The organism is Kocuria sp. HSID16901, assembly GCF_003989425.1.
GTDB classification, from domain to species: Bacteria; Actinomycetota; Actinomycetes; order Actinomycetales; family Micrococcaceae; genus Rothia; species Rothia massiliensis.
Genome location: NZ_RBLM01000004.1, coordinates 1 through 57,671 on the forward strand (window position 1 = coordinate 1; position 57,671 = coordinate 57,671).

Below are 57,671 nucleotides of genomic sequence, written 5' to 3' on the forward strand. Positions count from 1 at the left end.
ACAGCAGAACCTGTCAGAACAAGTCCCCCGCACCTCGCGGCGACAAGAAAAGACTTTACACACACGTGAACAACCACAGCAACTCGAAACCACGTGAAACACACCACACCCCCAACAAGCCCGGTATATCAACGAAGAACGGCCCGGCCACCACTCTTCAGTGGGGGGCCGGGCCGTCGTCGCGTCAGTTGTCAGAAGTCAGCAAGGCTCGATGCGGATTGTGCTAGCTCCGCTCAACGGTCACCATCGCCATGTTCTTCTTCCCGCGCCGGATTACGGCGTACTTGCCCAAGAGGAGTTGGTCCTTCTCCACGGCAGCGTCTTCCCCCTGTACTTTTTGGTTATTCACGGAGGCACCACCTTCCTTCAGAGTCCGACGCGCAGCAGATTTGGATTCGCACAGACCAGTTGCCACGAGAAGGTGGATCAGGCTGAGGTCGTTGTCGTCGACGGTTGCGTGCGGTAGCTCGGCCGTCGCCGCGGTCAGCGTCGACTCATCGAGGCTCGCGAAGTCACCCTTGCCAAAGAGTGCAGCTGAGGCTTCGATGACTTTTTCGGTTGCTTCGACACCGTGAACGAGCGAGCACACTTCATAGGCCAGTGCCTTTTGCGCTTCTCGACGGAACGGTTCTTCCTCGGTCTGCCGACCTAGTTCTTCGATCTCGGCTCGGCTCTTGAAGGTAAACACCTTGAGCCGATCCACGACGTCGGCGTCCGCGGTGTTGAGCCAGAACTGGTAGAACGCGTACGGACTCGTCAGTTCCGGATCGAGCCAGATGGCATTGCCTTCGGATTTTCCGAATTTGGTGCCGTCGGAATTCGTGATGAGTGGAGTACCGATGGCGTGAACCGTTTGGCCCTCCACCTTGCGGATCAGCTCCGTACCCGAGGTCAGGTTGCCCCATTGATCCGATCCGCCCGACTGAAGCGTGCAACCGTATTGGCGGTACAGCTCGAGGAAGTCCATTCCTTGGAGGATCTGATAACTGAACTCCGTGTAGGAAATTCCTTCGTCAGAGTGGAGCCTCTTCGCGACGATTTCCTTCTTGATCATGGTTCCGACGCGGAAGTTCTTGCCGATTTCCCTGAGAAAATCGATGGCGGAAAGGCCGCCCGTCCAATCCAAGTTGTTGACCATACGCGCGGCGTTGTCCCCCTCGAAGGAGAGGAAACGCTTGACCTGCCCTCGGAGGGCTTCCACCCATTCGCTCACAACTTCGCGGGAGTTCAGGGTTCGTTCCGCGGTCTGACGAGGGTCGCCGATGAGTCCCGTGGAGCCGCCCACCAACCCCAGAGGCTTATGGCCATCCAGTTGAAGTCGACGCATCAGCAAGAGCTGCACCAAATGCCCAAGATGCAAAGACGCGGCCGTGGGGTCGAATCCGCAGTAATAGGTGACGGTCTCTTCGGCGAGAGACTTCTCGAGAGCCTCCTGATCCGTGGAGACATGGACGAGCCCACGCCAGGTGAGTTCTTGCCATATATTGTCGAACGTCGGGTCGTTGGACTGCTCGTTGAGCCCGTGAACCGGCTTGACCACCTGTTGTTCCATCACTTTTCTCACATTACCATTCGTCGTTTGTCACGTTCCGTGACGATTCCTCGGCCAGGATTATGCCTTCGCGTCCGCGTCACACCAGTTCTCGAGGCCTGGTGGAAATTCGCGGGAGCCGACCAGAGCCAACCTCTGCGTCGGTCGGGTCATGCTCACATAAAGATCGCCCACGGTTCCGTGCGCCGCTTCCACAATGGACGCCGGTTCGACGACGACCACGGTATCGAACTCCAACCCCTTCGCTTCCCAGGGGGATAGCACCAAAATCTGCCGTTCAAGCGCGGTTTCGGAGGTTCCCGCAAGATCGGCGAATTCTCGCCGGACCGCGGTCACGACCTCAGAATATTCGGGGCGAGCAACGATGACGCCGATCAACCCGCCGACCACAGCGTCGAGGTCTTCGCGGATCCGGCGAATCACCTCGTCGACGACGTCGTTCGAGCGGATCAGTGCCGGAGGCCACTCTCCCTCACGCACGGCACGCGGAGCCGAGACGTCCAGCCCCGCCGCCTGCGCCACCGATACCGCGGCATCCGAAATCTGGGCGGGAGTACGGTAATTGACCGTCAATTCATCGAGACTGAATCGCTCACCCACAAAAGGTTCGAGCGCATCGGCCCAACTCGATGACGCTGCGGCCGCCGACGCCTGAGCGATGTCTCCCACCACGGTGAAGGATTTCATCGGGCATCGACGCATCAATAGACGCCATTGCATGGGAGACAGTTCTTGGGCTTCATCGACGACGACGTGACCGTAAGCCCAGGTCCTATCGGACATGGCAGCTTCCGCGGCCGTCATCCTGGCCGCACCAGCCTCGTTCATATCGGCCAGCATCTCGGCCGTCACGACTCCGTTGAGGCCCATCTCTTCCAGGGCTGCGTCGACGTTTTCCATGGTCTTCGTCGCGTTTTCTAGGTTCGACTCGCGCTGAGCCGCGGCGCGTGCAGCTTGTTGCCCCACGGCCTGTTCGAAATCGCCGAGCAGTTCAGCGGCCTCGTCGAGAAGCGGAACATCTGCCTCAGTGAAAGGTGCGCCCCGATCCCGCAGCAAAGCTGCTCGATCTTCCGGGGTCAGTTTCTTCGCCGCCGATTCGAGATACCGCTCCTTGGTGAAGAGGTCGTTGATGAGGGTCTCTGCCCGCAACGGCATCCACGCAAGATTCAGCGCGACTCGGACATCGTGAGATTGGCGAACATCTTCCACCAGGTACGAGCGATCCATGTCATTACCGCTCGACTCGTTGAGTTGTTGTTCGAGCTGGTCCGCCAATTCCTGCACCAGAATCTTGACGAAGGTCTCGCGCGCTTGGTTATGCGGCTTCCCCGTGGAGCGGGCCCGTTCACGAGCCCTTTTGACCGATTTGGGCGTGAGTTCCACGGTCGAGGAATCGACGCGTAGACGCTGGACCTGAGCCGGCACTTTTTGGCGGTCGGCGACGGCCCGTTTGATGACCTTGGCCATGTCGAGAGATCCCTTGATCTTCGCAACTCTTGGGTCGAGTTCCGGCACCGCCCGAATTCCCGGATACAGCGTGGCCAAGGACGCCATCACAACGCCCGTCTCCCCCAAGGACGGAAGGACGCGTTCGATGTACCACATGAAGGAGGACGAGGGCCCCACCACGAGGACACCCGATTTCTGGAGCCGTTCCCTGTTGGTATACAGCAGGTACGCGGCACGGTGCAGAGCCACTGCCGTTTTACCTGTTCCTGGGCCGCCCTGAACTACGCGTACGCCGGGAAGGTCAGCCCTGATGATCCGATCCTGTTCGGCCTGAATCGTGGCGACGATATCGGTCATCCGGCCGGTCCTCTTACGGTTGAGGGCCGCTAAGAGTGCGCCTTCACCGTGCAAAACCTCGTCATGCTCCAAGAACTCCGGGTCGAGAACATCATCTTCGATATTCTTGAGCGTTCGTCGGTCCAAAATGAGGTGCCGACGACGCTGAACACCCTGCCGTTCGAAGGCCGTGGCTTGATAAAACGTACCGGCCTCCGGTGCGCGCCAATCCACCATGAGCCGTTCGTGGTGTTCGTCAGCCATACCAATACGTCCGATGTATCGGGTGGATTCGTCGTCGAGATCCAAGCGTCCGAAGACCAAACGATTGTCCACGGCGTCGAGTTGTGCCAGGCGGTCCTCGTAAAAGGTTGCATACGCATCGCGTTCAGACCGGTTTTGGTGACTACCTGCAGAACCCACTCGGCGGGTCGCCGCAAGTTTCTCTCGGTTTTCCTCGCGCAATTCATCCAGCCGCCGGTAGAGCCGATCCACATAGGAACGCTCATGGTTCATGGCCTCTTCGAGCTGGCGCTCATAGGCTTCGTGGGCTGGGCTTTCGTCAGGAACAGTGTGGTCCCCGGCGACCTCGTGGGTATGAGTCATGTGTGTGTTGAAACCCCTCGGAATTACCGTGACGTGAAACTAGGGACAATCGATCTTAGACCGTGTACAAGGCCTCAATCGCTTGACCACTCAAATTATTCCGACCGCTCAAACCATCGAGTTCCATGACCACACCGATGCCGGCTACCGCGAGACCGGCCCGCTCCATGAGCTTCACCGTAGCGCCCAAGGTGCCTCCGGTCGCGAGGATGTCGTCCAGGATCAGGACCCGGGAACCTTCGGGAATATCGTCGCGGTGAATCTCCAAGGTAGCGGTCCCGTATTCGAGACTGTAGGACTCCGAGTACGTTTCCCGCGGAAGTTTGCCTTCCTTGCGAACTGGCATCACGCCGACGCCCGCCGCGTAGGCCGCCGCCGAAGCCAGCAGAAATCCTCGGGCCTCCACGCCCGCGACGACGTCGAATTGGCCCTCAAAACGATGAAGCAAAGCGTCAATGACTTCACGGAATGCGGCGCCGTCGGCGAATAGCGGCGTCAAGTCCCGAAAAATAATGCCGGGTTCCGGATAGTTGGGGATGACGGCGCAGACTTTCTCGATGGTCTGCACAACGCGTTCGTCGGCGGTGGGCGTGGTGAATTGGTTCATTAATCGCCTGTTTTCCGGGCACGCACAAGCCCTCATGATCTCAAAGTGCATCTCATAGATTACGCCAACACCGCCCCGGCAAGATACCTTGCCGGGGCGGTGTTCCGATGCCTTGGCCCGAATCCGTGAACGCGGACGGCTCAGGTTCAGCGTGTCTTAGGAAATTCGCTGGGGGCGGGCTGCAAACTCACGATCGGCTTCCAACGCCGTCTTGAGCGACTGCAACTGGTGCGCCACGGCCGACGGCGCCGTCCCGCCCTGTGAGGATCGCGAGTTCAACGATCCCTCGACGGTCAGAACCTCGCGGACGGCGGGAACAAGATGTTCGGATATGTGTGCGAAATCTTCGTCCGTCAGATCCCACAGCTCGCAGTTCTTCTCTTCGCAGACCCGCACCGCATCACCCGCAATTTCATGGGCCACACGGAACGGAACCCCCTGACGTACCAGCCATTCCGCGACGTCTGTGGCCAAGGCGAAACCTTGCGGCGCCAATTCGGCCAAGCGGTCCACGTGGAAGACGAGTGTTGCGACCATCCCGGAGACCGCAGGGAGCAAAACTTCGAGCTGATCAATCGCGTCGAAAATCGGCTCTTTATCTTCCTGAAGGTCACGGTTATAGGCCAAGGGCAAGGCCTTGAGGGTGGCCAGCAGACCCGCGAGGTCACCGATGAGACGCCCGGATTTGCCTCGAGCCAATTCCGCGATATCCGGGTTCTTCTTCTGCGGCATGATCGAGGACCCCGTCGAGAAAGAATCGTGGAGTGTCACGAAGGAGAATTCCTTGGTCGCCCACGTAATCACTTCTTCCGAAATCCGGGAAAGATCCACCGAAATCATGGCGCAAATCCACGAGAATTCCGCATAGACGTCGCGCCCTGCCGTGCCGTCAATGGAATTGTGTGTGGCCGAGTCGAAGCCCAATTCTTCGGCGACGACGTTGGGGTCCAGTCCCAGAGACGATCCCGCGAGCGCACCCGATCCGTAGGGAGAAACGGCCGCGCGGCGGTCCCAGTCCCTCAATCGCTCCAGGTCACGAGAGAGAGCCCAAGCGTGAGCGAGCAGATGATGCGAGAGCAGAATGGGTTGCGCATGCTGCAGGTGGGTTCGACCGGGCATCGGGGCGTAAGGGTGGGCCTCCGATTGAGCGATCAAGGCGTCGATAACGCCGAGAACTTCGCCGGCAATGATCGAAGCGTGGTCACGGAGGTACATACGCCCCATGGTCGCGATCTGATCATTTCGGGACCGGCCGGCACGCAATTTTCCGCCCAGTTCGGTACCGGCTCGTTCGAGGAGTCCCTTCTCGAGGGCGCCGTGAACGTCTTCGTCGGACTCTGCCGGTGTGTAGGCGCCGGACCTTACGTCCTCTTCCAACCGGTCGAGAGCCTGGAGCATCCCCTCAAGTTCGGAATCTGTGAGGAGGTTCCGAGCGTGGAGAACTCGGGCGTGAGCCCGCGAGCCAGCGATGTCATACGGTGCGAGTCGCCAGTCGAACTGGGTCGATTTGCTCAAGGCTGCGAGCGCCTCTGAGGGACCGCCAGAGAAGCGCCCACCCCAGAGCGCACCCTCGTTGGTGCCGTGCTTATCGTGAGTCGAAGTCACCGTTCGGCCTTTCTCGTAGATTCGGAGCTTTTCCGCTCCGGGAGGTCGTGCTGTGCTGAAAACGGCCCGTCGAATACGCGCTACGAATTCGACGGGCCGATGATGCGTCGTAGACTATTGTCCGCCGAGCTTCTGCTCGCGGCTTGATGCCACCTTCGACGACATTCCAAACAGCTCGATGAACCCGCGGGCGGCAGACTGATCGAAGCTGTCGCCTTCGTCGTATGTTGCGAGGTTGAAATCATACAGCGAGGTTTCAGAGCGTCGTCCGGTCACGGTAGCGCGGCCGCCGTGCAATTCCATCCGAATCTCGCCATTGACCATCTTTTGGGTGTCATCCACGAAGACGTCCAAGGACTTCTTCAGCGGGGAGAACCACTGACCGTCATAGACCAACTCGGTCCACCGCTGATCCACGGTCTTCTTGAAGCGTGCCTGCTCCCGTTCGATCGTGACGTTTTCAAGTTCCTTGTGCGCGGCGATCAACGCCATAGCGCCCGGAGCCTCATAGATTTCGCGGGACTTAATGCCCACCAAACGGTCTTCCACGACGTCGATCCGGCCAATGCCCTGGGCCCCTGCCCGACGATTCATGATCTGGATGGCTTCCAGAGGAGTCACGGTTTCGCCGTCGATGGCGACGGGAACTCCCTGGTCAAACGTGATCGTGACTTCGTCCACGGACGGTGGGAACGTCGGGTCGTCCGTGTAGTCGTAGACATCCTTGGTGGGCGCGTTCCAGATGTCTTCCAAGAATCCGGTTTCGACCGCGCGGCCCCACACGTTCTGGTCGATCGAGAACGGGTTGGACTTGGTGGTCACGATCGGAAGATCGTTTCGCTCGGCATAGCCAATCGCTTTTTCACGGGTCAGCGCGAGGTCACGCACGGGTGCGATGCACTGAAGGTCCGGTCCCAGAGTCTGGATTCCGACCTCGAAACGCACCTGGTCATTACCCTTACCGGTACAACCGTGGGCGACGGTCGTCGCGTTAAACTGCTTCGCCGCTTTGACCAAGTGCTTGACGATCACGGGGCGAGAAACCGCAGAAACCAACGGATACGCGTCCATATATAGCGCGTTGCTCTTCAGCGCAGGCATGCAATATTCGGTTGCAAATTCCTCGCGTGCGTCGGCCACGTACGCCTCGACGGCGCCGCAGTCCAAAGCCCGCTGGCGGATGGTCTCCAGGTCTTCGCCGCCCTGTCCGACGTCGACCGCCACGGCGATAACTTCTGCGCCCGTGGCTTCTCCGATCCATCCAATGGCCACGGAAGTATCCAGGCCTCCCGAATATGCCAGGACTACCCGATCCGTCATGGTGTCCACCTTTCTCGCTGTGCGTCCCGCCTCCGGTGACGCTCGTGCCTCGTTCCTGTATGACTATACATCTTTTATTGTATTTATACACATCGGGTGGGTCGAATCCCTCGCACCTGACAGGGCCTCCCGACGTCCGGTAAGGTTATTTTGAGTTACTCACAATAAATCAGGGAGCGTCATGACCGATTCACCGCAAAATTCCCCTGAGCTCACGGACGAGGAGCTCGCGTTACTCCACCACATCTTTGATATGGCACGCGACGGTCAGGTCCAGGAACTTCAGAGCGCCCTCAACCAGGGAGTGCCGGTCAACCTCACCAATTCCCGGGGCGACACATTGCTCATCTTGGCCGCCTACCGTGAACAACCGGAGGTCGTTTCGCTGCTAATAGAGCGAGGCGCGGACCTCGACCGGCTTAACGATCGCGGTCAGTCTGCCCTCGTCAGTGCGGTTTTCCGGAATAGAAGAGACATCGCGGAAGCCCTTCTGGATGCCGGTGCCGACGCCACGATCGGTTCCCAGACCCCAGCCGCCGTTGCGGAATTCTTCGACATCGAGGACATGAAGACCTTTCTCAGCGAGCGCGGGATCCGATAGCCCCAGCCACCGGGTCGCTCATTCCGACCACTCCAGGAAGCGTTGCGCCAAATCCGCACCGCCCTGAGGGTCCCTCGAGACCACCATCACGGTGTCGTCCCCCGCGATCGTGCCGATGGCTTCCGGAATTTCCGTGTGGTCTAAAGCCGAAGCCAAGAACTGCGCGGCACCCGCCGGAGTCCTCAGCATCACGATGTTGCCGCTGGACTCCGCCATGATCAGCAAGTCTCGGAAGAGGCTCTTGAGGCGATCAGGAGCGTCACCGTCGCGATCGCGAGTTGGGTCTGCTCCAGGGACCGCATAGACGAGGACCCCATCCGACCCTCGAATTCTCTCCGCCCCAATTTCGACAAGATCCCTCGACAACGTGGCCTGAGTGACCTGGACGCCGTCTTTCTCCAGATGATCCGCGAGCGCGGACTGCGAACGAATTTTTGACGATTCCAACAGGGCAATGATGCGAGCCTGCCGAGCGGCTTTCGTGGACGGAATTCCCATAATCTTCATCGCTCCCTTGCATTGCGCGCCGACTCATTCATGAGCCAGGTCATGATGGCTTTTTGCGCGTGGACCCGATTTCCAGCTTCTTGCCACACCACAGACCGTTCACCGTCGATCACGTCGGCCGTCACTTCTTTCCCTCGGTATGCGGGTAGGCAGTGCATAAAGATGGCCTCCGGTCCCGCCTGTTTCATCACGTCCTCATTCACCTGATAGGGCGCGAAGTCTTTTTCCCGTTGCCCCGTCGGGTCCGACTGCCCCATCGAAATCCACGTATCCGTGACGACGATGTCCGCGCCCGCCACCGCTTCGCTCACATTCGTGGTCGCCCGAATCGTGGCTCCCGTCTGCGCCGCGCGTTCGCGGGCCGCGTCGAGAATATCTGATGCCGGTAGGTGGCCCTCGGGGCCGGCCACGTGAACATTCATTCCCGCCGTCGCTCCACCCAGCAGATACGAATTCGACATGTTGTTCGCGGCGTCTCCGAGGTAGGCCATGGTCAAGCCTTCGGTCCGGCCGAAGCGCTCTCGAATGGTCAGCAAGTCTGCCAAGATCTGGCACGGATGATAGTCATCGGACAACGCATTAATCACCGGAACCGTGGCATTTTCGGCCATTTCTTCGAGACCCGATTGCTCAAAGGTGCGCCACACAATGGTCGCAACCATTTGGGACAACACCTTGGAGGTGTCGGCCACGGACTCCTTATGTCCCAGTTGTGACTCGCCTGGATTCACGATGATCGGCGAACCGCCCAAGTCGGCAATTCCCGTGGCAAATGAAAATCGCGTCCGGGTCGACGTTTTATCGAAGATGACGGCGACGCTCTGCGGTCCTTCGTATGGGCGATGAGCCCAACGATCCGCTTTCATCGCGATGGCCAAATCCAAAACGTCCGCTTGCTCAGCGGGCGTGAGGTCGGTGTCGAGCAGGAAATGCCGTGTCATGAGGGGTACTTCTCTTCCAATGGTCCAGGTGAATGTCGCGCGGCCTCAAGCGGACCGGGCGACCTCGATGATTCCGGGCAAGGCTTGCAAGAATTCGCGAACCTCGGCCTCCGTAATGATGAGGGGCGGTGCTAGACGCAGCGTTTCTGCCCCTGTCGCGTTGATGATGAATCCGTTCTTCCGCGCGGCGGACACCACGGCGGGTGCCAGACCCCCGGGGACTGAGCCGGCGTCGCGCAAGTCCATGGCCAGCAGGAGTCCTTCTCCTCGGACCGCAACGACGTCGTCCAGCGCCTCCAGACCACGGCGGAGAACCTCGCCCATTTCTCGCGCATTCGTCAGCAGGCCTTCATCCTCGATGGTTTCGATGGTCGCTAATCCTGCGGAAGTGGCCAATGGATTCCCACCGAACGTGGTTCCGTGGTTTCCGGGGCCAAGTACTCCCGTGGCCACGGATGTCATGGTCACCATGGCACCGATCGGGAAGCCTCCCCCGAGAGACTTCGCGAGTGTCACCGCATCGGGAGGGTTCTCCACCCCAAGCTCACGAGAACTCGCGAGCCACTGCCCCGTACGTCCCATGCCGCTCTGGACTTCATCGACGACCAACAGGGCACCGCATTCGGTACTCCGCTTTCGGGCCTCGGCGAGAAAGCCCGTCGGCAGAGGACGAACACCGGCTTCACCTTGAATCGGTTCCAGAATGATCCCAGCAACGTTCTGATCCATCACGCGGTTGAGAGCTTCAACGGTCGGTTCAATGAATTCCACTCCTCCGGGAAGAGGCTGGAACGGTGCCCGATAGGCTTCCTTCCAGGTGGCGGCGAGAGCCCCAGCCGTCCTGCCGTGGAATCCGTCCTGAAGGGCGATCACACGGGACTTCTTCGGTGACGCCGCGTTTCCGTGGGCCCGAATAAGCTTGAGGGCAGCCTCATTGGCTTCGGTCCCCGAGTTGGCAAAAAAGACCTTGGAGTCATCTGATGCCGCAAGAATTTCCAGGAGCTTTCGTGCCAGTCCCACTTGGGACGGCGAGGTGAAGAAATTGGACACGTGCGCCATCTTGGCCGCTTGCTGGGTTACGGCCTCAACCCACCGCGGATGAGCGTGCCCGAGCGCGTTCACCGCAATTCCGCCGAGGAGATCGAGGTAGGTATTGCCGTCGGCATCCGTCACCCGGCATCCGTGGCCTTCCGTTAACACCAGGGAGGGGTCTCCGAACACGCCCAGGAGATCGTTGCGGTAAGCGGCCAGTAAGTCTTTCTGGGTCATGCTGTCTCCTCGGTGGGGTGGAGTGGATCCACTGGCACAAAATCCGCAAGCGGTCTAATCGTCTGCCCGTTGGTCACCTGTGTTCCGATGCCGGAGTCGGTGAAGATCTCGAGCAACGGCGAGTGAGGCCGACGCCCGTCGACGATGGACGCCGTCGGGACACCGTTTTCGACGGCGGACAGGCAACCGCCCATCTTGGGGATCATCCCTTCGCTGAGATGAGGAATCATTTCGCGCAGTTCCGCGGTCGTCAGAGAGCTGACCAGCGAGTTGGGGTCAGGCCACTGAGCATAGAGGCCTTCCACGTCCGTCAGCATCACCAGCTTCTCCGCACCGATGGCGGCTGCGACTGCTGCGGCGGCCGTGTCTGCGTTGACGTTCAGGATGTTTCCCGTCAAGGTATCCAGCGGCATGCCTTCGGCGTCTGCGCGACCGTCGGCCAAAATCTCCGGGGCGATCGAAGAAATCACGGGGATTTTTCCGGCGTCGATCATCGACGTAATGGCCGTGGTGTTAACCCCGACGACCTCACCCACGAGGCCTAGATCGGTTTCCCGCCCTTCCACGACCGTCGTCATGCGGCGAGCGCGCAACAACCCGCCGTCTTCTCCGGACATCCCTACCGCGTGTGGGCCGTGTTGATTAATCAGGCCCACGAGTTGACGTGCGACCTGGCCCGTCAAAACCATCCGCACCACGTCCATGGCCTCAGGAGTCGTGTACCGAAGACCCCCACGAAATTCGCTGGGGATGCTCAATCTCTCGAGCATCGCCGAAATCTGAGGCCCACCGCCGTGAACGACCACGGGGCGGATTCCCACCGAGCGCAAGAAGACCATGTCTTCGGCGAAGGCGGCACGCAATTCCTCGCTAACCATCGCGTTTCCGCCGTATTTGAAGACCATGATTTTGCCCGCGAACCGTTGAATCCATGGAAGAGCTTCCATCAACGTTTCGGCCTTAAGCTCGGCCTCCGCGTACCGGGTATTTTCACTATGAATCGGCACGGTACTCCTAACTGGAATACGCCGAGTTTTCCTCGACGTAGTCGTAGGTGAGGTCATTCGTCCAGATCGTGGCGCTTTGGTCTCCCGCGGCAAGGTCGATGACGACGTCGACCTTTCGGTCCGCGGCCAGGTCAACCAAGTCACGGTCGTCTCCGATGGCGCCACCGCGGCAGATTTCGACGCCGTTGATGCTCACGTTCACGGCACCCGGAGTGAATTCGGCCTGAGTAGTTCCGACTTCCGACAGGATCCGGCCCCAGTTTGGGTCATTGCCAAAGATGGCGCACTTGAACAGGTTCGATCTGGCGACCGCGCGAGAGACTTCGAGGGCTTGCCCCTCGGTCACCGCGTTCTTGGTCGTGACGTGAATATCGTGCTGTGCCCCCTCCGCATCGGAAATCAACTGCAACGCCAAACTCACGCAAACCTTCGTCAGAGCCTCGGTGAAGTCCGTCTCGCTAGGATGTACGCCGGAAGCGCCGGAAGCCATGAGGGTCACGGTGTCGTTGGTGGACATGCAACCGTCCGAGTCGGCGCGGTTGAAGCTTTGTTCCGTTGCGGCGTGAAGGCTCCGATTCAGCACATCGGACGGCAAGGAGGCGTCGGTCGCGAGGACGACGAGCATGGTCGCCAAGCCCGGGGCCAACATTCCGGCGCCTTTGGCCACACCACCTACATGCACCGTTCCCTCATCCGTGTCAAAAGCGAGCGAAGCCTTTTTGGGCACCGTGTCGGTGGTCATGATCGCTCGCGCGGCGGCGTCGTCGGCGAGTCCCCCGGCGCCGAGTTCCGTCACGGCGTGGTCGAGCCCTGGAAGGAGCTTGTCCATGGGCAACTGCTCGCCGATCAAGCCGGTGGAACAGACCACCACGTCCAGGGCCGAAACACCCAGGAGATTCGCCACATGTTCGGCGGTTCGATGCGTCGCGGCGAATCCTTCAGGACCAGTGCAAGCGTTGGCTCCGCCTGAGTTCACAACGACGGCATCCGCCCGGCCGTCAGAAACCGCCTCGCGAGACCACTCGACGGGAGCCGCGGCAAAGCGGTTGGTCGTAAAGACGGAGGCTGCGGAAAATTCGGGTCCTTGGTTGTGAACCAAAGCGACATCGGGTGAACCGCTGGCCTTCAGCCCGGCGCGCACGCCGGAATACTGGAGCCCAAGGACCTCGGCCAAGCCCTGTTCCGTGGATACAAGGGGTGAATTCTGAGTGGGGGTGCTCATGGCACCAAACCTTCCTGTGTCAGGCCTGTGATCTCGGGAAGACCAAGGGCAATATTCATGGACTGAATGGCACCACCGGCCGTGCCCTTCACCAGGTTGTCGATCGCGCTCGTCACGACTAGTCGTCCCGCTCGTTCATCGACCGCCAGCTGCATCACGACGTGGTTACTGCCCTGGACGGATTTCGTGGTCGGCCACTGACCCTCTGGGAGCAGGTGCACGAAAGGCTCATCCTCGTACGTTGCTTGCCATGCCTCACGAAGCTGCTCTTCGGTGACTCCTGGAAAGAGGCGTGCGGTAGCGGTCGTCAGGATCCCTCGGGGCATCGGGGCCAACGTCGGTGTGAAACTCACACTGGGGATGGCCCCGGACGCATCCCCGAAACCCTGTTCGATTTCCGGAACGTGCCGATGGACTCCGCCAACTCCATAGGGAGACATCGACGACATCGCCTCGCTGGCCTGCAGATGAGGCTTGAGACTCTTCCCAGCACCAGATGTTCCCGAAGCGGAGACGATCACGATGTCTTCCGGCTGGATGAGTCCTTCGGCCAGCCCAGGCGCGAGTGCAAGCTGGGCGCCTGTGGGGTAGCAGCCGGGAACGGCGATTCGTCGAGCCCCGACCAGTGACGAGCGCCGCTTGATGCGCACGCCACCACTGACGGGTTCGGTCACGAGTTCCGGCAACCCATACGGCCAATGCCCTGCATGGTCCGTTCCATAGAATGCCTTCCACGCCTCCGGGTCACGGAGTCGATGATCCGCTCCGGCGTCGATCACGAGCGTGGATTCCGGTAATTCGGACGCAATACTTGCGCTGGCCCCGTGCGGCAAGGCGAGAAAGACGACGTCGTAACCGGAGAGACTCTCCGTCGACGTTTCTTGGACGGTCATGTCAGCGTAGGAGCGCAGATGAGGCATCACGTCGCCGAATCGGGCACCCGCCTGCGAGTGAGCGGCCACGGTGGTGACCTCTACGTGGGGATGCTGGGCAAGAAGCCGGAGGACCTCTCCCCCGGCATATCCCGTGGCGCCGGAAACTGCTACCGAAAATGTCATGCCCACAGCCTACCGCAGATTTATGCAACCTCATAAATGTTTATGCATTGTGTGGCTAGAATGACGGAAGATCACTATCTCGTCGGAAGGAGCCGACCGTGCCCGATCAGATCCCCCAGAAGATGTCCGCTCAGTGCGCACCGCGCAGTGGAGGGCCCGAAGTCTTCGAAAAACGTGAGGTCCCGGTCCCTCAGCCCAGCTCGGCACAACTGCTCGTGCGGACGGAAGCCACCGGCGTCAACTTCATCGAAACGTATCAGCGCTCCGGTGTATATGACGTCGAATATCCATTCATCCCCGGTTCGGAGGCGGTCGGAACGGTCGTTCACGCCGGTTCAGCGACCACGCATGCGAAGGTTGGCGACAGAATTGCCACCAGCACGGCACGTCAGACCTACGCCGAATATTTCGTCGTCGAGGATGAACGTGCCGTAACGCTGCCGGAGGGTCTTGATCCACGCGAAGCTGCGTGCCTCCCGCTTCAAGGGGTCACCGCACACTATTTGGTGCGCTCCACCTATCCCGTTTCGGCTTCCGACACGGTGCTCTTTCACGCTGGCGCGGGCGGAGTTGGAGGTTTGGCCGTGCAGATGATGAAGAACCTTGGCGCCACGGTTATTGCGACGGTTTCCACGGATGAGAAGGAAAGCATCGCCCGTGCTCACGGCGCAGACCATGTAGTTCGCTATGAGGGCTTCGGGGCTGCGGTTCGAGAGTTAACCGACGGGCGCGGCGTCGACGTCGTCTACGATTCCGTGGGCCGGACGACCTTTGAGGAGTCCCTTTCCACTCTCAAACCTCGAGGCATGGCCGTACTTTTCGGCGGTGCCAGCGGCCAAGTTCCTCCCTTTGATCTGCAACGGTTGAATTCCCTCGGGTCGCTGTTCGTCACCCGACCCTCCATTGGCGATTATTTGCGGGATCGCCGCGAACTCGAGTGGCGCATGAACGATCTGTTTGAGGACGTTCTCGCCGGCCGCCTTAAGACGTCGCTGGACACAACGTTCCTTCTCGAGGAGGCCACCGAGGCACACCGCTACCTCGAAGCTCGGAAGACACGAGGAAAAGTTCTCCTTGTTCCGGATTCGCTCGGATAGACCCCGACGAACGACTGGGGTATTCACAGGGGTGAACACCCCACTGGTTTGAAGAAAGAGACGAAGAGGGCCGCCCGGCAAAACGCCGGGCGACCCTCTCTCGGTTAGTGGCTCACGCTTCAGAGGTTTCGGACGGCGTCCTCTTCCTGGCGCGTCTTCTTGACCGCGAAAATGATGCTATAGACCCCAGCGGCAAATACGACGATGGCGCCCACGATTTCCAGCCAGCCGATCCATCGGGACGTGGCGATGCTTCCGTCGGTGACCGGGGACAAGGATCCGGCGTCGTCGGTCTTGACGACCTTCATGACACCGTGATCCACCGCGACGAGGGCATCGATTTCCTTCGGGAAGTCGGAATCCGTATTCCCGGTTTGGGTTCCTCGGAACTGAACTTGTTGGCCGGGCTTAACGTCCGCGGGGTCGTTCACTCCCCCATCGAATTTTTGATAGGAGACATTGCTGTCCTGCGGCAAGTTGCCCTGGTACACGCCATTAAACGTCTTGGTCTTCAGATCGTCCGTTGACGTAATGAACTCCCCTGAAATGACCCAGGAATGCCCGGCGTACGGTTGATCTTCTCGAGCGTCGGCCAGAGAACGTACACCGCCGTACATCAAGAGGCCGCCAAGAATCAGCGCAACCAACACGATGACGACGCCCAACCAGCGCCACTTGGAGCGATGACGCAGGCTCAGCCCTGCCTGTTCCTCGTCTTCGTCAAAGCCAAAGAAATCTTCGGACACGATTCTCCTCGTCTACCGGGTCAATTGGGGAAGCCGGCGTCATTACGGTGGACTCCGCGTGAGTCTACCCGCGCATGACCGCCGCGTGTCGGTGTGACGCGAGGTCGATCGCAGCTTGACGTGCCTCACTTGCTTCGTCGTTCGTCAACGTGCGGTCCGGCGCGCGGAAACGCAAGGCGAAGGCCAGGGATTTGTGACCAGGCTCGATGCCTTCTCCGCTGTATTCATCGAAGACTCGAACGCTTTCGAGCAATTCGCCCGCACCTTCGCGCAGGGTCGCCATGAGCTCCGCGGCCGGGAGCTCAGAATCCACCACGAGAGCCACATCCTGCGAAACGGCGGGATAGCCAGAGATCTCCTGAGCCTCGACCGGATGACCCGCGTTCTCGGCGAGTGTGTCGAAGTTCAGTTCCATGGCAACCGTGCGTTCAGGAAGATCGCGGTCCTTTGTCACTTGGGGGTGCAACTCGCCGGCGAATCCGAGGTGACGGCCTCGGGCGTCCAAAAGTTCGGCGGTGCGGCCGGGATGAAAAGCCTGATGACGACCTTGCCGGATGGTGATGTCAACGCCGATCGAAGCCGCCGCCATCCGGGCGGCGTCGAGGGCATCCTGCCAGTCGTATGCCCGGGGTGTCACACCCGGTGACGGCTGTGCGTCATGGCCACAGAACATCGCGGCCAAGTGTCGCGGCTGATGCGGCAACCCAGCATTGAGGTCCGCCAAGACCCCCGCATCGGGTTTAACACCAACGGCCGGAATGTTCTGGGTGCCGGAGTGCTCGCCGGGGTGGAATACCAGAGCGGACTCGAAGAGCGCCAGATCCCTAAAGCCACGTGCGTGGTTCCGCTTCAAGACCTGAGCCAAACCGGGCAGCAGCGATGTTTGTAGGTAGCCCTGGGATTCGCTGATCGGGTTGGCCAACTTTACGGCGCGCACCGTCGTTCCTGCCTCGGCGGCACCAAAGAGTTCGTTGTCCGCCGGGCTCACGAACGGATACGAGACCGCTTCCGTCAATCCAGCCGCTGCGAGCGCGTCCGAAGCCCGACGGCGCGCCGCCTGGTGGACGGTTAGGCCGCGGCCGCTCGGGGGAACCGGCAAGCGGGACGGAATTTTCTCGTAGCCAGTCAAGCGGGCAATCTCTTCAACGAGATCTTCGGCCTCAGACAAGTCCGGACGCCATGAGGGCACCGTGACCTGTAGGACCTCACCTGTACGAACGACCTTCGCACCGATCTCTTGAAGGATCTTCTCTACGTCCGATTCGGAGACGTCCACCCCGATGAGACGGCTCGGGTAATCCAAGGCCATGTGGATTTCATGCGGGAAATAGTGTTCGAAGACGTCCGTGACGCCATCCTCGGCCTGGCCTCCGGCAAGTTCCTCGAGCAATTCAACAGCACGTTGAGCAGCCGCGGCGGAAGCCAGTGGATCGACACCGCGTTCAAAACGCTTGGAAGCCTCCGACGGAAGCTTATGTCGACGGCGGGTTCGGGCAATGGATACCTCTTCGAAGCGCGCAGCTTCAACCAAAATCCGACGGGTCGAGGCCGTGACCTCGGTGGATCCTCCGCCCATCACGCCTGCCAGGCCGATGGGTCCCGTCGCGTCCGTAATGAGTAAGTCTTCGGGGTTGAGCTTGCGTTCCTTGCCATCGAGGGTCGTCAGCGTCTCGCCTTGTTGGGCTCGACGAACCACGATGTCTCCCTGGATTCGGTCTGCATCGTAGAAATGCAAAGGTTGACCGAATTCGAGCATGACGTAGTTCGAGATATCCACGGGCAAGGAGATCGACCGGATACCGGCCAGACGGAGGCGCGAGGACATCCACGTGGGGGTCGGCGCCGTCGGGTCGATGTTCGCGACAGTCCGGGCGACGAACCGCGTCGCTCCAAGCCGCCCGTGAATCGGGGCGTCGTCGTCGAGGACCACGTGGTGTCCGGCCCCATTGTCCTGAGGGACACGCTGATTGACGGCCTCGACAGGGTCCGTGAACGGCTCGTTGATCGCGTGGCAATACTCGCGGGCAATCCCCCGGATAGAAAATGCATACCCGCGGTCCGGAGTGACTTCCACCTCGGCGGCTTCGTCGTCGAGCCCCAGGAGCTGCAGGGCATCCGAACCAATTTCTGGGTCCAGACCGAGTCTCGAAAGCACCAAGATCCCGTCGTGGTCCTCGCCAATGCCGAGTTCCCTGACGGAAGCGATCATGCCGGCAGAGACGTGGCCGTAGGTCTTACGGGCGGAAATCGCGAAATTACCCGGCAAGACGGCGCCCGGTAAAGTCACGACGACTTTGTCGCCGGGCGCGAAGTTGTGAGCGCCACAAATAATGCCCTGTACGCCGGAAGGCTCAATTCCCGGCCCAGTCAAAGTTTGTTGCTGGCCTTCGGGGACCACTCGAACGGTGCACCAATTCACGGTCTTACCGTTGGAGTGTTCCTCGGGCTCCATGGTGAGGACCTGGCCGACGACCACAGGGCCGGAGATTTCATCCGAGGGCCGGTGAACGGCTTCTTCCTCGAGACCGACCCTGACGAGCGTCTCCATGACATATTCGGCCGAGGCTCCTTCGGGCAGCGGAGCGTACTCACGCAGCCACGACAAGGGAATACGCATTTATTAAATCTCCATCCCAAAGTGTTCGCTGAAGCGGATATCGCCTTCGATCATGTCGCGCATATCGGTCACGCCATTACGGAACATCAGCGTTCGTTCAATTCCCATTCCGAAGGCGAAACCCGAATACTTCTCGGGATCTACCCCACCGGCTCGGAGGACGTTGGGGTGGACCATGCCGCAACCGCCCCATTCGATCCATTGCGGCCCGCCCTTAGCGTGAGGCACCCACACGTCCATCTCTGCCGACGGTTCGGTGAACGGAAAGTAGTGCGGGCGAAGCCGAATCTGAGCTTCCGGACCGAACATCTGACGCGCGAAGTGCTCCAGCGTTCCCTTAAGGTCGGCCATCGTGAGATCACGATCCACTGCTAACCCTTCAATTTGGGTGAATACAGGAGTGTGAGTCGCATCCAGTTCGTCCGTGCGATAAACGCGGCCCGGACACACGATGTACAGCGGTACATCGCGCTTGTGGAGGGCACGCATCTGCACCGGTGATGTGTGGGTGCGCAAGACTAAGTGGGCGTCTACCGGATCAACGAAGAACGTGTCTTGGAGTTCCCTGGCGGGGTGATCCGGCTTGAAGTTCAGGGAATCGAAATTGAACCATTCCGACTCGACTTCGGGACCGTCTTCAACTTCCCATCCCATCGACACGAAAATGTCTGCTGCGCGTTCCTGCAAGGTTGAGACGGGGTGACGTCCCCCAATATGACGATGTCCGGAACCGGACGTGACGTCCACGGCTTCTTCGACCAAAATTCGCTCGGCGTGTTCGGCCTCGAGAACTTCATTCCGGGACTCGAGAGCCTGAGTGATGCGTCCCCTGGTCTGCCCCAAGAGCTTCCCGATTTCCTTCTTAAATTCATTGGGCAAAGATCGCATATGACGATTCGCCGCGCTGAGGCCCGATTTCTCCCCGGTAAATCGAAGGCGAACCTGCTTGAGCGATTCGAAATCCGGCGTGTGGTTTTCGATGCTCTCCAGGGCCTGCCGCGTCTCGTCGGCAAATGCCGCACGCACACGTTCCAGGCCGCCATTCGGATCCTTTTCCAGGACGCCGGCTACATCCTCCAGTACGGGATCGGGGCCCGCGGATGGCACGACGTTTTCCGGGGAGGCTTCAGTCATGAACAACTCATCTCTAGTGATATTCGACGTGTTGGGGATTGCCTGAGAAGCGCGTCCACCATGGGACATGCTGACCTCGAGCACATCCAGTCTAGTGGATGCGGCAGGCCCTCAAGCCAACCTGTGGATGAGCGCCTCAACGATCGGGTAATCCGCCGGAATCCAATCCAGGCCGAGAAGCCCTTCGATGTCGTCCAGTCGATGCCAGACGAGCTCGCTGTGATCTTCGAGGGGCCTGGGAACACCAGACACGACGGTTCCCACGAAGACCCGCATCGCCAACCGCTCATTCAATGGCCACCCTTGAACGTGAGGGCCAGGCACTTCGTCCGTCAACGTCGCCTCGACGCCGAGTTCTTCCCGTAGTTCGCGCAAAAGTCCATCGACGTCGTCTTCTCCCGGCTCAACTTTGCCTCCGGGGAACTCCCATAAGCCCCTCAAGGCTTCTGGGGCTGACCGACGGGCGATCAGCAATCGCGTTGGGGTCGCGACGTCGTCGACCAATGCGGCGCCCACCACCTGGATCGGGTAGTTTTTCTCCGCCATGCCCTAGAGCTCCTCCTCCGATTCCGGGGTGGGCTTACTCGACGTGTAATCCTCGCGGTAAATATCCGGTTCGATGTAGACCATCTGAGCTTGGCTCACGGCCTGACGGATGCGAGCTTCCGTGGCGTTGATGGCCTCCACGAGTTGAATAGCGCTGACATCACCTTCGACAGAAATCTTTGCCGCGACGAGCAATTCTTCCGGCCCTAGGTGCATAGTCTTCAAGTGGATCAGGCCGATCCCCGCCTCAGACTTAATAGCCTCACGGATGCGCCGATCGGTTTCGGGCGAGGCAGACTCCCCCACCAAGAGAGATTTAATTTCGACGGCCAAGAAAATCGCGACCACAACCAAGAGAACACCGATGGCAGCCGAACCGGCCGCGTCCCAGCGGCCGTCTCCGGTGATGACGGTCACGACCACGCCGATGAGGGCGAAAAATAGCCCCGCCACAGCCGCGGAATCTTCCAACATGACCACCGGCAACTCGGGCGACTTAGCTTCTCGCAGGTAGCCCAACCACGAGCGCCGTCCACGCTTCTCTTGCGCTTGTTTGTTGGCGACGAGGAATGAGCGCCCCTCCAGCAGGATCGACCCCACGAGGACGACGATCGGCACCCACGCCCATGAGTCGATTCCGTGCGGATCATGCCACTTTTCCCACGCCTCGTAGAGGGAGAACAAGCCGCCCAAACTGAACATCACGATCGAGACCAGGAAGGCGTAAATATACCGATTTTGCCCATGCCCGAATTGGTGTTCGTCATCCGCCTTCTTACGCGAGGCCTTTCCCCCGACCAGCAGAAGGAGCTGGTTACCTGTGTCGGCAACCGAATGGATCGATTCCGCCAACATGGACGACGACTTGGTGAGTAAGAAGGCACCAAACTTGAGGACGGCAATGCCGAGGTTGGCACCCAGCGCCGCCATGATCGCTTTATTTCCGCCGCTATCGGCCATGTGGTTCCTTCGGTGGTGAGCTTCGATGAGGTCAGGTACGTGAGCAGGTGATGCCCGCGGCTCCAGTTATGGACGTCGCGCCCGCGCCGACGCGTAGAGGCAAACCGTTGCCGCCGTAGAAACGTTGAGCGACTCTGCGCTGCCGTAGACCGGCACCGCAACTCGAGCATCGGCAATGAGCTTCTCCTGCCGTGTGAGACCTTGCGCCTCATTGCCGAAGAGCCACAAGGTAGGCCTCCTCAGGTCGAGGGCATCGTCCCGGACGGGAGCTCCGGAGGCTCTATCCGCCGCAGCCTGATCGGAGAGATCGTCTACGTCGTGGTCGCCGTAACCGTCCGCTGCGAGAATCTGCATTCCGGTGGCACGAGCTCGTCCCACCAGTTCATGAATTTCCATGCCGAGGGTGACGGGAAGGTGAAAGAGAGAGCCGGCGGTCGAGCGCACGGCCTTAGGGTTGAGGACATCCACGCTCCCTTGGGTGGTGACGACGCCGTCTGCGCCTGCCGCGTCTGCGGCACGGATCAGCGTTCCCGCGTTGCCGGGGTCCTGCACCCGAACCAGAGCAGCCAAAAAGCCAGGGGTTGCGCCGTCTGACCAGGGGTCGGCACGGAGGCTGGGGTCCTGGTGTGCGATGGCCAGCACGCCCTGCGGTGTTTGGGCATCGGACATGGCCTCTAGGACTTCTTCGGTCACCAAGCGAATGAACAGCTTGCGTGACGACCCATTGGCCGACGGGGCCGCACTGCCCACGGCTTCGGCAATGGCTTCAGCGAGATCATCGTGCCGTTCTAGTACCCGTTCGGTGACGTATAAGGCGTCCAGGAGCGGCATAACCCGGTGCGCTGCTAATGCTTCACGGACACCTTGCGGCCCTTCGACCATGAACAGCCCCTTCTTACTTCGGGTCCGCGGCCGAGCTAGGGACGCAACGTCTTTGACCCTGTCGGCGGTCGGGTTGATGAGGGTGCGTTCACGAGAAAGCGAATCGATAATATCCACCATGTCAGGCTACCCGACGCCGGGCGGCCCATCTTCAGGCCATGAGCAACGACAATTAACGCAACAACGCCGCCGCATCCGTCCCTGATGAGGGCGGGTGCGGCGGCGTCGTCATGAACAAAGCCGTTACGGCTGAGTCACAAGACCATGTGGTCCTTAGGCAACCTGAGCCGAGGTGTCCTCGGGCAAGTTCTTCTTTGCGATGTCGACCAGAGCCTTGAAGGCGGTCGGCTCGTTGACGGCCAACTCGGCCAGCATGCGGCGGTCAACCTCAACCTCAGCAGCCTTGAGGCCCTGGATGAAACGGTTGTAGGTCAGGCCCTCGGCGCGAGCAGCCGCGTTGATGCGCTGGATCCAGAGGCGACGGAAATCGCCCTTCTTCTTACGACGGTGGTCGTAGCTGTAAACGAGCGAGTGAGTGACCTGCTCCTTGGCCTTCCGGTACAGGCGCGAGCGCTGTCCGCGGTAGCCGGACGCGCGGTCCAGAGTTGTACGACGCTTCTTGTGGGCATTTACCGCCCGCTTCACACGTGCCACGTGTGTACTCCTAACTGTTCACCGGGCCAATTTTCTGGGCCCGTACATAAAATTCCGTGCTGCGGCTTGATGCCGCGGAAGCCCAGTGGACTACTTGGTCAGCATCTTCTTGATGACCTTGGCCTGGCCGCCCGTGACAATCTGGTCACTTGCGAGGCGACGGGTCAGGCGGGAGGACTTGTGCTCCAGGTAGTGGCGACGGTTAGCCTGCTGACGCTTGACCTTGCCCGATCCGGTCAGCTTGAAGCGCTTCTTGGCACCCGAGTGAGTCTTCTGCTTCGGCATATCTGCCGTTCTCCTTACGTTCTGTCCCGAGGATGCCCCTTGAGGCACCCCCGGTGGGCTTGCAACGACCGTCCAGGCCGCCGCTGTGGACCGTGCAGGGAGCATGCCCCGCCCCGTCAGTTTCCCGACGGTCGGCCCTTACTTGGCTGAGGGACCCGGCTTCGGCGCAGCCGACGGTGCGGATTCTTGCGCCTTCGCCTGTTCTTTAAGCTCGGCCGGCATGGCATCGGCCATGCTGTTCGACACGGGCTCGGCGGTGGTGGTATCGACACGTTCACGCGTCTTGCGACCTCCACCTTGCTGCTTCTGCTCGCGACGTGCCTGAGCACGTGCTTCCGCCTTATTGCGCAACGGACCGATCACCATGACCATGTTGCGGCCATCCTGACGAGGATTGGACTCGACGGTCCCCACCTCGGCGAGGTCTTCGGCCATGCGCTCCAGCAAGCGAACACCCATTTCAGGACGCTGCTGCTCACGACCGCGGAACTGGATCATCGCCTTGACCTTGTCGCCAGCGGAGAGAAAACGCTTTGCGTGTCCCACCTTGGTTTCGTAGTCATGGGAATCGATCTTCAAACGGAAACGGATTTCCTTGAGCACCGTATTCGTCTGGTTCCGGCGAGATTCGCGAGCCTTGACAGCGGCTTCGTACTTGTACTTACCGAAGTCCATGAGCTTGCATACCGGCGGCTTGGCGGACGGCGCCACCTCGACCAGATCAAGATCCGATTCGCGCGCCAGACGCAGGGCGTCTTCAACGCGGACAATCCCAACCTGTTCACCGCTTGGGCCTACCAGGCGGACTTCCGGCACGCGGATACGGTCATTGATGCGTGGATCGCTAATGTGGCACTCCTGTGGTCAGTGGGTTTCCCCAATGTGTTCTTTCTGCGTGTCACGGACACAAAAAATGCCTCCGTCACATTCAAACGGAGGCGCATCCCTGATGATCACAACAAAACTCCCCGTGCATGGCACGAGGAACCCTGTGAATCGGGATGACCCGGCCATCGCATCGATGGGCGCGGGTGGGAGACGCATCTCCGCTTGAAACTCTTCAAGACTATACACCATGAATGACCAGGTATACAGGGTGATTCACCTCAAACATTGCGTGACGACTTCTCAGGGCCGTCCAATATGGGAAGCTAGAACCATGAGCACCAACCCTTCATCTCAGGACTCCACCCCAGAAGAGGGAGGCGAGTCCACGTTCCGTTTCGCCGATTCCACGGCAGACTCCCCCGCCTCCGAGCCTTCGCCGGAGGAAGTGGCCGCGATTAACCAGCAGATGCGTGATATTGCCGATGTTGCGGCAGTCGAAGTCATCACCACCGCTGCGGTTCACATGATGAGCGCCGCAGCCGTCAAGTGTGGCCTCGCGGCCGAGGAAGATGCCGCCGAGGTCAAGGACCTGGACGAGGCGCGCAAACTCATCACGGCCCTCGCGGGATTAGTGACGGCCGCCGCCCCTGAAATTGGGTCGCAGCATGCCGGGCCGCTTCGTGATGGCTTGCGGTCCTTGCAGTTGGCCTTCCGTGAGGCTTCCATTGCGCCGGATGCGCCCGGTCAGGGACCGGGAGAAAAATTCACCGGCCCCGTTTACTGACGGACATTCATACAAGCGAAGGCCCCAGCGGAAATTTCCGTTGGGGCCTTCGTGCCGAAGCGGCGACGTCATCCGATGTTCGGTCGCCTAACGTGCCTGAGTGAGACGGATGTCTGCCGAATCCACTCGTTCAGCCAACAAGGCATCTCGCGAGAACCTGTACTGAAAAGACTCGACGACATGGTCGAGCTGCTCCTGATCGAGGCCTGGCTCGAGGGACAATTCGATACTCAGCTCCGGCCCGGGGCCGCCCCCGGGTAGCATCCTGCCGGCACGATCCCGCGACCCCACTCCTCGTCCAGGAAACATGGCTACGGACGCAATGCTCTTCTCCGGCCTGGCGCATTCCTTGAGCGCAGTGAGAACTTCAGGGTCGGAATACGATGGATTCCACCGTTGACCTTTGGCGATCGCCCACATGGCGGGCCTCCGCACCACAAAGGTGATGTCGCCTCCCGGATTGAGCACCAGGAGCTGGTTTTCGTCTTCCACAGCAGATAGTGCGATTTTCCGTGATGTTGCAGCGACGGGTCTGGCGTCACTGTGCCACGAGGTGAGGCCGTCCACGCTACTGAAAACAGGCATCGCCTTGCGGCCGTCGGGCGCTTCGATGCTCACGAGGGCCATGTCGGCTTCTTTGTCCGCGACCAGCCCCTCCTCCGTGATTTCGGATCGAGAGATTTCAGCCACGACCGGAGCGAAGAGCCGAACATCCGCCAGGGCATCCACGACCAACTCCTCAGGGATGTCGCCCTTCTCGAACCGCGTCAAGGCTTCCGCCAACGACGCCGGGGTGATCCCGTCGTCGTCGGGGAAGGCGTGCGTGTGTGACGTTCCCTCGCCGAGGTTGCGCCCTTCCCAGGCTTGGCCACCGGTGTCCGTTTCTCTGCCTGCACTCGCCAACTGGGCCTTGATGTGTTCGGGTAGCTCCCGTGGAGAAATCATCAGGCCTCCGGACGTCCGGCCACTCCGAGGGCCTCCGAAAGCGAGAATTTTCCGGCGTAGAGGGCTTTGCCGACGATGGTTCCCTCGACGCCCTGAGGCACCATCTCTCGCAATGCCTTGAGGTCGTCGAGGCTCGAAATGCCGCCGGATGCAACCACCGGCTTGTCAGTGCGACGCGCGACGTCACCGAGGAGCTGGGTGTTGGGCCCCTGGAGGGTTCCGTCCTTCGTCACATCGGTTACGACGAAGCGGGAGCAACCGTCGTCGTTGAGACGGTCCAGCACCTCCCACAGATCGCCGCCTTCTTCGGTCCACCCACGAGCGGCCAACGTCGTGCCGCGCACATCCAGGCCTACCGCGATCATGTCGCCATGTTCAGCGATGACTCGACGCGTCCATTCAGGGTTTTCGAGTGCAGCGGTACCCAGGTTGATGCGAGCCGGACGGAGCTTGAGAGCACGGTCCAGAGACTCGTCGTCTCTAATGCCGCCAGACATTTCAATACGGATGTCCAGCCGTTCGGAAACTTTCTGGAGAACGTCGAAGTTATTGCCTCGTCCAAATGCGGCGTCGAGGTCCACGAGGTGCACCCACTCAGCCCCCGCTTCTTGCCACGCCAGCGCGGCTTCGACGGGATCTCCATATCCCGTCTCGGAACCAGCCTCACCTTGCACCAGCCGGACGGCCTGTCCATCGGCGACGTCGACGGCCGGCAGCAGTTGCAATCGTTGATTCTCAGTCATGGTTGGTTACTCCAGGGTCGTGACGTAGAAACCGTAGGCAAAGCTCGCCACGGCCAAGATCCAGAGGACCGCTTGCGCGATCACACTGATCTTCTGTTTGCGGAAAGAAATGGCACCCCCGGCGAGGAAAGCACCGAAGGTCATGAGCAATAGCCCAGAGACGAGGGGACTCATCAGGAAGTTTCGTCCTTCCGGTCGTAACGTTCGGTCGTGAGATCGACGGGTTTTCCCGCTGACGCCAGCCGGCCCGTCCGAGGAAGGGTGCTCAACCAATTGCGCAACAGTCGTAATCCGGCCGACGACGATTTTTCCGGATGGAACTGCGTCGCAGCGAGCGGCCCATTCTCGACGGCGGCAATAAAGGGACCACCATGATGAGCCCACGTCACCTGCGGAGGCCTCATCTCTGCGATGGTCTGATCAAAGGACCAATCCTGAACACCATAGGAGTGGACGAAGTAAAATCGTTCGTCACCTATGCCCTCGAAAAGTCGAGATCCTTCGGGCGGGCTAACACTATTCCACCCCATGTGAGGGACGACCTCGGCCTGAAGTTTCTCGACGACGCCCGGCCATTCCCCTAGCCCCTCGGTGTTGATGCCGTGTTCCACACCGCGATCAAAGAAGACTTGAAGGCCGACGCAAATACCCAATACGGGTCGGCCTCCTGCGATGCGGCGTCCGATCATTCGTGGTGCTCCTACGGCATGGAGCGCCTCCATCACTGCCGAAAACGCGCCAACGCCAGGAACCACCAGACCATCGGCCCCGAGCACATCCTTCTCGGCCTTCGACAAGATGACGTCGGCTCCGGCGGCTTCCAAAGCCCGCACGGCAGACCTGACGTTCCCCGCGCCATAGTCGAGGACGGTGACGGTCGGACGGGAGTCTGTATCCGACTGTGGAGTCTGGGCAGATGTGTCCGCAACCATCAGAGCGCGCCCTTCGTCGAAGGAATACCGTCCACCCTCGGGTCCGGTTCGACGGCTTGGCGAAGGGCACGGGCGAAGGCCTTGAACTGGGCTTCAGCAATGTGGTGGGGATCGCGTCCACGCACGAGATCAACATGGACGCAGATACCTGCGTGATAGGCGATGGCTTCGAAGACGTGACGAACCATCGACCCCGTAAAGTGCCCACCGATGAGGTGAAAAGCGAACCCTTCAGGCTCACCCTCGTGCACGAGAAAGGGTCGCCCCGAGATATCCACCACGGCACGAGCCAGAGATTCATCCAAGGGGACCGAAGCCGCCCCAAATCGACGAATGCCTCGTTTATCCCCTAGAGCTTCGCGAAGGGCCTCTCCAAAAACGATCGCCGTATCCTCCACCGTGTGGTGAACATCGATGTGGGTATCCCCCGTGCACTTGACGTCCAGGTCGATCAATGAGTGCTTCGACAACGCCGTCAGCATGTGGCCATAGAAAGGAACGGATGTATCGATCGTGGACTGACCGGTGCCGTCCAGATCGATCCGTACCGAAACGGACGATTCACTCGTCTCACGAGTCAGCGAGGCCGTCCTCGACGATGCAGAGGTATTCATGGGTTTCTCCTGCTGGTGATTGCCGATCTTATGAATCCAAGACCAGGCCTACGACGATTAAGCGGGCGATACTTGGCCGTGAAGATGGCGTTCGAGGCTGTTCAGGAATGCCGTCGTTTCTTCTTCCGTTCCCGCGGTGACCCGCAAGTATCCGGGGATACCGACGTCGCGAATGAGTACGCCATCCGAGAGTAAATCTTCCCACAGTGCATGGCTGTCTGTGACTCCGCCGAAAAAGACGAAGTTTGAATCGGACGATGCTGGCTTCAGGCCCAAAGTCGTCAACGTCTCGACGATCCTGTCCCGCTGATGCTTGATGTCTTCAACGTTAGAGAGAAGCTGATCGCAATGGCGTAAGGCCGCCAACGCCGTCGCTTGAGTCACTCCGGAAAGGTGATACGGGAGGCGAACCAGCATGATGGCGTCCACGACGCTCGGATCCGCGGCGAAATACCCAAGGCGAGCACCTGCCAAAGCGAATGCTTTGCTCATCGTGCGCGACACAATCAGGCGTTGCCTTCCAGGCAATAGGGTTAGCGCAGTTTGCTCAGGGTCACGCGCAAATTCAGCGTAGGCCTCGTCGACGACGACAATCCCGTTGAATTCCGATGCGGCGTCGTACACCGCTGTGATGACGTCCTGGTCAAGCCCCGTGCCCGTGGGGTTATTGGGCGAGCAGAGGATCGTCACATTCGGTCGATGCTCAGCAACCTGGCGAGCCGCCGAGTCAGCAGATAAGGAAAAATCTTCGGCTCGATGACCGGCAATAAATTCCGTGCTCGTGCCGGAGGCCAACAGCGGGTACATCGAGTAGGTCGGCGTAAAACTCAAGACGCTTCGACCCGGGCCTCCGAAGACCTGAAGAATCTGTTGCAGAATCTCGTTTGACCCATTGGCGGCCCACAGATTTTCGACGGCGAGGCCATGCCCCAGGTATGCGGCAAGCTCTTCACGAAGCGCAACAAAGTCTCTATCCGGGTACCGATTTAGCCCTTGAGCCGCGAGACGCACTCCATCAACAATGGCGTCAACGACTTCATCCGGCATCGGATGAGTGTTTTCGTTGACGTTCAAGGCGTACGGAACCTCGATCATGGGCGCCCCATAGGGCGATCTGCCCCTGAGATCTTCTCGAAGCGGCAGACTATTCATGGCGTCCAATGATGTACTCACGATCCCATCTTAAGGACCTGTGTCTAGCGGTTCGAAATCACCGGCACGATGAGACGCTGTCCCGGGTTGAGATTTCCACTGGTCAGATCATTCAAATCATCGATCTGACTGATGATCTTTCGGGTGTCGCCACCCGGGTCAACCTCTGACGCAATCTCCCACAGCGTTTCCCCGCTCCCCACGACGACAGTTTCGGTACCACGACCTTCCGAGGACCCGCTGGCCGTGGCAGCCGCCGAGGCCAGGAAAAGCATGACAACGGCGGCCACACACAACGTCAGCGCGATGGTCGGAAGACCAATGAAGAGGAACCTTCCCCTGCGAGTGAGGGTCAGGTGACCACTGTTCGAACGGCGAGCGACTTCCGAGACAGTGGAGTGGTTCGTCAATTCCGCGGAACGCGGGGCGGCGAGTGCGGTACGCATCGAATGCTTCCTCCTGTAGATCGCGAGTGATCCAGATTCGAATATGTGTTCTAGTTCGTACATCTGTTCTACCAAATAATTCGAACACTGTCGACAAAAATAGAACACATGTTTGATTTGCCACCTCGACTGGCCTAGCCTGAGGGGTGACATGTCGGTTCGGCCGACGATCTTCGAATACCGGATCATTTATCCGTCATTCGTCGTCAGCGCCGGTCGTACTCCCAGTACACACAGGGGGACTGACAACTTAAGAACCCAGGGAAGGACGACCCGGTGGCCCCCCAGCTTCCTCAACAGGCCAAACCGCTCACACCGCGCCAGCGGAAGATCCTCGAGGCCATCTCTTCCTCGATCGCAACCCACGGCTATCCACCGTCCATGCGGGAAATTGGCGACCTCGTGGGACTGTCGAGTCTTTCGAGCGTGACCCACCAACTGACTCGACTTGAAACTCTGGGTCTCATCCGTCGAGACCCCAAGCGTCCCCGCGCCATCGAAGTTCTCTGCGATATGCCGCTCCCCCAGGACGGCATCCCGACATTTGGTGCGGGTTCGTCGAGTGACCAGGCGGAAGCGGACGTCGTCGAGCTCTTCCCCGCATCTGAGAATGAAGACACTGCACGTGTGCCGCTTGTGGGCAGCATCGCGGCTGGTGTGCCGATCACCGCGGAGCAGCACGTCGAAGACGTGATCCCTTTGCCGCGGCAACTGGTCGGCCAGGGCCAGCTCTTCATGCTGAAGGTCCGGGGCGATTCCATGGTTGAGGCAGCCATCTGCGACGGCGACTGGGTGGTCGTCCGACAGCAGAACACGGCCAATAACGGAGATATCGTGGCCGCGCTCTTGGATGAAGAAGCCACCGTCAAAACGTTCCGTCAGCGAGACGGGCATACCTGGCTCCTGCCCCAAAACCGCCAATACGAGCCGATCCTCGGTGATTATGCGACCATCATGGGCAAGGTTGTCTCGGTCCTTCGGTCGATCTAGCTTTTGGCATCGGTCAGCAAAGGCCCTCGGCACAGTGATGTGCCGAGGGCCTTGTGCTCTGGACGACGGAGAAGGTGATTCCGTGCGTCGTCGGCCTGCTTAGTCCGACGAGTGTTCCGCTAGCCTTCGCAAAGCCGCAGTCACCGTCGGCAGACGATCCGTGGTCCATAAGGGAGGCAGAGCCCCACGGAGAAATCCTCCGTAGCGCGCCGTCGCCAGACGAGAGTCCAAGACGGCGACGACGCCGCGATCCCCCTGGGACCGGATGAGGCGTCCGGCGCCTTGGGCCAGACGAATCGCGGCGTGATACGCCGAAACCGCCATGAAACCATTTCCCCCATTCGAGCTCACCGCGCGCGCCCGTGCCGAGGAGAGGGGATCATCGGGACGCGGGAAGGGGATGCGGTCGATCATCACCAATCGACAGGACGACCCTGGTACATCGACCCCTTGCCAGAGACTCATGGTTCCAAAGAGACATGCGTCCTCGTCTTCGGTGAATTCCTTCACGAGCCCTCGGAGCGAGGATTCCCCCTGAACCAACACGTGCACATCGGAGTTTTGACGCACGTACTCGGCCGCTTGTTCGGCACCGCGTTTGGAGGAAAACAGCCCTAATGCACCGCCTCCGGAAGCTTCCACCAGTTGGAGAATCCGTTCGAGCTGTTCTTCGGAAACTCCACGTGCAGGTTTGGGCAGGTCCGCGGCCATATACAGCATCCCCTGCTTGGGGTAGTCGAAAGGCGAACCGACATCGAGCCCTTCCCAGGACGGGGCCTTCTCCCCTTTGAGGCCCAAAGACCCCGCAACGGCGTCGAAAGATTGCCCGATCGAGAGCGTCGCGGAGGTGAGGACCACTGTTCTGTCCTCGAATAGCCCCTCTCGCAATCGGGAGGCCACAGACAAAGGAGCCACATGTATCGTCGCCGGGTCCGTATCCGCCGCTGCGACGTACCCACGCCCAGGCTCCCATCCCCCCACTCGGCTAAGCCACACGACTTCAAAGACACCGTCCGCCCCGAGAGTACGCTCGGCGAGCTCGAGAATTTCCGTCAACCGTGCACGGGCCATTTGACGTCCGGCGTCGGAATCCTTGGCTTCTGGCTTGGTGTCAGACAAGGCCGCCCTAGCCGCATCCCGGGTGAGTTCCATGGCCCGTTGGAGATCTGGGGTGAGCCCCTGAGGCATGAGTTCGGCAGGTTTGCCAGTGCACGCGGCGTCAAGGGCCTCCGCGGCAGACTGAAGGGGCTCAAAGGCTGCAGAAGTATTTTTCCGGACCGCGCGAGCAGCCGAACGCACCATGACCGGAGATATTGCCCCCGTCACGGCCCCGGTCACCCGGTCCACGAGTTCGTGGGCTTCATCGACGATCACGGTGTCGTGCTCCGGCAAGACCCCAATCCCCTCGAAGGCGTTGATCGCCAACAACGCGTGATTGGTAATGATGACATCGGCCTCGCCCGCTTTGTGGCGAGCGAGCTCCGAGAAGCATTCCTCGACCAACGGACATTTTCGGCCAAGACATTCCGAAGCCGTCACGGAAACCTGCCGCCAGGCCTTGTCCGAAACACCCGGAAGAAGCTCGTCGCGGTCACCGGTATCAGAGGATTCCGCCCATGACCTCAACCTCACGACCTCTTCCGCAAGACTCGAACCGGCCTGGTCCGGATGCCCCGAAGCCTTCGCGCCCTCGGAGTTCAGCGAGAAGAGGGCGTTCGGGTCTTCTTCGTCCGGATAACCACCTTCCAATTTGTGAAGACACACGTAGTTATTGCGCCCCTTCAACAACGCAACATCCACGGGGCGTTCCAGTTGGTCGTCCAGTGTTTCGAGTAAGCGAGGTAGGTCCCGATTGACGATTTGCGACTGCAACGCGAGCGTCGCCGTCGCAACAACGATGGGAGACTCCGACTCGATGGAGTGACGAATGGCCGGCACCAAATAGGCAAGCGATTTACCCGTCCCCGTACCTGCCTGAACCAGCAGATGACGCTGCGTCTCCAGCGCTTGAGCCACGTGCGCGGCCATGTTCCGCTGGCCGTCTCGGCGTTGCCCGCCCGTGCGTTCAACGGCCACGTCGAGCAATTCGAGGGTGTCCTTGGCACCGGGCAAGGTTTCGGGTTCGCTGCCTTGTGGCGCGACGATATTCTCACGGTTCACCGAGTCCACGCCCCTACTCGGATGCGACAACGAAGTCGTGAAGCTCCGCGGCCATATCCGCACGCACGAGGACCGTGAGCCGTGTGCCATTCTCGTGGAACTCGGTCTCGAGGATCTCGGCGTCCCACGAGTGAAGGCGTGAAACTACTTCGCCATGGGTATAGGGCACGAGAAGTTCCATCCGCACGTCCGGCCGCGGGATACTCTCCGAGATGAGTTGCTTGAGTTCTTCGATGCCCTCCCCAGTTCGCGCAGAGACCACGGCGTGTTGCGGTTCACGCTGACGGAGACGTTCGACGACGAAGGGGTCGGCGGCATCGGCCTTATTCAGAACGATGATCTCCGGTACGTCATGGGCGTCGACATCCGCCAACACTTCACGGACGGCACGGATCTGTCCCTCCGGCTCGGGGTGCGAGACATCCACGACGTGCAGTAAGACGTCGGCGTCCGCGACTTCTTCCAAAGTGGACCGAAAGGCCTCGACAAGCTGAGTCGGCAATGACCGCACAAAACCCACGGTGTCCGAGAGCGTATAGCCGATTCCGTCGGGTGTCTCGGCCTTGCGGACGGTCGGATCCAACGTTGCGAACAGGGCGTTCTCTACGAGAACCCCTGCATCGGTCAGCCGATTCAGCAGTGACGATTTGCCGGCGTTGGTGTATCCCGCAATGGCGACCGAGGGGACATGATTCCGACGCCTGTTCAACCGTTTCGTTTCTCGAGCCGGCTTCATGGCGGCAATTTCACGGCGAAGCTTGGCCATCCGGCCACGAATGCGGCGTCGGTCCAGCTCGATCTTGGTTTCACCGGGACCGCGGGAACCGATACCCTCGCCGCCAGCGGCACGACCACCGGCCTGACGGGACATGGAATCGCCCCAACCGCGGAGCCTGGGTAACAGGTATTCGAACTGCGCAAGCTCCACCTGAGCCTTGCCCTCGCGAGACTTCGCATGCTGGGCAAAAATGTCCAGGATGAGCGCGGTGCGGTCGATGACCTTGACCTTGACGATGTCCTCCAGTCCGCGCCTCTGCGAGGGTGCCAACTCGGAATCGACGATCACGGTGTCGGCTCCCGTCGATTTCACGATCTCTTGGAGCTCTTGGGCCTTCCCGGAACCGAGGAAGGTACCCGGATCAGGCTTGAGGCGCCGCTGCACGAGCCCGTCCAGCACCTCGGAACCAGCAGTTTCTGCAAGGGCCGCAAGCTCTCGAAGGGAATCTTCGGCTTCTCGTTGGGTTCCCTCCGACCAAATACCCGCGAGGACCACCCGTTCAAGGCGAAGCTGGCGGTACTCGACTTCGGTCACGTCTTCGAGCTCGGTCGAGAGTCCCTGGACTCGTCGCAAGGCCCGACGTTCGTCAAGTTCTTGTTGGTCCCCGTCGGCCTCGGTGTGACGTGTGCCTTCTTCGGCCAGTTCGGGCGCTTTATGCGCGAGGATCGAGGAATCACGTTCCTCGTCGGACGAGATACGCCCGAGGACTCGATCCACCGATGCCCTCAGCCGAGCATCACTCGGCGTGGAATCGCCGGAGTTGAGGTGGGATGATCCTGAGGTGTTGTCTTGGGGCATAATGCCTTTCTTGAGAACGTAGCGGATTCTGCCCGCCACGGTAGTATTCGGTAATTCTATCGGGAACGTTGAGCGATTGGGGCTCGGCGGGACGGTTGTGGATGAACGCTCGTCCGCATCCGATCTGCGGAAACGCAAAGCCACCCCATGCCGTAAAATCGGGCAACATGGCCGAGCACTACTTTTCATCCCACGATGGGGAAACCACCCGCACAATCCCCCTGAAGGTCGAGCTCGACGGCGTCGGCAGAGATTTGGTGACCGCTCCAGGTGTCTTCAGCCCGAAAGGCCTCGACAAAGGAACGGCCGTCCTTCTCAAAGAAGTCCCTGAACCTCAGGGAAATTCCCTCCTGGATATCGGTTGCGGTTGGGGCCCCATCACGCTGAGCCTGGCCCTCCGACGCCCGACCGCCAAGGTGCTCGGTATCGATGTCAACCAGCGAAGCCTCGACCTGACGCGGAGAAACGCCGAGTTGTTAGGCCTGACCAATGTTTCGGTCGGCCTCCCTGAAGACATCGCTCCGGACCAGCGATTCGACACGATCTGGTCCAACCCACCCATCCGGGTCGGAAAGGATGTTCTCCACGACATCCTTCTCACGTGGTTACCTCGGCTATCCCCGGGAGGACACGCGTACCTCGTCGTCCAAAAGAATCTTGGAGCCGACTCATTGATGCCTTGGATGAGCCAACATCTCGACGATTCCTTTGCGGTAACACGGTATGCGACCTCCAAAGGATTCAGGATCCTCCACGTCGAACGCGACCGCTGACCGCGTCAGAGACGAGAAGCCAACCCATCGTCACATCAGGACGACCCGACCCACGAGAGTCGCCGGGCCGGAGAGCACAATGTGTTCGAGGTCGTCCGGGCCCAGAACGAAGGTCGCCCCCAGAGAACCCCCGGGCACATCGATGATCCATTCATCCGGTGCATCCTCTCCCGCCCAGAAACGTGTGGCGGCCGCGGCAGCGCATGCTCCGGTACCGCAGGACTGTGTCTCCCCCGACCCGCGTTCATGGACGCGCATCGCGATGCGACCAATGGTTTCGCTTTCATCGGAATCGAGGGGAACCACGAACTCAACGTTTGTTCCGCCGTCGGGGTGGGGTCTGACCGTCGGGGCACTTTCCAGTCCGAGCTTTTCGAGCTTTTCTTCCCCCGCCAGAGCAACCACGGTGTGTGGGTTACCCATGGTGATTGAGAGCCCGGGTCGCGGCGTCTTGAGTCCACGAGCGGTCACGAGGGCGTCAGATCCGGAAGAACGAGCCTCTTCGCCGTCGATGAATCCCCAAGCTCCCATGTCGACGGCATATCCCGAGGCCACACGGGCCACCGTCTTGGCCCCATCTCGGGTACCGATGGTGAGGGACTGCCCTTCCTCCAGACTCACGAGGCCCTCGTGGCTCAAATAGTGAACGAAGGCGCGGACGCCGTTTCCACACATTTCCGACAGCGAGCCATCGCTATTTCGGTAGTCCATGAACCACTCGGCGCTCGAGTGTGATTCCACGACGGAACGGCCCTCAGCCAGATGTTCGCTGCGTATGGCTCGGATAAACCCGTCCGCACCGATTCCCTGATGCCTGTCGCATACGGCGGCCACCAACTCCGCGTCGAGAGCCAAGTTCCCTTCCGGGTCCGTCACGATCACGAAATCGTTACCGGTGCCGTGGGCCTTCGTCAGCTCGACGCCGGCCAACTCGCCCCAAGGGGAAGCCGATTGGCCCTCAGGCTTGGCTTCATCAGCGGAGCGCGAGGTTGCGGCGTCGTCTTGGGCAACGTCGTGGCGTGGGGTTTCAAGGCGATGAGAAGTCACCCGATTATGTTAGCCCTCGGTTGCCGTGCGGAACAGTTCGACGGCCGCGTTCACGTTCTCGGCGAAAGGGTCCGTAAAATCCAACCAGTTAATCCGTGGATCGGCCCGGAACCAGGTGATCTGGCGTCGGGCAAATTGGCGCGTCGCGACGATGGTCTCTTCCGCGGCTTCCGATACATCCGATTCGCCGTCGAGCACCCTCAAAAATTGACCGTAACCGAGAGCTTTCGACGCCGTCTTTCCCTCACGCAGCCCTACCTGGTCCAGTCTTTTGACCTCGTCCAGCAGCCCTTGATCCACCATCGTGTGCACGCGCCGGGCCAACCGCTCGTGAAGTAGGTGGCGGTCACCGTCCAGACCGATTTGCAGCGCCGGACGTGCGTACTCGCGCCGTGGCATGAAAGACGAGAAAGGGCGGCCCGTGACCTCGTGGACTTCCAATGCACGAACCAGACGACGGTCATCTTTGACCCGGGCGGCAGATTCTGGATCGACGGCTTTCAGACGATCCATGAGGGGACCTCGTCCCCGCGCGGTGAGCTCGTCTTCCAGGCGATGCCGAACCTGCGGATCGGTCCCAGGAAATTCCAAGACGTCCAAAGCGGCCCTCACATAGAGCCCGGAGCCGCCCACCACAATGGGCACCTTGCCCCGAGAAATAATGTCGCCGAAGAGCTGGCGTGCCATCGTTTGAAAGTCCGCGACCGAAGCCTCGTCTCGTACCTCAAGGATGTCGAGAAGATGATGGGGAATGCCCTCTCGCTCGGGGAGCGGCAGTTTCGCGGTGCCGATGTCCATGCCCCGATAGAACTGCATCGAATCGGCATTTACTACTTCTCCGCCGATCTCATGCGCCACGGCAACCGCAAGGTCAGACTTACCCGTGCCGGTCGGGCCCACCACGGCGAGAACCGGTACGTCGGGCGTCATGGGTGACGAGCCGAGCTTCTCCCCCGTGGGGCGCTCTTGTTCCTGATCATCACTCATCAGCCCCACGGCCTCAGAGCCCGTTGGGCAGGGAGAGGGAGCCTCGTCGCGGAATGGTCGGCATCCCGAGATTCGTAGTGCCGGGCTTGCTCTCACCCACGCCGCATGAATCCGCCTGGGAGCGGTCCCACGCGTCACCGGCCCGGGAGCGACGCACGGAGTATTCCTCGGAGGACGACGACACCGGGTCAGAAATCAGATGGAACGGAGCCGTCTCCGTAATGGTGAGTGTGACGAGGTCACCCGGGCGCGGCGTCTCCCCGCCTTCCGGGACGGAGAAATGCACGAGACGTTGATCCTGCGTTCGGCCGGACAAGCGGTGCGTGGCCGCACTCTTGCGACCCGACTCGGCCGAGACCATCACCTCGACTCGACGACCGAGTTGCGCGGCGTTCTCTTCGGCGCTGATGCGGTCCTGCAGAGCGGTGAGTCGTTCGTAACGCTCCTGCACCACGTCCTTCGGCACCTGGTTTTCCATCTCACCGGCCGGAGTTCCCGGCCTGATCGAATACTGGAAGGTGAAGGCGGTGGTAAAACGGGATTTTTCGACGACGTCCAGAGTTGCTTGAAAGTCTTCTTCGGTCTCCCCGGGGAAGCCCACGATGATGTCGGTCGTAATCGCAGCGTGCGGAATCTTTTCCCGCACCTGGTCGAGGATGCGCAAGAACTTCTTGGAGCGGTACGACCTGCGCATCGATTTAAGGACTGCGTCGGATCCTGATTGCAGCGGCATGTGCAACACCGGCATGACGTTCGGGGTTTCGGCCATCGCGTCGATGACGTCCTCGGTAAACGCCGCAGGGTGAGGGCTGGTGAAACGAACCCGTTCGAGGCCTTCGATCTCACCGCAGGCTCGCAGCAGTTTGGAGAATGCCTGTCGATCTCCAAATTCCACGCCGTAGGAATTGACGTTCTGACCCAGCAAAGTGACCTCGATGGCGCCGTCGTCCACAAGGGCCTGGACCTCGGCCAGGATGTCGCCGGGGCGCCGGTCTTTTTCCTTGCCTCGGAGCGAGGGGACGATGCAGAACGTGCAGGTGTTATTACACCCGACGGAAATGGAGACCCAGCCCGAGTACACCGAATCTCGCTTGGTCGGCAGAGTGGACGGAAAGACCTCAAGAGACTCAAGCAGTTCGGTCGCGGCCTCCTCATTGTGCCGTGAACGCTCGAGCAAAGTGGGAAGCGAACCAATGTTGTGCGTACCAAAGACGACGTCGACCCACGGGGCCTTTTCGACGATCGTGTCCTGATCCTTCTGTGCCAGACACCCGCCGACGGCGATTTGCATACCTTCGTTGGCACGCTTGGTGGGCGCCAGTTGGCCTAGGTTGCCGTACAGCTTGTTGTCGGCATTTTCCCGCACGGCGCACGTATTAAAGACGACGAGATCGGGCGTTCCTCCGTCATTTGGAATGTATCCCGCAGATTCCAGCAGACCCGAGATACGCTCCGAGTCGTGAACGTTCATCTGGCACCCGAAGGTTCTCACTTCATAGGTACGGTGTTCGCCGGTCCGCCCATCGATACCCGGCATGGGTTGACGGACGTCCGGTGTTTGGCTGCGAGATTCGGATGCTAAGACGGTCACCGGTCCAGCGTACAAGAATCCGGAAAGCCCGTGGCCCCCAGTTGAGCTCCGTCACCATCGGCACGTACATGCCCCGTGGAGTGAAAACTGGGTCGAGGCACGTAGGCTGACCTTGTGCCGAACATCCCGCATACCCGTTTCTCCACCGATAGGGAGCCTTGGCGATTCGAGGATTCCGCGAGTCTGACCGCTGCCTTTTCGGCTCGAGCACGTGAACCGATGCGTCGCGCATGGGAGCTCGCCTCACACATATTGGGCGGCGCCCCTATGGAAGTGGAGGTGCTCGCCGAATCCTTCCGGGCTATCGTCCTTCGATGTAGGACTCGGGAATCCAGCGTGGTGGCGAAACACTTTCGACGGCGCGACTCTGCCACGAACGCCAGTGGATTTGGTTTCCTTCGGGCCCGCCACGGTGCAGAGGTTTTACCGCACGTAGCTCGGTTGCTGGCCGTCGACGAGGTGGCGAGGATGCTCATCTTCGAAGACGTCGGTTCCGGAGATCCTGTGACGAAGGGGCCACTATCTTTTCGATCGTGGCTCCATTCCTGGCCCACTTTGTGTCGTAACGCTGACTCGACTTTGGGCCGGGCATTCCGAAACTCCATTGCGGCCTCCGACCCTGAATCGGCGCGTCGCGGGACCTCTGGAGCGCTTCCGTCTCTAGGACTACTCCGACGACGTGGAATCCCCGAGTCGGAGATCCGCCGATTGATCGAGCCTGAACGATCGGTCCTATGGTGCGGGGACATGAATCCCAGCAACTTTGTTCGGCATAGGGAACGCGGCGTCCTCCAGATAGATACCGAAGGGACCGGCTATTGCGACCCCGCACTTCTCGTCGCGGAGGTGCGGGGACGGTTGCCCTCAGCCCTGAATCGAGACCGCTTTCTCGGCCTTCTCACACCCCAGGAATGGGATGAGGCTGCCGACCACTTAGCCGGTCATTGGCACGTGACCAGCCGTGACGAAGAGATTGCCCGACGATGTCTTGACGCAATTTCTCACGAGCTACGCTGATCTTTCCCTCAAGGCTTCAACCTATGGAAGCTCCTCGTAGGCTTCGTGCTCTAGGCCCTCGGGAAAAGCATTGAATTCATCCTGACCCGATGCAGCCCGATCAAGCTCAGCCTTGGCGACCTCGAAGGACAAACCCGGCGCGTACCCTCGCCGAGACAACATCGAAGCGAGCCTCCGAAGCTCCTTCTCTCGCGCCGTCCTATCCGTCAGATCGACAGAGGACTTGAGCTTCTTTCGCACCAATTCACTCGCGTCGGTGCGTTCGTCCTCGTCTGTACGTTGAGCGAGAGCGGCTTCAGCGACTTCGCCTGTGACACCCTTATTCGCCAACTCCCGGCGCAATGCTGGTTTGGCGAGTTTCCGGCTCATCGCGCGACTTCGAACGAACATCTCGGCAAATTGCTGGTCATCAACCAAACCGAGGTCTTCGTATTTGTCCAGAATCTCGGAGATGGTCGACTCGCCGATTTCTTTGCTGCGCAACTTTTCTTCCAGCTGGCTTCGGCTCCGGGCCGAAGCAGTCAACTGACGAAGAACTATTTCTTTGGCCCGATCGTATTCACTCGTCGGTGGCGTTTTCCGCGCCGGCTCACTCGACGAGCCTGCATGATCAGACCCGTCTTCACCTGATTGGGCTGAGCCGGGTGAAGCCGCCGAAGCCTCTTGGACCGCGTGGTCCCCAGAGGCTTGTTCCGCAGCACCTAAGAATCGGCCGTCCGACGACGGTCGACCTCCGAGACTACTTCCCTGACGGCGACGGCCGGAACCGTAGCGGTTCCGGCCGTCACCGCGTCCTGAGGTAATAGGCACTAGAAGTTCTCGGGAAGAGCATCCAGCGGATCGTCGCTGAGCTCACCGGCTTCGGCGGTCACCACAGGCTGCTCGTCCTCGGCCGATTCCGGTTCAGTGTCGACAATCCCCGCCTTGATGAGGGTCTTCTGTTGGATCTCCTCGGCCAATTCGGGGTTGTCCTTGAGGAACCGCCGGGCGTTCTCTTTGCCCTGCCCCAGCTGGTCGCCTTCGTAGGTGAACCACGCGCCAGACTTCTTGACGATATTGTGCTCCACCGCCATGTCGATGATTCCGCCTTCAATGGAGATGCCTTCGCCATACAGGATGTCGAATTCCGCAATCTTGAACGGCGGCGCCATCTTATTCTTGACGATTTTGGCCTTGGTCCGGGAGCCGATGGGGTTGGCGCCGTCTTTCAAGGTCTCGATCCGTCGAATATCGATTCGTACGGATGCATAGAATTTGAGCGCCTTACCACCGGTGGTGGTCTCAGGGCTACCGAAGAACACGCCGATCTTCTCGCGAAGCTGGTTGATGAAGATCGCGGTGGTGTTGGTCTGAGACAAACGCCCCGTAATTTTACGGAGGGCCTGCGACATCAGTCGCGCCTGCAAACCCACATGGGAGTCACCCATTTCGCCCTCAATTTCGGCGCGGGGCGTCAGCGCGGCCACCGAGTCCACCACGATGATGTCGACGGATCCGGATCCGACCAACATGTCCATGATTTCCAGAGCCTGTTCACCGGTGTCGGGCTGTGACACCAGAAGATTGTCCGTGTCGACGCCCAGCTTCTCAGCGTATACCGGGTCGAGCGCATGCTCAGCGTCGATGAACGCCGCGATTCCGCCATTCTTCTGGCAGTTGGCCACAGCATGGAGGGCCAAGGTCGTCTTACCGGAGGATTCCGGCCCGTAGATTTCGACGACGCGACCGCGCGGAAGTCCTCCAACGCCGAGAGCGACGTCCAGAGAGAGGGCACCAGTGGAGACCGTTTCCGTCTTCACGGCTTCGCGGTCGCCCAGCCGCATCACGGATCCCTTGCCGTAGTTCTTATCGATTTGCGCCAGAACGGTGTCCAGCGCTTTTTCCCGATCCGATCCTGTCGCGCGGGAAACGGACTGAGTGTTTCGCGATTTGGCAGCCATGGTTACCTCATTTCCGGAGGCTCGCCCGGAGGCGAGACCTGATGTCGTGCGTTTCAGTACCTACGCTAACGGCGGGGACTGACAAGTTAAGCGCTGGGGGTCATTTGTGGATAACCCGTGCTTCGGGTTCTCTGGACAGCCTAGCGGATTTCGAACATAGTTTCGAATATCACCGACTCGGCGCGTCGTCTCAATTATTTAGGCTCCCCCACGTCCGTGCCTAGCCATCGATGTCGGGGCAAATCATGTTGTTCGCAGACGGCTTGCCACACCTCGAGCGGGCGAACGCCGTCGTCGAGCGCCTCTTGGGCCGTTCGGTTTTCCACCCGGTCGAGCACCGTCTGAGAAGCCACCACCCGGGCATACCCCGCCCCGAATTCGTCATCCATACTCCGCCAGAATTCGGATAGCTTCATGCTTTGCATTCCCTTCGTGATCGAGCCGGGCCTTGAGTTCTCATGGACACCGGGCTTCCCGGCGTCGCTTTGAGGATGCCACGGAAAATCCGCGCCTCCCGGCACATACGCAGTGCAGGAGACGCGGATTGTTGTTGTAAGTCTCGGAGCGTGGCTCACCCCGCCCGAAAGCACCGATGAGCCAGCTTCCGTGGATTACTGAGCGACGGGGCGCCCGCGATGGACGTGCGGCAAATCGCTGGATCCGGTGGCGTTCATGCCATATTCGCGGCGGAACTCCTCAGAGAATTCATTCGGAACCGTATCGGGAACGTGAAGACCCTCGGCCGTCGCGAGTCGGTCAGAAACCTCGCGCAACATCTGAGACATGGGTATATCCAACGCAGCGCAGATGGAGGCCAACAGTTCCGACGAAGCCTCCTTCTGACCGCGCTCCACTTCACTCAGGTATCCGAGCGAAACTCGAGCGCTATGGGAAACCTCGCGTAGGGTGCGCCCCTGGCGCTGACGGATGTCGCGGAGAACTTCACCGATTTCGTGACGAAGAACGATCACTTTGGGCTCCTGTGATTCGGGCGTGAATTTTTCAGACTGTCCCACGTCCTTCCAACGGACGACGCCGTTCACGGACACGGGTTGCTTAGTCATCTTTATGCCTGTCTCCCTCTCAACGTGACCCATCATGTGTTGTGGGCCACTGGTCTACTACAGCCTAGTGGAGTTTTCTCAGCCACGTTAGGCTTCTCAACGATTACTTCCTGAACCGTTACATACAGTCAAACGGTGTTCCCTGTGAATTCATTCCCGGCCCCGATGGAAGAATCCTGTGAATACTCTGAACAATGGGTAAACCCAGTGATCAGTCGCCCGCAATCATCGCATCCAGCAGTAATCTCAGGGCGCCATCGACGGCGGATTCCCTGATCTCGCGGCGGTCGCCTTCGAGCCGAAGTTCCTTGGTGGTGAAGCCGAAAGGGCCGGCGCATCCCACGTACACGAGACCGACGGGCTTACCGTCATGTGGCTCGGGTCCTGCCACGCCTGTGGTAGAAACCGCCCAGTCCGTGCGGCAGGCACGACGTGCCCCTGCGGCCATGGCACGCGCGACCTCAGGATCCACAGAACCCTGTTCTTCCAAGAGTTGCCGTCTCACCCCCAAGAGCCCCGCTTTGACGGAATTATCATAGGAGACAACGCCTCCCAGAAAGGCCGACGAAGCCCCCGGAACATCACACAGGGCCGAGGCGACCAACCCGGCGGTCAAAGACTCGGCCGTCGCGATGCTCTGCCCCGAAACGGTCGCCGAGGCAATAATCCGCGCCGCCAACGAGGAGGATGATTCGTCCCTCGGAATCTCGGCCCGGCTCATCAGGCCCTGCTCTCCGAGTGATTCGTCAGATATTCACGGCGTAGTTGCACGGCCTTGACGACATAATCTATGCCCGTGATCACCGTGACGATGACGACGGCGGCCATGACGACCCACCCAGGGATCATGGCCCACCATCCGATCGCACCGAGCGGCAGGATGAACAAGATGAGTGCAATCGTCTGGAGCACCGTCTTAAGCTTTCCGCCCTTGGAAGCGGCCATGACCCCATATCGAATCACGAAGAACCGCATGATCGTGATGCCCCATTCCCGAACGAGGATCACGATGGTGACCCACCACCAGAGCTCGCCCAAGATCGACAGCACCACAAAGGCCGCGCCCGTCAGGAGTTTGTCCGCGATCGGGTCGGCGATTTTTCCGTAGTCCGTGATCAAGTTGCGGGCACGTGCAATGTCACCGTCGAGCTTGTCCGTGTACATCGCCACGCCGAAGACGACCACGGCGGCCCACCGCAAAAGCATTGAGGTCTCGCCAAAGTGACCGCCCGCGAGCAGGAACCACACGAAGAACGGAACCATCAGGATCCGAATCGTGGTCAGCACGTTGGGCAGGTTGAGGTTGGACGGTTTGGCGGCTTCCCCCGCGGGGTTTGGGCTACTCATCTTCCGTCTCCTCCATCGACTCTCCGTGGCCTTGGGCCTTGATTCGTCACCGACCGGTCAGTTGCCATGCGTCTTCGTTACTGGGCTCGTCGGCGCCGTCGTGATAATCCGTTGCGACGTTTTGCAACGATTCTTCCACGGGGTCGCCGCCGGCGGGCTCTTCCGGCTCGGGTTCTTCGCCACGAAGTCGGGCCAAGGCGTTAGGGAGGTCATCCGGGGCTACCAGAACGTCGCGAGCCTTCGATCCCTCGGAGGGCCCGACGATCTCCCGAGATTCCAAAAGGTCCATGAGACGACCGGCCTTTGCGAAGCCGACACGCAACTTTCGCTGCAACATGGAGGTCGAACCAAATTGGGAATTGATGATGAGTTCGGCCGCCTGCAACAGGACGTCGAGATCGTCTCCGATGTCCTCGTCGATCTGTTTCTTCGGCTGATCTTGGATGACATCGGCTCGGTAGCTCACCGGCATCTGCTTCTTGACGTGCTCGACGATGTCGTGAATTTCCGACTCCGTGACCCACGCACCCTGGACACGCATCGGCTTCGACGCGCCCATCGGGAGGAACAGCGCATCGCCTTGGCCGATGAGCTTTTCCGCACCCGCCTGGTCCAGGACCACGCGAGAGTCGGTCACGGACGACGTCGCAAATGCCATACGGGAGGGCACGTTGGCCTTGATCAGACCGGTGACCACGTCCACGGACGGGCGCTGGGTCGCCAGGACCAGGTGAATGCCCGCGGCACGGGCGAGCTGGGTGATGCGCACGATCGCGTCTTCGACGTCACGCGGGGCAACCATCATGAGGTCCGCGAGCTCGTCAACAATCACCAGGAGGTACGGGTAGGGGCGGATCTTTCGTTTGGATCCAGGCTCGGCCTGAACCTTTCCTTCTCGGACCGCCTTGTTGAAGTCGTCAATGTGTTTGTACCCGAAGTGAGAGAGGTCGTCGTAGCGGGCGTCCATCTCCCGAACGACCCATTGCAACGCCTCGGCGGCCTTCTTCGGATTCGTGATAATCGGGGTGATGAGGTGCGGGACACCTTCATAGGCCGTGAGTTCGACACGTTTGGGATCCACCATGACCAAGCGGACCTCGTCGGGGGTGGCCCTCATCAGGATGGACGTGATCATCGAATTCACGAACGAGGACTTACCGGCACCCGTCGCGCCAGCCACCAACATGTGCGGCATCTTGGCGAGGTTTGCCACGACGTATCCGCCTTCGACGTCCTTGCCGACGCCCATAACCATGGGGTGCGGCGTCGCATGCGCCATCTGAGAACGCAGGACGTCGCCGAGTGCGACCGTCTCGCGGTCGGTGTTGGGAATCTCGATTCCGATGGCCGACTTGCCAGGGATCGGCGAAAGAATGCGCACATCCGCGCTGGCCACCGCATATGAAATGTTCTTGGACAATGCCGTGACGCGTTCGACCTTGGTGCCTGCACCCAGTTCGATCTCGTATCGAGTCACGGTGGGTCCGCGGGAGAAACCGGTGACCTCGGCGTCGACCTTGAACTGTTCCAGCACGTTGGTCAGGGCGCGCACGACGGCGTCGTTGACCTCGGACCGTTCCTTCGCGGGAGGGCCTTGGGTCAGCATCTGCTGTGTCGGAAGCTCGTACGGACTCACGGCGAGCGCGGCATCGCGTGCGGCACCGGTCTGAGGTTGAGCATGAGGAAGGTTGGTGTCGACGGCGTCCGCTACCGTGGCGCCATGAGCCTGAGCGTCCTGGGGGTCTGCCTTGTCGACGATGGGCGATACCCCGTCTGAGGGGTCCTGGACCGATGCTCCACTCGGCGTCGCTGTGCTGGGCCGACTCTTCGGAGAGGGGACGCCCCCTCGAGCCGTACCAGTGAGCACCTCGGTCTCGTCCTCGCCTGGTGCGTTGAGCTGCCGTGTTTGGTCCAGTTCATCCTCGGGAGCCGGGGCGGCCGGATCGGTTTCGCCGCGTGCTGCACGGGCGCGATTGAATTTGCCCAAGTCAAAGATCTCGGACTTCTTCTTAGTGGGCCTTGCCGTCTTCGCGCCAGCATTGGTGTGGTCAAAGAGTTCAGTATCCGACGGCTGGATACGACCGCCGTTCGGATCCGCGCGATGGCCACTCTCGTCCACGACGGCGCGCGTAAAGGCTTCATCACCGTCGTACAGGTCCAGGGGCTCCTCGTCGGCCTTCTTGCCCTGACGACGCCGGAACCGAGACTTCTTGCTCTTCCGCTCCGCCTCGGGAAGGGAGCCAGTCTCAAGATAGCTGCGGTCGTGGTCGGGAGCCGCAAGGTCGGTTTCCGCGCGGGCGGGCTTCTCCCCCATGAGCCGCCCAAAGGCGGACTGAATATTCGGGATGATCTGTCGCACCGGCGTCGCAGTCACAATGAGAATCGAAATGAGCAACAGCAGCACGTGCAACGCCACGACGCCGGGCACCGTGACGAGCTTGCCCATGGTGGCGCCCGCAAGGAGACCCACGATTCCACCGCCACGGCGAACGCCTTCAAACCCGCCGTCGATGCTGGGCGATCCGGCCGCGATATCGAAAAGGGCCGAGCCGCAAATCATCATGATCAGAAGGCCCACGGCGATGCGATTATTGGCCCCCATCTCCGTGGGGTGACGGAAGGCCCGGATCGAAAAACCGCCCAAGAGGACCGGAGCCACGAGCGCCATGTGCCCAAAAGTTCCGGCGACCACCGAGTGCCACGCCATCGCCGGCCACGACACCGCTTGAATACCCACGGAGGCTAGAGACCACCATTCAACGGCGGCGGTTATGAGCGCCAACATCAACATGAGCAGGGCGCCGCCGTCGCGACGCTCCTCTGGCTCTACAGACGTCCGGAGGGTACCCATCCGGCGCACGGCGCCACCCACGAGATGGGCGCAACCAACCCACGCACCAACAATGGCCCGGATAAACCAATGGGGCTGATCGGGTGCGTTGGCGCCTGCACGCGAAGAACGGTTGGCGGCCTTTGTCGTGCCGCTCGACGATCGTCGCGACTGCGATGCGCCCTTTTTTGGGGTGGGGGAAGTTCGAGTCGCCATATGTTCCAGGGTAAACGATGAGGGCGGAACCCACACTCACGTACGGCCTCAACCGCACCACATGTGGATACCGCCCTCGAAAACCCGGCACTCCATGTGCCTGGGGATAACCGTTCTTAGGAGTTCTTTCCCGCCTCCACGACCACAGGAATGATCATGGGCTTGCGGCGGAGCTTGCGGCCAATCCACTGGCCGATCGTGCGACGCACGATCTGCTGCATCTGGTGGTTGCTCAGACGCTTGGAGCTCTTCTCCTGCATCGCTTCTTCCAATGCCTCGGTGATCTTGGGGATCATCGGCTTGAACACGGAGTCGTCCTCGGCAACGCCACGCGCGTGGACATCCGGCCCGGCCACCACCCTCTTGGAGGCACGGTCCACGACGATCACGATGGACACGAAGCCCTCTTCGCCGAGCGTCCGACGATCCTTGAGGTCTTGATCCGTGATTTCGCCCACGGACTTACCGTCCACGTAGACGTAGCCGCAGTCCACCGCGCCAACAATTTTCGCCTGGCCATCCTTCATGTCCACGACGACGCCGGATTCACCGAGAAGGACGTTTTCCTCCGGAACGCCGGTTTCCATCGCCAGCTTGCCGTTGGCGATCAGGTGGCGGACTTCACCGTGCACGGGCATGACGTAACCCGGTTCAAGAATGTTGTAGCAGTAGAGCAATTCTCCCGCAGCGGCGTGGCCCGAAACGTGAACCTTGGCGTTACCCTTGTGGATCACGTTGGCACCAAGCTTCAGCAAACCGTTGATGATGCGGAACACGCTGTTTTCGTTGCCCGGGATCAGCGACGACGCCAAGACGATGGTGTCGCCTTCCTGGATCTGCACCCGGTGATCGCCACTGGCCATGCGGGACAGCGCGGCCATCGGTTCACCCTGAGAACCCGTGCACATCAGCACGACCTCGTCATCCCGGTAATCATCGATGTGCTTCATGTCGATCAGCACGTTATCCGGAACCTGGAGGTACCCCAGTTTCTCCGCGATGGACATATTGCGGACCATCGAGCGGCCGATCAGGGCGACCTTGCGGCCACGCTCGACGGCGGCGTCGATGACCTGCTGCACACGGTGAACGTGCGAGGAGAACGACGCGACGATCAGGCGTTTCGGAGCATCACGGAAGACGTCCGAGAGGACAGGACCGATGTTCTTTTCGGTCGGAGTGAAGCCCGGGACCTCGGCGTTGGTGGAGTCAGGCAGGAACAGGTCCACGCCTTCCTCGCCGAGTCGCGCGAAGTGGCGCAAGTCCGTGATGCGACCGTCCAGCGGAAGCTGGTCCATCTTGAAGTCACCCGTGTGCAGGACATTGCCCGCAGGTGTGCGGATGAATACCGCGAGGGCATCCGGGATGGAGTGGTTTACTGCAACGAATTCGCATTCGAACGGACCGAATTTCTCGATGTCTCCCTCGGCCACTGCCGTAGAAGCCGAACGAATGCGGTGCTCCTGAAGTTTGGCCTCGACGAGCGCGAGGGTTAGCTGCGAGCCAATCAAGGGAATATCGGGGCGGCGCTTCAGCAGGTACGGAACGGCGCCGATGTGATCCTCATGGCCGTGCGTCAGCACAATGGCCAGCACGTCGTCGAGCCGGTTCAAGATGTGGTTGAGGTCCGGCAAGATCAAGTCCACACCGGGTTGCGTCTCTTCGGGGAAGAGCACGCCACAGTCCACGATCAAGAGTTTTCCGTTGATCTCGTAGACGGTCATATTGCGACCAACTTCGCCCAGGCCGCCGAGCGGCACGACACGCAAGGTGTCTTTCTGAAGCCTAGGAGGCTTGGGCAAATCTGTGGGAATCTGGGTCACGTGACCCCTTTCTGAATGTTTTCGGTCGCGCTCTAAACCGCGTCGACCGTATTTATTTGATGCTTGAAGTTGCCACGGTCCCCTCGAGATCGGATCGCATCTGAGCGATTTCCGCCTCGGTGGGGTCCACGTGGGGCAGGCGAACTCGGCTGGATGTCAGCCGTCCCTGCCAGTGAAGAATTGATTTTGCGGCCACTGCCCCGGGGACCCGGGTCATGGTCGCGGAGACGACGGGATGAATCTCGCGGTGAAGGGCGGCCGCAGTTGCCAGGTCACCGGCCACGACGGCATCAATCAGTTCCCGGAAGTGCTCGGGAATCACGTGAGTCGTCACGCCGACGAGTCCCATGGCACCGATGGACATCCACGGTAGCGTCAGCCCGTCGTCACCCGAGTAAAACTGCAGATTCGTGCGGGACATGACCTCGGTTGCGGCCGCAAAATCCGCCTTGGCGTCCTTAACGGCAACGATATTGGGGTGCTCCGCCAGCGCGATCATCGTGTCCGGAGCGATCTGAATGCCGGCGCGTCCGGGGATGTCATACAGCATGACCGGAGTCGTCACCGCGTCGGCGACCGTGCGGAAATGAGCAAGGAGGCCGGACTGCGTGGGCTTGTTGTAATACGGCGTCACGACCAGAAGGCCGTCCACTCCGACCTCTTCCGCGAGGGCTGCAAGATGCAAGGTGTGTGCGGTGTCGTTCGAGCCCACACCCGCAATGATCGAGGCCCGATCCCCTACGGCGTCCTTGACGATGCGGAATACCTTCGCGTTTTCCTCGTCCGTCATGGTCGAGTATTCACCCGTGGTTCCGCACACCACCAGGCCGTCGTTGCCGCGGTCTACCAGGTCGACGGCCAGTCGGGCCGTCGCCTGTTCGTCGACGCTACCATCGTCCGCGAACGGCGTGACCATAGCGGTCAGCAATCGACCGAACAACGGCTTGACGGTAGTGGGGTTCTCGTTCGAAGACTCAGACATAATCCCCAGGCTACAACACAACTAGGACTCTTCGCCCTGGTACAACGCGCCTACTGAACGTCCACGATGTAAGGCCACGGCGTCGCGCATGGACCTCCGGGCCCGCTTCCGGTCCCCCGCGGCGTCGTACGCGCACGAAAGTCGGAACCAGGAACGCCAATCGTCAGGATTTTCCTCAACGTCACGTTGAAATTGAGGAAACTGCTCATCGGCGGCGGCGCGGTCAATTCCACCGGCGGCCGTTCGAGGCAGATTGTCTTCGGGGAGCCCGCCTTCTGACGCCAGGATTGATCCGAGCTGCTGAACACGGATGCCAAAAAGAACTTCTCGGATGAGCGCCCATGCCCCGATCAAGGGCAGAACGATCAGACCGGCACCGAGCAAAATTCCCGTGATGTTACCGGCGGCGACCAACAGAATGCCTCGCTGGAGGGTCAGCACCAGATACAAAGCCAATAATGCCACCGTGACGGCGGCGAAGGTCTTGCCTTTATTCGTGGATTCGACGAACACGAAGGCAGCGCTGAACGCCAAAATAACGAGGATGAACAGCCGCGTTCCGCTCGGAATCGGGAGGAGCCACACGCTGACGGCGGCAAGCACGGCCACCACCGCCGTGAATACTTTGAGTCCGCGCACGCTCAGGCCAAGTCCAGGTAGCCGTCGAGACCGTGGGTCAGGCCGGGGCGCTCCCCCACGGTTCGCACTCCCAAGAGAACTCCAGGCATGAAAGACACCCGGTCAAAGGAGTCGTGGCGGATTGTCAGCTGCTGCCCGATATCACCCAACACGATCTCCTCATGTGCCACGAGCCCACGCAAACGAACGGCGTGAACGTGGACGTCGTCGATCACGGCGCCACGGGAGCCTTCGGGATCGGTTTGAGTCGCATCCGGGCTCGGACCTCGGCCGGCTTCTCGCCGTGCCTGGGCAATCTCCTGCGCGGTGTGTCGAGCCGTTCCCGAGGGAGCATCCAATTTCTCCGGGTGATGCAGTTCGATCACCTCAACGGATTCAAAATACTTGCTTGCGGTCGCGGCAAATTTCCCGGCCAACACGGCGCCGATCGCGAAATTCGGGGCAATCAGCACTCCCACTCCGGGATTCTTCTCGAGCAATTCGTTCAACCGGCCTTGCTTGGCCTCGTCCCAGCCCGTTGTCCCCACGACGGCGTGCATCCCGTGCGAAACGGCGAAGCGGACGTTCTCCTCGCTCGCGTCGGGAACAGTCAGGTCGACGACGACGTCGGCCTCTGCCTCCACCAGCGCGTCCAAGGTATCACTCGAGCCGAGCGCCGCCACCAATTCCATATCTTCTGCTGCATTCACCGCGTCGACGGCCTGCGAACCCATACGGCCCGCGGCACCCAGAACGGCCACCTTGATCACGTCAGTCATAAACCCCACCCTATCGCCGCATCGCTGCACTCGACGACGATGACGTCCGTCTCCGCGAGGGATCCTCCCGCGATGTGTGGCTGAGAACGCGACCTCCTCCCAGCTGGGACGGATACCATGAAGTTCAGTTACCTTCGCGTCAGCAAGAGGAAACACAACCCCACGTTTCATTCCCCAGGATCCACACCTCGTATGTCTTCCCCCACTCCCTTTGCCTCCTCCGTTCCCCCTGAAGCGGCAGAGAGCAGATTCGTGCTCCGCGGCCTTGACGGGTTGCGAGCGATCGCCGTTACGGCCGTGATTGTGTATCACCTGTGGCCGGGAGCGCTGCCGGGTGGCTTGGTCGGCGTCGACCTCTTCTTCGTGATCTCCGGGTATCTCATCACGGCGCTATTACTCAAAGAAGCCGCATTTACGGACCGGATGCGATTGCCCCAGTTCTGGATGCGACGACTCCGTCGACTCGTCCCGGCGATGGTTCTGTGCGTCGTGGTGTGCACGAGTCTCGCCCTGCTGGTGGGCGGCGACGTATTGGTGGAAATGCCGCGCCAGGTGTTCGGGGCGCTGACGTACACCTCCAACTGGACCAATATTGCTGCGGGGAATGACTATTTCGCACAGACCAATCCGGAGTTGTACACCAATTTCTGGTCGCTGGCTTTGGAAGAGCAATTTTACCTCGCCTGGCCCGTCATCCTCGTGGTCACGTGCATGCTCGTCAGCACCTGGCGGCGTCGCCGTGTTGTGCCCATGGTCCTGGGCGTGGGGTCCATCGTGGCGATGCTCGTGTGGAACGCCGTGGAAGGCTCCACCACTCGCGGATACTACGGCCTCGATACCCACGCCTTCGGTCTGATGCTGGGAGCGGTCTTGGCATTGGCTATCCCGTGGAGTATGTACCCGCCGCGTCCCGGGGTGAAGGTCTGGGCCCTCGATCGAGGTTTTCGCCCCGGCCTGAATATCGTGCGTATCCTCGTTGGTTGGCTGAGTCTGCTCCTGTTGCCGTTCCTGTGCCTCACGCTCAATGAGGCGAACCCTTCACTTTTGGCTCCTTGGGGCCTTCTTGCCGCGTCAATCCTTGGCATCGGGTGCATTCAGGCACTTCTACCGGACGTTCGAGGAACGGGCGCCGAAGGGTTGCGCCGACTCTTATCCCTGGCGCCGCTGGCCTGGCTCGGCAAGAGGTCCTACGGAATCTACCTATGGCACTGGCCGCTCATGGCCCTGGCCCACTACGGCGCACCTGAGGTTCCGGGGCATTTGCGAAATCTGGGTGTCCTCTTCGTGACGGTCGTGATCGCTGCGGTGTCCTACCGCTGGCTCGAACAACCCGTTCGCCGACTGGGATTCGGAGGCGCTCTGGCCCGGTTGGGCGGAGCCGTGACGCGTGCAGGTCGTCCCCGGTGGATCGCCGTTGGCTCGGTCAGTTTGGGGCTCCTCGCGGTAGGGGGAACCGTCGTCGCGTGCCTTCACGCTCCCCAGCAGACGCAAGCCGAATCCGTGGTGGCGGAAGGAGAATCCGCGCTGTCGTCGAGCCCGACGCCGAGCGCTTCCCCCTCGGAGACCGCCTCCGGACCTCAGCCCTATCACCCCACGCCAGGCGGACAAGACGTCACGATGATTGGAGACTCCGTGACCCTGGCTTCGGCCGAGGCGCTCCAAGACAAATTGCCGGGAATTTCTATCGATGCAGCGGTGAGCCGCAACGTCAGCGAAGGAATCGACCTGGCGCGGCAACGTTCGGAAGACGGCACCTTGGGCCGAGTGGTCGTCATCTCGCTGTCCACCAACGCCGCCATGACCTCCCACGACGTCGATCAACTCGTCAAGATCGCGGAGTCCGGCGAGGTCCGAGAAGTCGTATTAGTCACGGGTCAAGCGCCCCCAACCTTGGACTGGGTCTCGACGTCAAATAACACCATCCGGGAGGCCACCGGGGCGAACGACAAGCTGGTGCTCGCCGATTGGGCGAAGGCTTCGGACGGCAAACGGGACCTTCTGGTTTCCGACGGCGTTCATCCGCAGGCCGCAGGCCAGGACCTTTATGCCACCACGGTCGCCGACGCCGTCGATCACGCTAAACAGAATCTCGAGAAAGCCACGGCTGGACTCTCCGAGTCGCAGAACGCCCAACAATCCGCTGCTCCCGGGCCGTAATTTCAATCCACGGCACTCTGTGACGTGATCTCCGACGGGTGACGACGTTCCGGGCTGTTAGGTTCGATGGATGGAGAATCCTCACGCCAGATCCGTTTCCATCAGTTTTGCCGTGGGCAATGCGCGAGGCGAGCTCCTCGCTGGACACCGACCGGATGCCCAGTACTACGCGGCATCCACCATGAAACTCGCCGTGCTACTGGCGGCGGGCCGTGGCCTCAAGGTAGGGACGTTGGACTGGACGGCGACCTACCCGTCCACCAGGACTTTCACCGGCGTCGACGGGCACCCATTTCGCTTGACGGGCGACCATCTCGACCCTGAATTTCCCCCTGAGTCCACGCCGGTTCCAGTGACTGACCTTCTGGAGGCCATGATCTCGCGGTCCTCGAATGAAGCGACGAATATGCTGATGCGCGAGGTTGGGCTCCCGGCGATCGAGGGCGTCCTTCGAGATTTCGGTGTGAATTCGACGCGCATCGAACGACTCATCGGTGATGAGGCCGCCGAGCAACGGGGTCTCAGCAACATAACCACCGCACGCGATCTCGTCACTCTGATGCATGCGACCGCAAACGGATGGGAGGGCCCCTGTGCCACGTCTTTGGGCCTAGAGACCACCCGTTTCTTCCAAGAAATCCTGAAGGCACAACGCACGGCACCCATCGGTAGAGCACTGCCCGCCGGAACGGTGTGGGGCTCCAAGTCCGGGGAGGTTCCCGGGATCCGCCACGACGTCGCCTTCGTCGGCGACCCAGGCGCCAAGGACTGCCAGTACCTGTCCATTTGTACCCGGGGTTACACCGAGGAGGCGGCCGACGAGGCGATAGCGGCCTTGGTCACCGCGCTCATGAGCCGCCCCCGATCTTCATAGAAAACCCCCATACGACGTCGTCGTATGAGGGTTTCGCCGTTCACAGCATCCGGCGTGCGCCCGAGAACTCGTCCTTGGAATCCCATGTCTTCCAGTCCGTGATCGAGACGCTCGTCGACTCGTTGGGAGCGTGAATCATCTTGCCGTCGCCCATATACATCCCCACATGGTGCACGGCACCGGTGCCTCCAGGTTGGGCGAAGAACAACAAGTCACCCGGTTGCAGGTCCCGTTCGTCCACCGCTGTGCCGAACTCGGCCTGGGCGTCCGCGTCACGGGGAATATCGATTCCATGCGCCCGGTACATATTCGAGGTGAATCCCGAACAGTCGTACCCGTAGGACGACATTCCGGCCCACAGGTACCGCAGACCCAAGAACCGCTGGCCCGTTTCAACGACCTGCTCCCCGGTCGGTTTCGGTGCCGTCTGGCCCGGCTGGTAGACCTCGACGTCGCTGGTCGGCAACGTACCGGAACCCCCGTCCGGCAACTGAACGGTCACATGGTCGCTAGACTGTTTCGCCACCGGAAGTTCGGTATTGAAGCTGACGTCGGTCGTCGGAGTTCCGGCTTTCGTCCCGGCGACGACGCTCTTCTTCGCGGTCACCACGGCACGGGGTGCCTGCTTCTTCGCGTCGGCAAACGTCGGGTTCTCCACCAACTGACGGACGGGCATCCACCCAGGGTATCCACGTGGATCACGGGGCGTCATCTGATCGGTCACGACCACCTTGGCCCATTCCCCGGAAACCTCCGTCACCGTGACACGAGACCCATAGAGAGCCTGAGTCTCTAGATGTCCGGTGAGCCAGCCCCGGAGCTTGGTGTCCTGAAGGTTCTGATTCCACAAGTCCAGATCGGTCGGATGGGTCGTTGAGGGGCGATCTTCGGGGCGGTCTTGACCAGGCTCGGTCCACAGGGTTGCGACGTTGTCATTGACAAAAGCCGTGTCACCGGCAGATATCTGCCCGGATTCATGGGCAACATCCGACGGAGAGGAACCGTCGGCCCAAGCGGCCGTACCCGTCGTCGTGCACGCGAACACTAAAGTCGCGGCGGCCGCGAGAATGCGTGGGGTTTTCATGCGAGATGTCCTTCCATCAGGGACCCAGCGGCTTGGATGCCAAGTCCGGTCTTTTTCGTCACGGTCAGATGCGCGCCGTCGCGCACGTATCCGCCCGAGATTCTGGGGTCATCGATCCATTCGGCCGAATCGAGATCGACCAGGCCGATGGACGGTCGAGCGATCGCGAGATGTACCGCGGCCGCAATTGAAGGTCGCGGCTCCATCATGGCGCCGATCATGCATCCGAGCCCAGCGGCTTCGGCGATGTCGGCGAGCGCAATGGCGGCCCGAATACCGCCGCATTTGGCGAGTTTGATGTTCAGCATGTCAGCTGCGCCGCGCCGGACAATCTCCACGGCGTCATGCGGCGTGGCTACGGACTCATCCGCCATGATGGGCGTGTAGACCGCCGCCGTCACAGCCGCCAACGCCTCGAGATCGTGTTTGGGTGTGGGCTGTTCCACCAGGTCCACGGGGAATCCCGAATCTTCCAGGGAGGAAATCGCGCGGATCGCTTCCTGGGCCGTCCACCCCTGATTGGCGTCCAGGCGGAACCGCGCTTGAGGCACGGCCTCCCGGAGAATCTCTAAGCGTTCCATGTCACGGTGCCAATTCTGACCGAGCTTGATCTTGAGGATTCGGAAGCCCTCGTCCCAAGCCTTGATCCCGTCCTGCGCCATGACGTCAGGCTCCCCCAGGCTGACGGTCATATCGGTTTCGACGCTGCCCTCGGTCCGACCGCCCAATGCGACGGTCAGCGGGCGTCCCAGGGCAGCCGACCACGCATCATGAAGCGCGACGTCGACGGCGGCCTTGGCACTGGAATTCCCGGAGCAACTGTTCATGACGACGTCGGAGGCTTCGTGTAGCGACAACGTGCGCCCAACGAGGCTTTCGGACATGGGTCCGTTGACCGCCGCCTCGATCGAGGCCACCGATTCCCCCGTCACCGCCCACGTTTGAGCCGCCGATCCGATCCCCCGAACGTCGCCGTCGAGGTCGAGCTCGACGAGGACTCCGTCGATGGCATCCGCTCGACGTCGGGATGTCACAAAAGGCCGGACCAAAGGGCCACGGTAAGGCACGGTAGCGAGGCGACGGACGGTCAGTGCGCCATCCGTCGGGGCTGGCATGCTCAGGTGCTTTTCGGTTGACTCCATCATCACAGCACCGCCAAAACTTGCGCGGTGATGAGCCCGAAGAATGTCCCCAGGAATGCACCCATCAGGGCAAAGAGCACACCCACGGGGACGAGCTGCCGATTGAAGGCGCTCGCGACCACCGGTGCGGAGGCGATGCCCCCAATGTTGGCCGTGCTCGCAACGGCGAGGCTGAAGAGTTCCGTCCGAGTCAATTTGGCGTATACGACCATCACGACGATGTGCACGATCATGACGATGACGCCCGCCACCAGGTACAACGGCGCTTGAGCCAGAGAGGAAAAATCGGACTGCGATGCAATGATTCCGATAATCAGGTACAGCATGACGGTGGCAACCTCGCTCGATCCGGCGACGGCTCCGAGCCGGGTGGAACCGATCACCAAGCCCAACACGCTGACGATGAGAATGGTCCAGGTGCTCGACGTAATGACCACGCCAACCTCAGGCAAAACATTTCCGATAGCGGTGGCCACTGCGGAGATGAAGATTCCGAAACCGATCACGCACATGAGCGATCCCAGATCGATCGGCTTCTGCTGGTCGGCCTCTTTCTCCCCTGAGTGGGCATCGAGATAGCTCGTATCAGCCTTGGTCCAGGCATTAAATTTGTCGGAAATCGACACCGAGCCAAACATCACCAGCAACCACACCGAGTAGATGATGGTGTCCACGATCAGGACATATCCGAAGACGTTCTGCGGGGCCTGAAGAATAGATTGGACCGCCACCATGTTGGCGGAGCCGCCCGTCCACGACGCCGAGAGTGCACCCAAGGCCTTCCATGCTTCCGGGTCCAAGACCTTCTGAAGAATCAAGAACGCCACCACAAAACCGAGAAAAATGCTGAAGGCGGTGACGACGAAGGTGAGCAACAGTTTGGGTCCGAGCTTGATGATTTTCCGAACATCGCATTGAAACAGCAAGAGGAGAATCATTGCCGGGAGGAGCGCATCCTGAACGGAAGTGCCCGTGGCCAAAACCTGCTCGTTATGGTCGAAGACACCGATCGTGTTGAGCAGAGCCGTCAAAATGTACATCAACACGAATCCCGGGACATACCGAAACAGCGTGAGTCGCGTGCGCTTTTCCAAGAACACGATGACCGCTGCCAGTCCCATCAACACCCCCAAAAAGAGGAAGCCGTCGGTAACCATTTCTCGTTTCCTTCCCAACACCCCCGGAAATGCAAAAAGTCGGAAACCCCGAGACGTCGTCTCGATGTTTCC

Annotated in this window: 53 protein-coding genes and 2 pseudogenes; 9 read left to right on the forward strand and 46 right to left on the reverse strand. The window is 60.6% G+C overall.

Annotated elements, in window-relative coordinates; genetic code table 11:
* Positions 1-223: 223 nt before the first annotated feature.
* From tyrS to D8M21_RS06620, 5 genes are all read right to left on the reverse strand, one after another.
* A complete protein-coding gene (gene tyrS, locus D8M21_RS06600; RefSeq protein ID WP_048679058.1) occupies positions 224-1,552 on the reverse strand; it encodes a tyrosine--tRNA ligase in 1,329 nt (442 codons plus the stop codon).
* A 60-nt stretch (positions 1,553-1,612) separates the two neighbouring features.
* The gene (locus D8M21_RS06605) at positions 1,613-3,943 is read right to left on the reverse strand and encodes a UvrD-helicase domain-containing protein (protein WP_048679060.1); all 2,331 of its coding nucleotides are present in this window, start codon (positions 3,941-3,943) and stop codon (positions 1,613-1,615) included.
* Between the two features lie 55 nt (positions 3,944-3,998).
* On the reverse strand, positions 3,999-4,550 hold the full coding sequence (locus D8M21_RS06610; protein ID WP_048679063.1) for an adenine phosphoribosyltransferase: 552 nt from the start codon (positions 4,548-4,550) through the stop codon (positions 3,999-4,001).
* Between the two features lie 156 nt (positions 4,551-4,706).
* Entirely contained in the window at positions 4,707-6,155 is a 1,449-nt protein-coding gene (gene argH, locus D8M21_RS06615; protein WP_048679066.1) for an argininosuccinate lyase, read from the reverse strand.
* Between the two features lie 114 nt (positions 6,156-6,269).
* Complete coding sequence (locus tag D8M21_RS06620) at positions 6,270-7,475, reverse strand: argininosuccinate synthase (RefSeq protein ID WP_048679069.1); 1,206 nt, start codon at positions 7,473-7,475, stop codon at positions 6,270-6,272.
* Positions 7,476-7,656: 181 nt separating this feature from the next.
* On the opposite strand from D8M21_RS06620, the gene D8M21_RS06625 reads away from it, so the two are divergent.
* The gene (locus D8M21_RS06625; RefSeq protein ID WP_048679071.1) at positions 7,657-8,076 is read left to right on the forward strand and encodes an ankyrin repeat domain-containing protein; all 420 of its coding nucleotides are present in this window, start codon (positions 7,657-7,659) and stop codon (positions 8,074-8,076) included.
* A gap of 18 nt (positions 8,077-8,094) precedes the next feature.
* On the opposite strand, the gene D8M21_RS06630 is transcribed toward D8M21_RS06625, so the two are convergent.
* The 6 genes from D8M21_RS06630 to argC form a co-directional block, all read right to left on the reverse strand.
* Complete coding sequence (locus D8M21_RS06630) at positions 8,095-8,574, reverse strand: arginine repressor (protein ID WP_082156693.1); 480 nt, start codon at positions 8,572-8,574, stop codon at positions 8,095-8,097.
* Between the two features lie 5 nt (positions 8,575-8,579).
* Complete coding sequence (argF, locus tag D8M21_RS06635; RefSeq protein WP_048679075.1) at positions 8,580-9,524, reverse strand: ornithine carbamoyltransferase; 945 nt, start codon at positions 9,522-9,524, stop codon at positions 8,580-8,582.
* 45 nt (positions 9,525-9,569) lie between these two features.
* Entirely contained in the window at positions 9,570-10,793 is a 1,224-nt protein-coding gene (locus D8M21_RS06640; RefSeq protein WP_048679078.1) for an acetylornithine transaminase, read from the reverse strand.
* Entirely contained in the window at positions 10,790-11,740 is a 951-nt protein-coding gene (argB, locus tag D8M21_RS06645; protein WP_238651162.1) for an acetylglutamate kinase, read from the reverse strand. Before argB ends, D8M21_RS06640 begins: the two co-directional genes overlap by 4 nt.
* A gap of 67 nt (positions 11,741-11,807) precedes the next feature.
* Positions 11,808-13,022, reverse strand: coding sequence for a bifunctional glutamate N-acetyltransferase/amino-acid acetyltransferase ArgJ (argJ, locus tag D8M21_RS06650; protein WP_082156652.1), 1,215 nt, complete (start codon positions 13,020-13,022; stop codon positions 11,808-11,810).
* Complete coding sequence (argC, locus tag D8M21_RS06655; protein WP_048679079.1) at positions 13,019-14,080, reverse strand: N-acetyl-gamma-glutamyl-phosphate reductase; 1,062 nt, start codon at positions 14,078-14,080, stop codon at positions 13,019-13,021. The genes argJ and argC overlap by 4 nt, the downstream gene beginning before the upstream one ends.
* A gap of 98 nt (positions 14,081-14,178) precedes the next feature.
* Here argC and D8M21_RS06660 point away from each other — a divergent pair, with 98 nt between their 5' ends.
* Complete coding sequence (locus D8M21_RS06660) at positions 14,179-15,177, forward strand: quinone oxidoreductase family protein (protein WP_321174087.1); 999 nt, start codon at positions 14,179-14,181, stop codon at positions 15,175-15,177.
* Positions 15,178-15,296: 119 nt separating this feature from the next.
* On the opposite strand, the gene D8M21_RS06665 is transcribed toward D8M21_RS06660, so the two are convergent.
* The 9 genes from D8M21_RS06665 to infC form a co-directional block, all read right to left on the reverse strand.
* Complete coding sequence (locus D8M21_RS06665; protein WP_048679081.1) at positions 15,297-15,923, reverse strand: hypothetical protein; 627 nt, start codon at positions 15,921-15,923, stop codon at positions 15,297-15,299.
* Between the two features lie 64 nt (positions 15,924-15,987).
* On the reverse strand, positions 15,988-18,540 hold the full coding sequence (gene pheT, locus D8M21_RS06670; RefSeq protein ID WP_048679084.1) for a phenylalanine--tRNA ligase subunit beta: 2,553 nt from the start codon (positions 18,538-18,540) through the stop codon (positions 15,988-15,990).
* Between the two features lie 3 nt (positions 18,541-18,543).
* Positions 18,544-19,674 carry a phenylalanine--tRNA ligase subunit alpha gene (pheS, locus tag D8M21_RS06675; RefSeq protein WP_048679087.1) on the reverse strand — a complete coding sequence of 377 codons (1,131 nt, stop codon included), beginning with the start codon at positions 19,672-19,674 and terminating at the stop codon, positions 18,544-18,546.
* A gap of 111 nt (positions 19,675-19,785) precedes the next feature.
* Positions 19,786-20,220: a (deoxy)nucleoside triphosphate pyrophosphohydrolase gene (locus tag D8M21_RS06680; RefSeq protein ID WP_048679090.1), complete on the reverse strand. Its 435-nt coding sequence runs from the start codon at positions 20,218-20,220 to the stop codon at positions 19,786-19,788.
* Between the two features lie 3 nt (positions 20,221-20,223).
* Positions 20,224-21,180 carry a cation diffusion facilitator family transporter gene (locus tag D8M21_RS06685; protein ID WP_048679091.1) on the reverse strand — a complete coding sequence of 319 codons (957 nt, stop codon included), beginning with the start codon at positions 21,178-21,180 and terminating at the stop codon, positions 20,224-20,226.
* 66 nt (positions 21,181-21,246) lie between these two features.
* Positions 21,247-22,182: a TrmH family RNA methyltransferase gene (locus D8M21_RS06690; RefSeq protein WP_048679095.1), complete on the reverse strand. Its 936-nt coding sequence runs from the start codon at positions 22,180-22,182 to the stop codon at positions 21,247-21,249.
* 153 nt (positions 22,183-22,335) lie between these two features.
* Positions 22,336-22,716 carry a 50S ribosomal protein L20 gene (gene rplT, locus D8M21_RS06695; protein ID WP_048679098.1) on the reverse strand — a complete coding sequence of 127 codons (381 nt, stop codon included), beginning with the start codon at positions 22,714-22,716 and terminating at the stop codon, positions 22,336-22,338.
* 90 nt (positions 22,717-22,806) lie between these two features.
* On the reverse strand, positions 22,807-23,001 hold the full coding sequence (gene rpmI / locus D8M21_RS06700; protein ID WP_030016127.1) for a 50S ribosomal protein L35: 195 nt from the start codon (positions 22,999-23,001) through the stop codon (positions 22,807-22,809).
* Between the two features lie 138 nt (positions 23,002-23,139).
* Positions 23,140-23,817: a translation initiation factor IF-3 gene (gene infC / locus D8M21_RS06705; protein WP_048679103.1), complete on the reverse strand. Its 678-nt coding sequence runs from the start codon at positions 23,815-23,817 to the stop codon at positions 23,140-23,142.
* A 343-nt stretch (positions 23,818-24,160) separates the two neighbouring features.
* Here infC and D8M21_RS06710 point away from each other — a divergent pair, with 343 nt between their 5' ends.
* Complete coding sequence (locus D8M21_RS06710; protein ID WP_048679106.1) at positions 24,161-24,613, forward strand: DUF1844 domain-containing protein; 453 nt, start codon at positions 24,161-24,163, stop codon at positions 24,611-24,613.
* An 87-nt stretch (positions 24,614-24,700) separates the two neighbouring features.
* On the opposite strand, the gene D8M21_RS06715 is transcribed toward D8M21_RS06710, so the two are convergent.
* From D8M21_RS06715 to hisH, 4 genes and pseudogenes are all read right to left on the reverse strand, one after another.
* Positions 24,701-25,558, reverse strand: coding sequence for an SseB family protein (locus D8M21_RS06715; RefSeq protein WP_048679109.1), 858 nt, complete (start codon positions 25,556-25,558; stop codon positions 24,701-24,703).
* On the reverse strand, positions 25,558-26,301 hold the full coding sequence (gene priA, locus D8M21_RS06720; protein ID WP_048679112.1) for a bifunctional 1-(5-phosphoribosyl)-5-((5-phosphoribosylamino)methylideneamino)imidazole-4-carboxamide isomerase/phosphoribosylanthranilate isomerase PriA: 744 nt from the start codon (positions 26,299-26,301) through the stop codon (positions 25,558-25,560). Before priA ends, D8M21_RS06715 begins: the two co-directional genes overlap by 1 nt.
* A gap of 6 nt (positions 26,302-26,307) precedes the next feature.
* Entirely contained in the window at positions 26,308-26,475 is a 168-nt protein-coding gene (locus D8M21_RS11360; RefSeq protein ID WP_173834725.1) for a hypothetical protein, read from the reverse strand.
* A pseudogene (gene hisH, locus D8M21_RS06725) lies at positions 26,475-27,164 on the reverse strand (imidazole glycerol phosphate synthase subunit HisH); the annotation flags it as partial. The pseudogene hisH and the gene D8M21_RS11360, both read right to left, overlap by 1 nt.
* Between hisH and D8M21_RS11625 the strand changes: the two are divergent.
* Positions 27,063-27,389: a hypothetical protein gene (locus tag D8M21_RS11625; protein ID WP_446720495.1), complete on the forward strand. Its 327-nt coding sequence runs from the start codon at positions 27,063-27,065 to the stop codon at positions 27,387-27,389. The pseudogene hisH and the gene D8M21_RS11625 sit on opposite strands and share 102 nt — an antisense overlap.
* Here the strand turns inward: D8M21_RS11625 and hisB are convergent.
* From hisB to D8M21_RS06740, 3 genes and pseudogenes are all read right to left on the reverse strand, one after another.
* A pseudogene (gene hisB, locus D8M21_RS06730) lies at positions 27,296-27,847 on the reverse strand (imidazoleglycerol-phosphate dehydratase HisB); the annotation flags it as partial. The gene D8M21_RS11625 and the pseudogene hisB sit on opposite strands and share 94 nt — an antisense overlap.
* 57 nt (positions 27,848-27,904) lie before the next feature.
* On the reverse strand, positions 27,905-29,020 hold the full coding sequence (locus tag D8M21_RS06735; protein WP_048679118.1) for a histidinol-phosphate transaminase: 1,116 nt from the start codon (positions 29,018-29,020) through the stop codon (positions 27,905-27,907).
* A 23-nt stretch (positions 29,021-29,043) separates the two neighbouring features.
* Positions 29,044-29,445 (reverse strand): LysM peptidoglycan-binding domain-containing protein, encoded by a 402-nt coding sequence (locus tag D8M21_RS06740; RefSeq protein WP_048679120.1) that lies wholly within the window; start codon positions 29,443-29,445, stop codon positions 29,044-29,046.
* A 276-nt stretch (positions 29,446-29,721) separates the two neighbouring features.
* Between D8M21_RS06740 and lexA the strand changes: the two genes are divergently transcribed.
* Positions 29,722-30,435 carry a transcriptional repressor LexA gene (lexA, locus tag D8M21_RS06745; RefSeq protein WP_085528582.1) on the forward strand — a complete coding sequence of 238 codons (714 nt, stop codon included), beginning with the start codon at positions 29,722-29,724 and terminating at the stop codon, positions 30,433-30,435.
* A 99-nt stretch (positions 30,436-30,534) separates the two neighbouring features.
* On the opposite strand, the gene D8M21_RS06750 is transcribed toward lexA, so the two are convergent.
* Together D8M21_RS06750 and hflX are read right to left on the reverse strand one after the other, a co-directional pair.
* Positions 30,535-32,685 (reverse strand): ATP-dependent DNA helicase, encoded by a 2,151-nt coding sequence (locus D8M21_RS06750; protein WP_082156654.1) that lies wholly within the window; start codon positions 32,683-32,685, stop codon positions 30,535-30,537.
* Complete coding sequence (gene hflX, locus D8M21_RS06755) at positions 32,609-34,171, reverse strand: GTPase HflX (protein WP_126855777.1); 1,563 nt, start codon at positions 34,169-34,171, stop codon at positions 32,609-32,611. The genes D8M21_RS06750 and hflX overlap by 77 nt, the downstream gene beginning before the upstream one ends.
* Before the next feature lie 167 nt (positions 34,172-34,338).
* Here hflX and D8M21_RS06760 point away from each other — a divergent pair, with 167 nt between their 5' ends.
* Complete coding sequence (locus D8M21_RS06760) at positions 34,339-34,944, forward strand: class I SAM-dependent methyltransferase (protein WP_048679129.1); 606 nt, start codon at positions 34,339-34,341, stop codon at positions 34,942-34,944.
* A gap of 30 nt (positions 34,945-34,974) precedes the next feature.
* On the opposite strand, the gene dapF is transcribed toward D8M21_RS06760, so the two are convergent.
* The 3 genes from dapF to miaB all read right to left on the reverse strand — a co-directional run bounded on the left by dapF (position 34,975) and on the right by miaB (position 38,515).
* Positions 34,975-35,874: a diaminopimelate epimerase gene (dapF, locus tag D8M21_RS06765; protein WP_048679930.1), complete on the reverse strand. Its 900-nt coding sequence runs from the start codon at positions 35,872-35,874 to the stop codon at positions 34,975-34,977.
* A 126-nt stretch (positions 35,875-36,000) separates the two neighbouring features.
* Positions 36,001-36,921, reverse strand: coding sequence for a tRNA (adenosine(37)-N6)-dimethylallyltransferase MiaA (gene miaA, locus D8M21_RS06770; protein WP_048679933.1), 921 nt, complete (start codon positions 36,919-36,921; stop codon positions 36,001-36,003).
* 70 nt (positions 36,922-36,991) lie between these two features.
* Positions 36,992-38,515 carry a tRNA (N6-isopentenyl adenosine(37)-C2)-methylthiotransferase MiaB gene (gene miaB / locus D8M21_RS06775; RefSeq protein ID WP_048679132.1) on the reverse strand — a complete coding sequence of 508 codons (1,524 nt, stop codon included), beginning with the start codon at positions 38,513-38,515 and terminating at the stop codon, positions 36,992-36,994.
* Positions 38,516-39,316: 801 nt separating this feature from the next.
* Between miaB and D8M21_RS06780 the strand changes: the two genes are divergently transcribed.
* Positions 39,317-39,586 (forward strand): hypothetical protein, encoded by a 270-nt coding sequence (locus D8M21_RS06780; protein ID WP_126855750.1) that lies wholly within the window; start codon positions 39,317-39,319, stop codon positions 39,584-39,586.
* A 21-nt stretch (positions 39,587-39,607) separates the two neighbouring features.
* Here the strand turns inward: D8M21_RS06780 and D8M21_RS06785 are convergent, their stop codons facing one another.
* From D8M21_RS06785 to dapB, 11 genes are all read right to left on the reverse strand, one after another.
* Positions 39,608-40,396 (reverse strand): regulatory protein RecX, encoded by a 789-nt coding sequence (locus D8M21_RS06785; protein ID WP_126855751.1) that lies wholly within the window; start codon positions 40,394-40,396, stop codon positions 39,608-39,610.
* The gene (recA, locus tag D8M21_RS06790) at positions 40,396-41,526 is read right to left on the reverse strand and encodes a recombinase RecA (RefSeq protein WP_048679138.1); all 1,131 of its coding nucleotides are present in this window, start codon (positions 41,524-41,526) and stop codon (positions 40,396-40,398) included. Before recA ends, D8M21_RS06785 begins: the two co-directional genes overlap by 1 nt.
* Before the next feature lie 194 nt (positions 41,527-41,720).
* A complete protein-coding gene (locus D8M21_RS06795; RefSeq protein ID WP_048679938.1) occupies positions 41,721-41,942 on the reverse strand; it encodes a DUF3046 domain-containing protein in 222 nt (73 codons plus the stop codon).
* Between the two features lie 195 nt (positions 41,943-42,137).
* On the reverse strand, positions 42,138-42,590 hold the full coding sequence (locus D8M21_RS06800; protein ID WP_048679140.1) for a helix-turn-helix domain-containing protein: 453 nt from the start codon (positions 42,588-42,590) through the stop codon (positions 42,138-42,140).
* A gap of 211 nt (positions 42,591-42,801) precedes the next feature.
* Complete coding sequence (locus D8M21_RS06805; protein ID WP_048679143.1) at positions 42,802-43,311, reverse strand: CinA family protein; 510 nt, start codon at positions 43,309-43,311, stop codon at positions 42,802-42,804.
* Positions 43,311-43,937, reverse strand: a complete 627-nt coding sequence (gene pgsA, locus D8M21_RS06810; protein WP_048679145.1) for a CDP-diacylglycerol--glycerol-3-phosphate 3-phosphatidyltransferase — start codon at positions 43,935-43,937, stop codon at positions 43,311-43,313. Before pgsA ends, D8M21_RS06805 begins: the two co-directional genes overlap by 1 nt.
* A 46-nt stretch (positions 43,938-43,983) precedes the next feature.
* Positions 43,984-46,983, reverse strand: coding sequence for a DNA translocase FtsK (locus D8M21_RS06815; protein WP_048679148.1), 3,000 nt, complete (start codon positions 46,981-46,983; stop codon positions 43,984-43,986).
* A gap of 116 nt (positions 46,984-47,099) precedes the next feature.
* A complete protein-coding gene (locus tag D8M21_RS06820; RefSeq protein WP_048679150.1) occupies positions 47,100-48,806 on the reverse strand; it encodes a ribonuclease J in 1,707 nt (568 codons plus the stop codon).
* A gap of 52 nt (positions 48,807-48,858) precedes the next feature.
* Entirely contained in the window at positions 48,859-49,788 is a 930-nt protein-coding gene (gene dapA / locus D8M21_RS06825; protein WP_126855752.1) for a 4-hydroxy-tetrahydrodipicolinate synthase, read from the reverse strand.
* A 21-nt stretch (positions 49,789-49,809) separates the two neighbouring features.
* Entirely contained in the window at positions 49,810-50,427 is a 618-nt protein-coding gene (locus D8M21_RS06830) for a hypothetical protein (protein WP_174229714.1), read from the reverse strand.
* Positions 50,428-50,429: 2 nt separating this feature from the next.
* Positions 50,430-51,185, reverse strand: coding sequence for a 4-hydroxy-tetrahydrodipicolinate reductase (gene dapB / locus D8M21_RS06835; RefSeq protein ID WP_048679159.1), 756 nt, complete (start codon positions 51,183-51,185; stop codon positions 50,430-50,432).
* 192 nt (positions 51,186-51,377) lie between these two features.
* Between dapB and D8M21_RS06840 the strand changes: the two genes are divergently transcribed.
* Both D8M21_RS06840 and D8M21_RS06845 read left to right on the forward strand, forming a co-directional pair.
* Positions 51,378-53,342: an acyltransferase family protein gene (locus tag D8M21_RS06840; RefSeq protein WP_048679162.1), complete on the forward strand. Its 1,965-nt coding sequence runs from the start codon at positions 51,378-51,380 to the stop codon at positions 53,340-53,342.
* 70 nt (positions 53,343-53,412) lie between these two features.
* Entirely contained in the window at positions 53,413-54,216 is an 804-nt protein-coding gene (locus tag D8M21_RS06845) for a serine hydrolase (protein ID WP_048679166.1), read from the forward strand.
* Positions 54,217-54,256: 40 nt separating this feature from the next.
* Here the strand turns inward: D8M21_RS06845 and D8M21_RS11560 are convergent, their stop codons facing one another.
* The 3 genes from D8M21_RS11560 to D8M21_RS06860 are packed head-to-tail and all read right to left on the reverse strand — an operon-like array spanning position 54,257 to position 57,599.
* Entirely contained in the window at positions 54,257-55,300 is a 1,044-nt protein-coding gene (locus D8M21_RS11560) for a C40 family peptidase (protein ID WP_053089948.1), read from the reverse strand.
* Positions 55,297-56,445 (reverse strand): dipeptide epimerase, encoded by a 1,149-nt coding sequence (locus D8M21_RS06855; RefSeq protein WP_126855753.1) that lies wholly within the window; start codon positions 56,443-56,445, stop codon positions 55,297-55,299. Before D8M21_RS06855 ends, D8M21_RS11560 begins: the two co-directional genes overlap by 4 nt.
* On the reverse strand, positions 56,445-57,599 hold the full coding sequence (locus D8M21_RS06860; protein WP_085528593.1) for a DUF819 family protein: 1,155 nt from the start codon (positions 57,597-57,599) through the stop codon (positions 56,445-56,447). Before D8M21_RS06860 ends, D8M21_RS06855 begins: the two co-directional genes overlap by 1 nt.
* Between the last annotated feature and the right edge of the window lie 72 nt (positions 57,600-57,671).

Excerpts from the sequence above, each read along its gene's own strand:
- tyrS (WP_048679058.1), bottom strand. The coding sequence starts at position 1,552 with ATGGAACAACAGGTGGTCAAGCCGGTTCACGGGCTCAACGAGCAGTCC.
- D8M21_RS06605 (WP_048679060.1), bottom strand. The coding sequence starts at position 3,943 with ATGACTCATACCCACGAGGTCGCCGGGGACCACACTGTTCCTGACGAA.
- D8M21_RS06610 (WP_048679063.1), bottom strand. The coding sequence starts at position 4,550 with ATGAACCAATTCACCACGCCCACCGCCGACGAACGCGTTGTGCAGACC.
- D8M21_RS06620 (WP_048679069.1), bottom strand. The coding sequence starts at position 7,475 with ATGACGGATCGGGTAGTCCTGGCATATTCGGGAGGCCTGGATACTTCC.
- D8M21_RS06625 (WP_048679071.1), top strand. The coding sequence starts at position 7,657 with ATGACCGATTCACCGCAAAATTCCCCTGAGCTCACGGACGAGGAGCTC.
- D8M21_RS06630 (WP_082156693.1), bottom strand. The coding sequence starts at position 8,574 with ATGGGAATTCCGTCCACGAAAGCCGCTCGGCAGGCTCGCATCATTGCC.
- argF (WP_048679075.1), bottom strand. The coding sequence starts at position 9,524 with ATGACACGGCATTTCCTGCTCGACACCGACCTCACGCCCGCTGAGCAA.
- D8M21_RS06640 (WP_048679078.1), bottom strand. The coding sequence starts at position 10,793 with ATGACCCAGAAAGACTTACTGGCCGCTTACCGCAACGATCTCCTGGGC.
- argB (WP_238651162.1), bottom strand. The coding sequence starts at position 11,740 with ATGGAAGCTCTTCCATGGATTCAACGGTTCGCGGGCAAAATCATGGTC.
- argJ (WP_082156652.1), bottom strand. The coding sequence starts at position 13,022 with ATGAGCACCCCCACTCAGAATTCACCCCTTGTATCCACGGAACAGGGC.
- argC (WP_048679079.1), bottom strand. The coding sequence starts at position 14,080 with ATGACATTTTCGGTAGCAGTTTCCGGCGCCACGGGATATGCCGGGGGA.
- pheT (WP_048679084.1), bottom strand. The coding sequence starts at position 18,540 with ATGCGTATTCCCTTGTCGTGGCTGCGTGAGTACGCTCCGCTGCCCGAA.
- pheS (WP_048679087.1), bottom strand. The coding sequence starts at position 19,674 with ATGACTGAAGCCTCCCCGGAAAACGTCGTGCCATCCGCGGGCCCCGAT.
- D8M21_RS06680 (WP_048679090.1), bottom strand. The coding sequence starts at position 20,220 with ATGGCGGAGAAAAACTACCCGATCCAGGTGGTGGGCGCCGCATTGGTC.
- D8M21_RS06685 (WP_048679091.1), bottom strand. The coding sequence starts at position 21,180 with ATGGCCGATAGCGGCGGAAATAAAGCGATCATGGCGGCGCTGGGTGCC.
- D8M21_RS06690 (WP_048679095.1), bottom strand. The coding sequence starts at position 22,182 with ATGGTGGATATTATCGATTCGCTTTCTCGTGAACGCACCCTCATCAAC.
- rpmI (WP_030016127.1), bottom strand. The coding sequence starts at position 23,001 with ATGCCGAAGCAGAAGACTCACTCGGGTGCCAAGAAGCGCTTCAAGCTG.
- D8M21_RS06710 (WP_048679106.1), top strand. The coding sequence starts at position 24,161 with ATGAGCACCAACCCTTCATCTCAGGACTCCACCCCAGAAGAGGGAGGC.
- D8M21_RS06715 (WP_048679109.1), bottom strand. The coding sequence starts at position 25,558 with ATGATTTCTCCACGGGAGCTACCCGAACACATCAAGGCCCAGTTGGCG.
- priA (WP_048679112.1), bottom strand. The coding sequence starts at position 26,301 with ATGACTGAGAATCAACGATTGCAACTGCTGCCGGCCGTCGACGTCGCC.
- D8M21_RS11360 (WP_173834725.1), bottom strand. The coding sequence starts at position 26,475 with ATGAGTCCCCTCGTCTCTGGGCTATTGCTCATGACCTTCGGTGCTTTC.
- D8M21_RS06740 (WP_048679120.1), bottom strand. The coding sequence starts at position 29,445 with ATGCGTACCGCACTCGCCGCCCCGCGTTCCGCGGAATTGACGAACCAC.
- D8M21_RS06750 (WP_082156654.1), bottom strand. The coding sequence starts at position 32,685 with ATGGCACACGGCTCACGGTCCTCGTGCGTGCGGATATGGCCGCGGAGC.
- hflX (WP_126855777.1), bottom strand. The coding sequence starts at position 34,171 with ATGCCCCAAGACAACACCTCAGGATCATCCCACCTCAACTCCGGCGAT.
- D8M21_RS06760 (WP_048679129.1), top strand. The coding sequence starts at position 34,339 with ATGGCCGAGCACTACTTTTCATCCCACGATGGGGAAACCACCCGCACA.
- miaA (WP_048679933.1), bottom strand. The coding sequence starts at position 36,921 with ATGACGCCCGACGTACCGGTTCTCGCCGTGGTGGGCCCGACCGGCACG.
- miaB (WP_048679132.1), bottom strand. The coding sequence starts at position 38,515 with ATGCCGGGTATCGATGGGCGGACCGGCGAACACCGTACCTATGAAGTG.
- D8M21_RS06780 (WP_126855750.1), top strand. The coding sequence starts at position 39,317 with ATGAATCCCAGCAACTTTGTTCGGCATAGGGAACGCGGCGTCCTCCAG.
- recA (WP_048679138.1), bottom strand. The coding sequence starts at position 41,526 with ATGGCTGCCAAATCGCGAAACACTCAGTCCGTTTCCCGCGCGACAGGA.
- D8M21_RS06795 (WP_048679938.1), bottom strand. The coding sequence starts at position 41,942 with ATGAAGCTATCCGAATTCTGGCGGAGTATGGATGACGAATTCGGGGCG.
- D8M21_RS06800 (WP_048679140.1), bottom strand. The coding sequence starts at position 42,590 with ATGACTAAGCAACCCGTGTCCGTGAACGGCGTCGTCCGTTGGAAGGAC.
- D8M21_RS06805 (WP_048679143.1), bottom strand. The coding sequence starts at position 43,311 with ATGAGCCGGGCCGAGATTCCGAGGGACGAATCATCCTCCTCGTTGGCG.
- pgsA (WP_048679145.1), bottom strand. The coding sequence starts at position 43,937 with ATGAGTAGCCCAAACCCCGCGGGGGAAGCCGCCAAACCGTCCAACCTC.
- D8M21_RS06815 (WP_048679148.1), bottom strand. The coding sequence starts at position 46,983 with ATGGCGACTCGAACTTCCCCCACCCCAAAAAAGGGCGCATCGCAGTCG.
- dapA (WP_126855752.1), bottom strand. The coding sequence starts at position 49,788 with ATGTCTGAGTCTTCGAACGAGAACCCCACTACCGTCAAGCCGTTGTTC.
- dapB (WP_048679159.1), bottom strand. The coding sequence starts at position 51,185 with ATGACTGACGTGATCAAGGTGGCCGTTCTGGGTGCCGCGGGCCGTATG.
- D8M21_RS06840 (WP_048679162.1), top strand. The coding sequence starts at position 51,378 with ATGTCTTCCCCCACTCCCTTTGCCTCCTCCGTTCCCCCTGAAGCGGCA.
- D8M21_RS06845 (WP_048679166.1), top strand. The coding sequence starts at position 53,413 with ATGGAGAATCCTCACGCCAGATCCGTTTCCATCAGTTTTGCCGTGGGC.
- D8M21_RS11560 (WP_053089948.1), bottom strand. The coding sequence starts at position 55,300 with ATGAAAACCCCACGCATTCTCGCGGCCGCCGCGACTTTAGTGTTCGCG.
- D8M21_RS06855 (WP_126855753.1), bottom strand. The coding sequence starts at position 56,445 with ATGATGGAGTCAACCGAAAAGCACCTGAGCATGCCAGCCCCGACGGAT.
- D8M21_RS06860 (WP_085528593.1), bottom strand. The coding sequence starts at position 57,599 with ATGGTTACCGACGGCTTCCTCTTTTTGGGGGTGTTGATGGGACTGGCA.